The sequence below is a fragment of the Micromonospora profundi genome (genome assembly GCF_011927785.1).
Taxonomy (GTDB): Bacteria; Actinomycetota; Actinomycetes; order Mycobacteriales; family Micromonosporaceae; genus Micromonospora; species Micromonospora profundi.
In genome coordinates this window covers 458,189-513,934 of the sequence record NZ_JAATJK010000001.1, presented here as the reverse complement: position 1 = coordinate 513,934, position 55,746 = coordinate 458,189, and the positions used below count along the sequence as shown (strand labels likewise).

Genomic DNA, 55,746 nt, shown 5'->3' with positions numbered 1-55,746 from the left:
CCACACCATCTCGGTACGCGGAACCATCACCTCCCGGGCGATGGTGTCGCCGAGCGCGAAGACCGAGTGGATCATTTGGCGTTCGCCGTGCTCGACGACACCGCGCTGCTCGGCGAGGTCGACAAGCTCACGCAGCTCCACCTGACTGGCGAACGGCCCCTCGGGGAAACCGCGCCCCGGGGTGACCGCGTTGCCGATCAGGATCAGCAGCGACGCCAGCGGGTTGAGCGCACGGCCCAGCCAGCGGACCAGCGGCGCCGCCGCACGCCCCACGGCGTACGCGTGCTGCCGGCCGATGGTGCGCGGAGCGACACCGACCACCACGAAGCTGACCACTGCCATCGCGCCGGCGGTGACAAGCGCGGCACGCCAGCCGGCGCCGAAGCTGTCCACAGCGACCAACGCCACGAGCGTCGTCGCGGTCAGCTCGGCGAGAAGCCGCAGCAGCAGGAGCAGGTTGAGGTGCCGGACGACGTCGCCGGCCACGACCTGGAGGGTGCGGGCACCGCGTACGCCGTCACGGGCCAGCTCGGCTGCCCGCGCCGGGGAGACAGCGGCGAGCGCCGCCTCGGTCATCGCGATCACACCGGCAAGCACCACAAGGCCGGCCGCGAAGAAGATCAGTTGCAGGTCGGGAAGGCCGGCGGCAGGGCCGACCGCAAGGAACGAAGTGGACATCACTGGTTGCGGGTCGACCGCCAGCTCGCCAGCAGTCGGGCCTGGAGCGCGAACATCTCCCGCTCCTCCTCCGGCTCGGCGTGGTCGTAGCCGAGCAGGTGCAGCACCCCGTGCACGGTGAGCAGGTGCAACTCGTCGGCCGTGGCATGCCCGGCGGTCGCCGCCTGCTTGGCCGCGACCTCCGGGCAGAGCACGATGTCACCGAGCAGCGCCGGCTCGCCGCCTGCGGGGGCGGTCTCGCCCGGGCCGTGGTCGACGCTTCCCTCGTCCATCGGGAAGGCGAGCACGTCGGTCGGGCCGTCGCCACCCATCCAGCGGTGGTTCAGCTCGGTCATGTAGTCGATGTCGACAAGCAGCACCGACAACTCAGCGAGGGGGTTGACCCCCATCTCGTCGAGGGCGTGCCTGGCGACAGCGAGCACGGCGTCGGTGTCGACCTCGGCACCGGACTCGTTGGCGATCTCGATGGACAACTGCTTTCCTCTGCTTTAGCGGCGGCGGCCGGCACGGCCGCCCTGGGCAGGTCGCCCGGGTACGGCATGAACGGCCTGCGCCTGCTGGGTTTCCCGCTCGGCATCCCAGCGGGCGTACGCGTCGACGATCTCCCCCACCAGCCGGTGGCGGACCACGTCGGAGCTGGACAACTGGGAGAAGTGCACGTCCTCGACGTTTTCCAGGATCTCCCGAACCACCCGCAGGCCGCTGCTCGTCCCGCCGGGAAGGTCCACCTGGGTGATGTCACCGGTCACGACGATCTTGGAGTTGAAGCCGAGCCGGGTGAGGAACATCTTCATCTGCTCGGGCGTCGTGTTCTGCGCCTCGTCCAGGATGATGAACGCGTCGTTGAGCGTACGGCCACGCATGTAGGCAAGTGGCGCGACCTCGATCGTGCCGGCGGCCATCAGCTTCGGGATCGACTCCGGGTCGAGCATGTCGTGCAGCGCGTCGTACAGCGGCCGCAGGTACGGGTCGATCTTCTCGTTGAGCGTGCCGGGCAGGAAGCCCAGCCGCTCCCCCGCCTCGACCGCCGGCCGGGTCAGGATGATCCGGTTGACCTGCTTGGCCTGCAACGCCTGGACGGCCTTCGCCATCGCCAGGTAGGTCTTGCCGGTGCCGGCCGGGCCGATGCCGAAGACGATGGTGTGCGAGTCGATCGCGTCGACGTAGCGCTTCTGCCCGAGCGTCTTGGGACGGATGGTGCGGCCGCGACGGGAGAGGATGTCGAGGGTCAGGACCTCGGCGGGCCGCTCGGCGCTGCCCTGCTCGAGCATGCCGACGGTACGCCGGACGGCGTCTGTGGTCAGGGTCTCGCCTTTCTCGATGAGTTCGAGCAGCTCACTGAAGACCCGCTCAGCAAGGGCGTTGTCGGCGGGAGCGCCGGTGATGGTGATCTCGTTGCCCCGCACGTGCACGTCACTCGTGACCGAACGCTCGACGAGTCGCAGGATCTCATCGCCCGCGCCGAGCAGATTGACCATGATCTTGGGGTCGGGCACGGTGATCCTGGTCTGCACCCGGGGAGCGCCGGGAGGTGGGGTGCCGGTCATAAGTTGGGCCGAAGGGCCCTGCGCACCTGCTCTCGATCTCGGGCGCCGGCCCTGCTGGCACGGCGTGCGGACGTTGGAGCCATCGTATCCGTTCAACGCGGAGCGCATCGCGCCCATTTCCGCTGGCCGCGATCAACCGCCGGCACGGAAGTCGTACCTGTCGAAGGTCTCCTGATGGCGGGTGAACCGGTAGGTCGCCCAGTGCATCCGGACCACCGTTCCGGCGTCGTCCCGGGTCAGCCTCAACAGCTCACCCACCTCCCGGCCCGACACGGTCCGGAACACGTCCGGCCGGTCCGGCAACGGGGCGAAGACCGCAGGTGGGCGCCCCGCCGGGTCGCCTGCCCCGCGCGCCCGCAGTGTGCCGTCGTGCCAGGAGAAGACGTACTCGAAGCCCTCGCCCCACCAGCGACCCAGCACACCTCGCAGGGCCGCCGGGGCGGGTGCGCCGGGCCGCCAGGGCTCGATCTCGGCCGGGTCGTGCTCGACGGCCTCGGCGAGCAGCCGGTGCGGCAGGTCGAGCAGTTCCGTCGCCGTTCCGGAGGAGCCGAGCACGGCGGCGCCCATCGCGCCTGGTGTGCCGTCGCCGCCCCGGCGGCCGTACACGGCTGCCAGGAACCCGGGCATCGCGCCGTCGTGCCCCACGTGCACCACCCGCTCGCCCTGCGGGATGAGGATCAGCCCGAGCCCGAAGCCGGCAGCCCAGAGCGTCTCGTCGGTAGTGGTAAGCGGCCAGCGCATCTCGTCGAGGGTGCCCGGGGCGAGCACCGCACCGGAAGGGTCGAGCGCCGCCGGGTCGGCGAGGAACGCCGCCCAGCGGGCCATGTCGGTAGCGGTGCTCCAGAGCTGGGCGGCGGGGCCGACCGCGCCGAAGTCGGTCGGCGGCTCGGGGTGGGCCTCGTCGGAGTACGCGTCGACAAGGAACCCTGTCGCTGCCGCCTCCAGGGGCGTCACCGTGGTGTCGGTGAGCCCGAGCGGCGTCAGTACCCGCTCGGTGAGCACCTCCGCCCAACTGCCGCCGCGCAGCCGGGCGACAAGCAGGCCGAGTACGGCCATCCCGAGGTTTGAGTAGTGGAACCGGCGGCCCGACGGCAGGACACGCTCGGCCCGGGCCAGCTCGGCCACCAGCCGCTCCGCGTCGGGTGCGGCCAAGGTGTCCCAGACGTCACCGAACGGCTCACGTTGCAGGCCACCGGTGTGCGACAGCAGCCGTCGTACGGTCAGCTCACCGTGCGCGGGCAGCTCCAGGTGCCGACCGACCGGATCATCCAGGTCGAGCAGGCCGTCGTCGCGGCACTGGAGGGTGAGCACCGCCGTGAAGGTCTTGGTGACCGAGCCGATCCGGAACTGGGTACGCGGCCCCAGCGCGCTGTCGGTGCCGGTGCCGCCGACGGTGCGGGTCCACAGCGGCCGGTCGACCCTGTGCAGCGCGGCCGACACCGCAGGCACCCGGGCATCGGCCTGCACCCGCCGGACCAGCCGGTCCAACCGGTCGTGCGCGCCGGGGCCGGATGTCACGCCAGGCTCCGCGCGAGCATCGGGCCGAGCGGCGCACCGCCGAGCAGGTGCGCGTGCACGTGGAACACCTCCTGCCCGCCGTACGTCCCGGTGTTGAACATCAGCCGGAATCCGTCGCCGAGCAGGCCCTCGTCCTCGGCCACCGCGGCGGCCGTGGCCAGCACCTCACCGGCCAGCCCGGGGTCGCCCTGCCCCAGGGTGGCGACGTCGGCGTAGTGCTCCTTCGGAATGACGAGTACGTGCACCGGCGCCTTCGGATCGATGTCACGGAAGGCGAGCGTCGTGGCGGTTTCCCGGACCACTGTGGCCGGGATCTCCCCGGCGACGATGCGGCAGAACAGGCAGTCGGATCCCATCGGGGCAGTGTAAGGAAGGGGCCGCTCGGGGCACACGGGGCTCCTGGGGCAGGATGGCCGCCATGACGGCTCGGGCGGTACTGGTGACCGGTTCTTCGCGTGGCATCGGCAGGGCGGTGGCGACGGCGTTCGCGGCCGGCGGCGACCGGGTGGCGATCCACCACCGCGACTCCGCCGCCGCGGCCGAGGAACTGCGCGCGCAACTACCGGGTACGGGGCACGTGGTGGTCCGCGCGGACCTCACCGACCCGGACGCCGTCCGGGCCATGGTCGACCGGGCCGCCGAGCAGCTCGGCGGGCTGGACGTCCTGGTCAACAACGCCGGGATGTACGGCGACCGGGACGACCCGCACCCGATCTTCGGCACCTCCTACGAGGAGTGGCAGCGGCGCTGGCGGCAGGTGCTGGAGACCAACCTGACAGGCGCCGGCAACGTCACCTGGTGCGCCGCCCAGCACATGCGCGAGCGCGGCGGTCGGATCGTCAACGTGTCGTCGCGGGGCGCGTTCCGGGGCGAGCCGCACCAGCCGGCGTACGGTGCCAGCAAGGCAGGGCTGAACGCGCTGGGTCAGTCCCTCGCCGTGGCGCTCGCGCCGTACGGGATCGCCGTCGCCACCGTCGCGCCGGGTTTCGTGGCGACCGACATGACCACCGAGCACCTTCGCGGCGAGAGCGGCGCGGCGATCCGGGCGCAGAGCCCGTTCGACCGGGTGGCCCGGCCGGAGGAGATCGCCGCGGCCGTGCACTGGCTGGCGTCGCCGGAGGCGGAGTGGGCCTCGGGCACCATCATCGACCTCAACGGCGCGTCCTACCTGCGCAGCTGACCAACCCGGCCACTGACCGGCAGGCGCCGAGCTACTCCACCTGCTGCCCGCCGGGTGTGAAGGTCGGGCTACCAGCGGCCGAGGCGTGTGGCGAGCACACTGAGCGCGGCCACGCCCGCGGTGGAGGTGCGCAGCACCTCCGCACCTAGCCGTACCGGTCGGCCGCCGGCTGCCCGGAACGCTGTCAGCTCGGCGGAATCGATGCCGCCTTCCGGGCCGACGACAAGCACGATCTCCCCGACGCTGGGCAGGTCGGCGGTGGTGAGCCGTTCCTCGGCCTCCTCGTGCAGGACGAACCCGGCGGCGGCACCGGCGATCCGGCGGGCCACCGTCGCCGTGGACTCGTCCGGCGCCCCGGCCACGACCGGCAACCAGGGCCGGCGTGCCTGCTTGGCTGCCTCCCGCGCGGTGGCCACCCACTTCTCCCGGGCGCGTACGCCCCGGTCGCCACGCCACTGGGTCACCGAACGGGACGCCGCCCAGGGCACGATCTCGTCCACACCGACCTCGGTCATCGCCTGCACTGCCAGCTCACCCCGGTCGCCCTTGGCGATGCCCTGCACTGTCACCAGCCGGGGTACGGGCGCGTCCGCGTACCCCCGGGAGGTGACGGCGACCTCCAGGACGCCCCTGCCGACGGCGGTGACCACGGCGGCGGCCGTGCCGCCTCGACCGTCGGCGAGCAGCAACTCCTCGCCGACGCGCAGCCGCTGCACTGTGGCGGCGTGGTGCCCCTCCGGGCCGTCCAGGATCAGCGCGTCGCCGGTGGGCAGCGCGTCGACCAGGAACAGCGGTGCGGACACCTCAGGCGTGCCCGTTGAACGCGTCGCGCATCCGGGAGAAGAAGCCGCCCTGCTTGGTCAGCTCGGCGACCTCCTCACCCCGGGTCTTGGCGAAGTCGCGCAGCATCCGCTCCTGGTCCGGGTCGAGCTTGGTCGGCGTCCGGACGTCGAGGTGCACGTACAGGTCGCCCCGGCCGGTGCCGCGCAGGTGCGGCACACCACGGGCGCGCAACCGCAGCGTGCTGGCCGGCTGGGTGCCGGCCTTGACGTCGACGGTCTCCTCGCTGTCGAGGGTCTTGATGGTGAGGCGGGTGCCCAGGGCGGCGGCGGTCATCGGCACGGTGACCCGGCAGTGCAGGTCGTCACCCTTGCGCGAGTAGACGTCGTGTGGCCGCTCGTGGATCTCGACGTAGAGGTCACCGGCGGTGCCACCGCCGGGGCCGACCTCACCCTGCTGGGCGAGGCGAATCCGCATGCCGTCCTCGACGCCGGCCGGGATCTTGACGGTCAGCGAGCGTCGGGTACGCACCCGGCCGTCGCCGGCGCAGGTGGGGCAGGGGTGCGGGATCGTGGTGCCGTAGCCCTGGCAGACGGTGCACGGCCGGGCGGAGACCACCTGGCCGAGGAAGGTGCGCTGCACCGACTGCACCTCGCCCCGACCGGCGCACGCCTCGCAGGTGGCCAGGTGGGTGCCGGCTGCCGTGCCGGCGCCCGAGCAGGTGGTGCAGAGCACAGCCGTGTCGACGGTGATCGGGGCCTCGACGCCGAACGCCGTCTCGTGCAGGTCCAGTTCGAGTCGCAGGATCGCGTCGGAGCCCGGACGGGTCCGTGGGCGGGGGCCACGGGCACCGCCCGCCGCGCCGCCGAAGAACGCGTCCATGATGTCCTGGAATCCGACGAACGGGCCGGCCCCGCCCGGGCCACCCGGACCGCCGGCGCCACCGCCGCCCGGGGCGAGCGGGTCGCCACCCAGGTCGACGATCTGCCGCTTGCGGTCGTCCGAGAGGACCTCGTACGCGGCGTTGATGTCCTTGAACTTCTCCTGAGCCTCCGGGTCCGGATTGACGTCCGGGTGGAACTGGCGCGCCAACTTGCGGTAGGCGCGCTTGATCTCGTCATCGGAGGCTTCCCGGCTGACACCGAGGATGCCGTAGTAGTCCCTGGCCACTGCGTTCCGTGTCCTCATGTTCGTCTCGCGTTGCGCCGACCGGCGGCCGCAGCCGGCCGTCGGCCCTGACTTGTCAGTTCTGGGCCAGCAGCTCGCCCACGTAGCGTGCCACGGCGCGCACCGTGGCGATGGTGCCGGGGTAGTCCATCCGGGTCGGCCCCAGCACCCCGAGGCCGCCGACGATTGTGCTGCCCGGGCCGTATCCCGTGCTCACCACCGAGGCGGCGCGCAGGTTGTCGAACTCGTTCTCGTCGCCGATCAGCACCCGGGTCGTGCTCGGCTCGGTCTCGCCGATGAGCTTGAGCAGCACGACCTCCTCTTCCAGGGCTTCGAGGATCGGCCTCAGGGAGCCCTGGAAGTCGAGCAGGCCGCCCCGGGTGAGGTTTGCGGTGCCGGCAAGCGCGATGCGTTCCTCGTGCCGCTCGACGAGCGTCTCCAGCAGGACGGAGGCGAGGGTGGCCATGGCCGGACGCAGTTCGGCCGGCACCTCCTCGACCAGCGCCTGCACCAGCGGCGGGGTGTCGGACAGCCGCTCACCGGCGAGCTTTTCGTTGATCATCCGGCGCAGGTCGGTGACGTCGTCGGCGGGCACCGGACCGGGCAGCTCCACGAGCCGCTGCTCGACACGGCCGGTGTCGGCGATCATGACGAGCATCAGCCGGGTGGTGGAGATCGGCACCAGTTCGAGGTGCCGCACCGAGGAGCGGGCCAGGCTCGGGTACTGCACGACGGCCACCTGGCGGGTCAGCTGGGCGAGCAGCCGGACTGTGCGGTGCACCACGTCATCGAGGTCGACAGCGCCCACAAGGAACCGCTCGATGGCCCGGCGCTCGGCCGGGCTGAGCGGCTTGACGCGGGACAGCCTGTCGACGAACAGCCGGTAGCCACGGTCGGTGGGCACCCGCCCGGCGCTGGTGTGCGGCTGCCGGATGTAGCCCTCTTCCTCCAGCACGGCCATGTCGTTGCGGACCGTGGCCGGGGAGACACCGAGCTGGTGACGCTCGACCAGCGCCTTGCTGCCGACCGGCTCCTGCGTGGAGACGTAGTCCTCGACGATGGCGCGGAGCACGGCGAGCTTCCGGTCGTCCAGACCCATCCTCCGCACCTCCTGTCGCACGTCGGCCACCGACCCGAACGGGGCCGGTGGGCCGCCTGGCACTCGACTGTAACGAGTGCCAGTCTACGTCGGCGCGCCCGCCGACGCGATGATCAAGGGCGTCGCTGTTCGTACCCCGTTGGCCGTTCAGCCTGTCGGCTCGGCGGTGTCGCTCTGGTGCGGCGTTGCCCGCCACCCCTACCGTGACACCATGACTGAACCACCTCGCCCACCCGGCGCGGGAGACCCTGGCGGCTATCCGCCGGAGCCGACCTCCCCGCCGGCGGCCCCCGGCTCGCCCTACTCGGCCGAGCCGCCCACCGCACCACTGTCCGGGGCACCTGGCTCGGGCGGCTATCCCCCGGCCGGCGGTTATCCGCCGCCCACCGGTGACCAACCGCCGTCAGGTGGCTACCCTCCGCCGGGTGGGTATCCCCCGCCCGGCGACTATCCCCCAGGTGGCGACTATCCCCCGCCCGGTGGCTACCCGCCGGGTGGCCCCACCGGCGGCTATCCGACGGGCGGCGCATACGGCGCCCCCGGCGGCGGCTACGCCAACAACGAGGACAAGACCTGGTCGCTTGTCGCGCACTTCGGCGGTGCCGCCGGCGCGCTGATCAGCTTCGGTCCGCTGGGCTTCGTGGCCCCGCTCATCGCCTACCTGGTCCGCGGCAACCAGTCGCCGACCGTACGGGCGCAGGCCCTGGCCGCGCTCAACTTCCAGATCCTCTGGTCGATCATCGCGTTCGTGCTGCTATTCGTGAGCTGGTGCCTGCTCTTCCTGCCCAGCATCGCGGTAGTGGTGATCCAGATCCTGTTCGGGATCATCGCCGGCATGAAGGCCAACGAGGGCGCGTCCTACCGCTACCCGATGTCGGCCAACTTCATCAAGTGATCCGGACCGGCCGCTCCCCCGGCCGGTCCGGCGCACCGTCGCCGGCCGGGGCAGCGCGTCGGCCAGGGCAGCGCGCCGGCCGGGGCAGCGCGTCGGTTCTTTCAGGGCAGCAGGTCACGGACCACGGCGTCGGCGAGCAACCGGCCGCGCAGGGTGAGCACCGCCCGACCGGCCGCGTAGTCGTCGGCGGTCAGCAGTCCGTCGGCAAGCGCACGGTCGGCGCCGGCCCGGCCTGCGGCGTCGAGCACCGCCAGCGGCAGGCCGCTTGCCAGCCGCAGCCGCAGCATCACGTCCTCCATGTGCGCCTCGTCGGCGGTGAGCACCTCACGGGCCAGGCCGGGTGACTCGCCGGCGGCCAACCGCTGGGCGTACGTCGTGGGGTGCTTCACGTTCCACCAGCGCACTCCGCCGACGTGACTGTGCGCTCCGGGGCCGAGCCCCCACCAGTCCGCGCCGGTCCAGTACAGCAGGTTGTGCCGGCACCGGGCGTCGTCGGTGCGGGCCCAGTTGGACACCTCGTACCAGGACAGGCCGGCCGCGTCGAGGGCAGCCTCCGCGGCCAGGTAGCGGTCCGCTGCCACGTCGTCACTGGGGTACGCCAGCTCGCCGCGCCGCATCCGCGCGGCCAGTCGGGTGCCGTCCTCCACGATCAGGGCGTACGCGCTGACGTGGTCCACCCCGGCGGCCACGACCTGCTCCAGCGAGGCGGCGAAGTCCTCGGCCCGCTCCCCCGGCGTGCCGTAGATCAGGTCCAGGTTGACGTGCTCGAAACCGGCGTCACGCGCCTCCAGGGCTGCGGCCGTGGCCCGGCCGGCGCTGTGTTTGCGGTCCAGGATCGCCAGCACGCCCGGGGAGGCGGACTGCATGCCCAGCGAGATCCGGGTGTAGCCGGCGTTGCGCAGCAGCTTCAACGATTCCGGGGTGACCGATTCCGGGTTGGCCTCGGTGGTCACCTCGACGTCGGCGGCCAGCCCCCAGGTGCGGTCGATGCCGTCCAGGATGCGGGCCAGGTCGTCGGCGGGCAGCAAGGTTGGTGTGCCGCCGCCGACGAAGACCGTGTCGACCCGGGGCGGCGGGCTGTCGCCGAGCACCCGGGCGGCGAGCGCCAACTCGGCGAGCACAGTGTCGGCGTACCCCTCGCGGCTGGCCCCTCCGCCCAGTTCGGCGGCCGTGTACGTGTTGAAGTCGCAGTAGCCGCAGCGGCTGGCGCAGAACGGGACGTGCACGTACACGCCGAAACCGCGCGCACCGACAGCGCTGGTGGCGGTGGCGGGCAGAGATCCGTCGACGGGGACGGTCTCACCATCTGGAAGGACGCCGGGCATGGCCACTAGTGTGCCCGGCATGACCTCTCCCGACGTCCTCGTGCGTGTCGCCACGGCCCGTGGGGTGACCACCCTCACCCTCGACAGTCCGCACAACCGCAACGCGCTCTCCACAGCTCTGATGACCCAGTTGCTGACCGGCCTGGCCGACGCGGTCGCGGACGACACGGTTCGGGTGATCGTGCTCGACCACACCGGGCCGGTCTTCTGCTCCGGGGCGGATCTCAAGGAGACCGCCATGGCGTACGCCAGTGGGACGGTGCCCGCGGCGATGCTCGGCGACGTGCTCACCGCCCTGTGGGAGTGCCCGAAGCCGGTGCTGGCAAAGGTCTCCGGTCCGGCCCGGGCGGGCGGGCTGGGTCTGATCGCGGCCGCCGACCTGGCGGTGTGCGCCGAGGAGGCGACATTCGCCTTCACCGAGGTACGGATCGGCGTGATCCCTGCGGTGATCTCGGCGACTGTGCTGCCCCGGCTGCACCCGCGTGCCGCCGCCGAGCTGTACCTGACCGGCGACACCTTCGACGGCCGGCGGGCCGCCGAGATCGGCCTGGTCACGGCTGCCGTGCCGGCCGACGATCTGGACGCCTCGGTGGCCCGGTACTGCGACTCGCTCGTGCGCGGCGCGCCCCGGGCGCTGGCCGGGGCGAAGGACCTGCTGCGCCGGCCGGGCACCGCCGAGCTGCGCGACGAGCTGGCCCGCCTCTCCGCCCTGTCGACGGGCTTCTTCCTCTCCGACGAGGGACGCGAGGGGATCATGGCCTTCCGGGAGAAGCGGGACGCCGCCTGGGTGCCGGCCGCCGAGTAGCGGTTTGTCCTGGTGAACGCGGGGAACGTCACTTCGACGTTCTCCGCTCCGGGGCGGGAACCGGTCGGACGGCCCGGACGGCGTCAACGGGGACGTACGCTTGTCGGACTGTCGAATCTGGGGGTGTGAGTGCGGACTCGGGCAGCCGTGTCGGGTGGTGTGGTGCTCATCCTCGTCGCCGTGATCGCGATCTGGGTCGTGGTCCGGCAGGCCGGGGATCGACTGCGGCTGCCGCTGGCGGGCCGGACCTGCACGGTCCAGGCCGACGGCCGGGTCGTGCTTGACGCCGACCAGATGGCCAACGCGGCGACGATCGCGGCGATCGGCGCCCAGCGCGGGATGCCCGAGCGGGCCGTGGTGGTCGCGCTGGCAACCGCGTACCAGGAGTCGGGGCTGCGCAACCTCGCCGACGGTGACCGCGACTCGGTGGGCCTGTTCCAGCAGCGCCCGAGCCAGGGTTGGGGCACTCCGGCGCAGATCCGGGACCAGCGCTACGCGGCGAACCGTTTCTACGCGGCGCTGAAGAAGGTGCGCGGCTGGGAGGAGATGCGGGTCACCGACGCCGCCCAGCGGGTGCAGCGCTCGGCGTTTCCCGAGGCGTACCAGAAGTGGGCCGATGAGTCCGAGGTGCTCAGCAAGGCGCTGCTCGGCGACGTCACGAGCGCGGTGGCCTGCACTGTCGGGCGTACCCCGGTGATGTTCGGCGCGGCGGCGGCCGCGCAGCTGACCCGCAACCTGGTGTTGGACTGGGGTGTGTCGGGCACCGACCCGGCGGACCAGATCGGGCTGACGGTGACGGCGGGCGACCAGCGTGACGGCTGGCGGTACGCGCACTGGCTGGTGTCGCACGCCCAGGACCACGGCGTGAAGCGGGTCCGCTTCGGCGACCAGGAGTGGACGGCCCGCAACGGCACCTGGGGTCGGACGTCCGGCGAGCAGGGCCCGACCGGTCAGGTCGTGGCCGAGGTGTTCACCGAGGGGTGAGTTCCCGGATCTCTTTACCGGCAGTGACCGCACAATCGGGCAAATCCCCGCAATACCTGCTGCCGGCAACGCCAATGTGACTCTCGGCACCCACCTCGCTGCAAGCCGTCCGGGCGCCGGTGCACTTCCCGTCGCTCGCCCTCCCACCGCCGGGACACCCGCGTTACGATCGGCGGCCTGTGCCAGAAACAGATTCACCTCATGGGGAGGGGTACGACGCGGTGTTCGATTACGGCGACCGGACCGGCTACGAACCGATCAGCGACACTGACCGCAAGGAGTTCCATGAGCAGGGGTTCCTCCTGCTGCGCAACGTCCTGACGGAGGACCACCGGGCGGCGCTGGAGGCGGCGGTCGACCGCGTCTACGCGGAGGAGCAGGCCAAGGGCACCACCAAGAAGGACGGCACCCTGCACCTGCTGGGCTTCCTGGAGCGCGACGAGCTTTTCGGTGAGCTGCTCACCCACCCGATCGCCTTCCCGTACATGTGGGGGCTGGCCGGCTGGAACATCTACACCCACCACAACCACCTGGACGTCACCCCGCCGGCCGCCGAGCCGGAGAAGCCGTACTGGGGTTGGCACCAGGACGGGTACCGCCAGAACTCCGACCCGGAGACGATGGACCCGAACCTGCCCCGGCCGATGTTCTCGCTCAAGGTCGCGTACGTGCTCTCCGACCTCTCCGAGACCGGTCGCGGCGCCACCAAGGTCATCCCGGGCAGCCACCTGTGGAACTCGCTGGACCGGCCCAAGGACCTGAGCGTGCACAACCCCGACCCGGAGGGCACGGTGGAGATCACCGCCAACCCGGGCGACGCCTTCATCTTCGACCGCCGGCAGTGGCACTCGCGGTCGACGAACCTGTCGACAATCACGCGCAAGATGCTGTTCGTCGGCTACACCTACCGGTGGATCCGTCCGCTTGACGAGCTGCACCCCGACGTGAACGGCGAGTGGTACCAGAACCGCACGCCCGTGCAGCGCCAGCTGATCGGCGAGGGCACCCACACCGCCAACTACTGGGGCATCAACTGGGACGGGTACGTCGACGACGAGATCCCGCTGCGCAAGGAGCTCAAGGAGCGCGGTCTGCTCGACCGCAGCGTCCCCTGGCTCCGCTGATCACCCGCGGCTGAGAACGGCCTCCCGCCATCGCGGCGGGAGGCTGTTCCGTATCCGCCTCCGGGCCACCAGGGGTCCACCCCGTCATCCTGTTCTCATCGGCGTGTCGTCCCGGGGACGGTCAGCTGACGTCCCGGCGCAGCGGGAGCAGCACGGCGATCGCCGCGGCGACCACCGCGTACGCGATGAGCAGGAGAGCGCCCGCCGCCGGTGGGAGCAGGTGGACGGCGCCGCTGCCGAGTTCCGCGGAGATGGCGTCGGCGACGTATGTGAAGTCGGTGAGCGCGGCGGTGGCTCCGCCGGGCAGGACCGGGTACAGCGTGTTGACGCCCGGGATCATCATCAGCACCGGCTCCCCCACGTACAGATAGCCGACCACGACGCACAGCGCCGCGATCTGATGGTGGACGAGTGCGCCCACCCCAGCCCCGAGGAGCAGGTAGACCACCATCGCGACGGCGATGCGGCCGAACAGCGCCAGCACGGTGGTGGCCGGCAGACCGAGTGGGACGCCGCGGGCGGCGGCGACGGCGAACAGCGCCACCGCGGCGGTGCCCGCGAGGACGAGGCCGTACGCGAGACCGACGACCGCGTACGTGGCGAGTTTGGCGGCGAGCACCCGCCCACGGCGCGGAGCGAACAGGAAGGTGACCGCGGCGGTGCCGTGTCGGTACTCGGAGGTGGCCGCAAGGGCCCCGGCCGCGGCCGGCACGAGGGCGGTGTAGCCGAGGATGCCGAGGATCGCGCGGAGACCGGCCTCGGTGTCCAGACCGGGCATCGGCGGGTCGAAGTTCTCCGGCCCCACCAGCGCCATGGCCCCGAACATGCCGCCGCCCAGCGCAGCGGCGGCGAGCAGCAGGCCACCCCACATCCGGGTGGCCAGAAGCCTGCGGAACTCCGCTCTGATCAGGAGATTCATCAGATGGCCGCCTTGTCCCTGGTGAGATCGAGGAAGAGTTCTTCGAGGCCGGTGGTCTCGACGACCAGCTCGTGCACCCGAACATGATGGGCCGCGGCGAGGTCGGCGACGCCCGGCGCGTCCAGCCCGCGTACCCGCAGCCGGTCGGGCCCGACGGCTTCGACGTGCGGTGCCGTGCCGCCGTTGGCCGGGTGGGCCGCCAGAACGGCAACGAGCGCGTCCGCGTCGGGTGAGGTGATCAGCACCGCGGGCGGACCGGCGAGCCGGGAACAGGGCCCGGCGGCGACGAGTTCGCCGCGCCGGATCACCACCACGTCATCCACGAGCTGCTGGATCTCGCCGAGCGCATGGCTGGAGATCAGGACGGTGCGGCCCTGGTCGGCGAACTGGCGCAGGAAGCCGCGCAGCCACGACACCCCTGCCGGGTCCAGGCCGTTGCCGGGCTCGTCCAGCAGCAGGACGCGGGGGTCGCCGAGCAACGCCGTGGCGAGGTTGAGCCGCTGCCGCATGCCCGTGGAGAATCCCCGGGTACGACGGTGCGCAGCCTCGGCGAGGCCGAGCAGGTCGAGCAGGTCGGCGACGCGGCTGTCCGGGTATCCGCCCATCGCGGCGTAGACGCGCAGGTGGTCGCGGGCGGTGTGTCCAGGGTGGAACGCGTTGCCGTCGAACACCGCGCCCACCGTGCGCGACGGCCGGGCCAGTTGACCGTACGGCTGCCCGCCGATCGTGGCGGTGCCACTGCTCGGCGACACCAGCCCGGTCATCATGCGCATCGTGGTGGTCTTGCCGGCGCCGTTCGGGCCGAGGAAGCCGGTGATCACGCCGGGTCGCACGGTGAAGCTCAGATCATTAACGGCAGTGACGTCACCGTAGCGCTTCGTCAGGCAGGACACCTCGATCGCGAGGTGGTCGCCGGTCACGCGCGAGCCGCCATGGCACGCGTGATCGTCTCCACGAGGCCCGGCGCGGCCGGGCCGGAGAGCACGACCTCGTCGAACTCGCCGCCGGCCGCCGCCCGGTCCAGGACGAGGTGCAGCCCTGGTTCCGCCCGTCGGGCCGCCACGAGCTGCCGGGGACCGCCGTACAGGCCCCACACTCCGATCTTGGCGAAGCCGGACACCACATATCCCCGGCGGGCGCCACGGGCCAGACGCAGCGGGTTGTCCGCCAGGGCGACCTTCCGCACCGCGGTGAGGGGCAGCGCGAACCACTCCCGCCCGACCCAGACACGCTCCCATCCGGTGAACCGAATGTCGATCACATCGTTGGTCACCATGACCGATGCCATCAGTCATCCCCTCTCGTCGTGTCGGAGTCGTCCGTCGGCGCCGCTGCGTGCCTGTCGACCGTCGGCGGATCGGTGGGCAGCAGAACGGTCGCCAACAGCCGCGGTATCCGTTCGCCGCCGGGCTGGTGGGCGAGCAACGGACCCACCAGAGCGTTGAGACCGGCGGCGAACTCGCCCAGTTCGGCGTCGGTCAGGTGCAGCACGAGTTGCTGGTAGCCCACACCGTCGGCGTTGAAGTCGATCCGCTCCCGGCCGAGATAGCGGGAGAACTCCGACAGCAGACTCGACATGAACGCCGTGAAGTAACGCGCGTGGTCCTCCCGCGTAGCCGTGGCGAGGGCCGCGGGGTCGAGCGTCGCGCCGCGCGCGGGCAACGCGTACACCCGCTCGACGGCACCGCGCACCCTGCGTTCATCGATCACCTCGACCAGCCCGGCCTTGACCAGGATCGCCAGGTGCCGGTACATCGTGGCCTGCGGGACATCGGGCAGCAGCTCCAGCAGGCCCTGTGTGGTCAGACGTGTGCCCGCGACCGCACGCAGGATCCGGATTCGCACGGGGTGCAGCGCCAGGTCCGCCCAGCGTTCTCTCGCCATCTCCACGGCTACACGTTATCACTATTGATAATGATAATAAAGGAGCGCCATCGTCGAGTGGCGCTCCGAACAGCGGCCGGCTCCGGCGGACGTCAGCTGCGGGTGGCGAGACGGCGGCGGACCTTGTCCCGGATCGACTCCGGCAGGTCGGGTGCCTCCAGCAGCCGGGGCAGCAGCTCCGGCTCGAGGCTTGTCGCCCGGAACACCTCGCCGATTGTCACCCCGTGCCCGGGCCGCTCCACCACCTCCACCGGGTCACCGGCGCCGACCTCACCGTCGCGCAGCACCCGCAGGTACGCCCCCGGCGTGGCCCGCACCGTGAATCGCCGGATCAGATCCGGCACGCCCCAGAATCCGGCGAAGGTGGTACAGGGCGTCCGAGGCTTGGTGACCTGGAGCAGGGCGGAGCCGACCTGCCACTTCTCGCCGATCACCGCGCCCGTCACGTCGACCGCGTACGTGGACAGGTTCTCACCGAAGCCACCCGGCCCGATGGCACGGCCCAGGTCGGCCGCCCACCACGCGGCGTCCTCCTCCGCGTAGGCGTAGACCGCCTGGTCGGGGCCACCGTGATGGGCCCGCTCGGCGATGAAGTCGCCGGCCACCCCGTCGACACTGATCAACACAGGCCCGTCGACCGGACGCTTGTCGATGCCGCTGCGACCGCTCGCGTCGCCGGCCCACTTCGCCTCGGTCACGATGCCGAGGTTCACCGCTGCCACCCTGCCCGTCATGGCCGCCAGCTTAGGGCGGCGGCTCATGTGCGTCGCGCCGTGGCCTGACGCGGCGGGCCGTGGGCCGGTCAGCCCTTGACGGCTCCGGCCACCAGGCCGGAGACCATTCGCCGCTGCACCAGCAGGAAGAAGATGATGACCGGCAGGGTGAACAGGGTGGAGGCGGCCATGACCGGACCCCAGTTGGTGTCGTCGCGACCGAAGAAGAACGTCATCGCCACCGGCAGTGTGTAGCGGCTCTGGTCGTTGATGAACGTCAACGCGAAGATCAGCTCGTTCCACGCGGTGATGAACGAGAAGATGCTGGTGGCCACCAGGCCGGGCGCGACGAGCGGGAACAGCACGAGCCGGAACGTCTGTGCCCGGCTGGCCCCGTCGATGGCCGCCGCCTCCTCCAGCTCCTTGGGGACCGCGGCGACGAAGCCGCGCAGCATCCAGACCGCGAACGGCAGCGAGAAGCCCAGGTACGTGAGGATCAGGCTGGGCAGCGTGTTGTAGAGCCCGAGCCGCTGGATCATCAGGAAGAGCGGGATGACGAGCGCTTCCAGCGGGATCATCTGCACCACCAGCAGCATGATCAGGAAGCTGGTCCGCAGCTTGAACCGGAAGCGGGCCACCGCGGTCGCGGCGAGCAGGGCGACCAGGCCACTGAGCAGCACCGTCGCGACCGCCACCAGCGCGCTGTTGAGGAAGAAGTCGAGGAAGCTCACGCCGGGGATGAGGTTGCCGGTCAGGATCTCCCGGTAGTGCGCGAGCGTCGGATGGGCCGGCACCGGCTGCGGGGTGGACGAGAAGATCTCGCTGCTCGGCTTGAGCGAGGTGGAGATCATCCAGTAGACCGGGAAGGCCGCGAAGAGCGCGACCAGCAGCCCGGCGCCGTTCAGGGCGATCTTCTTCACGACTCGTCCTCCTGCCTGAGCACCATCCGTACGTAGAAGCCGGTGACGACGAGCAGGATCAGCGTGAGGATCACCGCGATGGCCGCGCCGAGGCCGTACTTCGGAGGTGGCGAGAACGCCTCGGCGTACGAGTAGATGGAGAGCATGAACGTCGGCCGGTCCTGGGTGCCGCCGGCCAACACGAACTGCTGGGTGAAGACCTTGAAGTCCCAGATGGTGGAGAGCACGATCAGGATCCCGAAGACCGGGCGCAGCAGCGGGAACGTGATCTTCCAGAAGACCCGCCACGGGCTCGCGCCGTCCACCCGGGCCGCCTCGTGCAGCTCACTCGGCACGCTCTTCAGGCCGGCGAGCACGCTCACCGCGATGAACGGGAACGAGTGCCAGACCACCACAAGGGTGAGGATGGCGAAGAACAGCAGCGGCGAGTTGAACCAGCCGTAGCCGGTCCAGTCACTGCGGCCGAACAGGGCGTTGGAGAGCCCGTCCGGCAGCGCGTTGAACAGCCAGGTGACCAGGCCACTCGTATCGTCGAAGATCCACTTCCAGACGATGGTGCCGGTCAACGCCGGGGTGGCCCACGCCAGCATCACGCAACTGGCCACGAAGGTGGCCATCTTTCGGCCGAGCCGGTTGAGCAGCAGCCCGACAAGGGTGCCGAGCACCATCGTGAGCAGCACGTTTGCCGCCGCGAACAGGACGGTGTTGCGCAGCACCGTCAGGAAGAACGGATCGGTGAGGATCTCGATGTAGTTGCCGAGACCCACCCAGGGCCACTCCCGGTCGCCGCGCAACTGCCGCACGCTGTTGAGCCGGTAGAAGGACATCGTCACCACCTGGCCGAGCGGCCAGAGCAGCAACACCCCGATGATCACCAGGGCGGGCAGGAGCAGCAGGTAGGGCAGGCGGTCCACCCGGCGACGCCGCCGCGCGGGGGTCTCCCGCGCGGCGGACGTCTCCGAGGTCTTCGTCAGGAGGCTCACTTGCTGTTCAGAATGCCTTCCATCTCGGCGGCCGCGTCGGCGGTGGCCTTCTCGACCGTCTTCTGGCCCTTCATGACCGAGCTGTTCATCGCCTGGGTCACCGTCTTGGTCCGGCTGACCTCCACCCACTTCGGGGTGAGCGGCGTGAGCTTGGTGTTCTGCATTGTGGTGGCGAACGCGGCCATCACCTTGTCGTTGGCGTACGTGTCACCGGCGACCAGATCCTGGTAGACCGGGAAGAAGCCGAGGCTGCTCGCGAAGCTCTGCGCGTTCTTCTTGTTCAGCAGCACCGTCAGGTAGTCCCAGGCCAGGTCCTGACGCTCGCTGTCCTTCCAGATCGCCACGTCCGAGCCACCTGCGAAGGCGGGCGCGGCCTTGCCGTCCGGGCCGGGGATCGGGAACGTACCCCAGACCTTCTCGATCTCGGGGTTGTCCTTCTTGATGGCGGCCTGCTGCCAGCTGCCGGCGAAGGCCATCGCGGCTTTGCCGGTGGCGAACTGGGTACGCGCGTCGATCTCGTTCCAACCGGCCGCGGCCGGTGGGGCCACCTTGTGGACCGTCACCAGGTCGGTCCAGAACTTCACGGCCCGCTGCGCCTCGGGAGTGGTGTAGCCGGACTTCCAGGCGCCGCCCTGGTTGCTGGCGATCTCGCCACCGGCACCCCAGAGGAACGAGTAGAAGGGCAGCTCGGAGTTGCCCGGCAGGGCGATGCCGTAGGTGCCCTTCTTCTTCGCCTGCACGGCCTTGGCCACGCTGACCAGGTCGTCCCAGGTCTTCGGCGGCTGCACGCCCGCTTCGGCGAACCAGTCGGTGCGGTAGTAGATCGCTCGCACGCCCGCGTACCAGGGCACGCCGTACTGCTTGCCGTCGAGCTGCGCGTTCTTCACGAGGTCGGGCAGCAGGTCCTTGCCTTCTGCCCAGCCGCCCATCCGGCCGCTGACGTCGGCGAGCGCTTCCTGGGCCGCCCAGCCCTGAGTCTCGGTGTTGCCCAACTCGGTGATGTCCGGTCCCTCACCGCCGGCGAGCGCCGCCTGGAACTTCTTGGGCGCTTCGAGCCAGGGGATGTACTGCACCACCACGTCGGTGTCGGGGTGCTTCTGCCGGAACTCCGCCTCGACCGAGTCGAGGAAGGCGTTCTGCGCGTCGCCGCCCTCGCCCATCATCCATACCGTGAGCTTGCTGTCGTCGGCCGCGTCCTCGCCGGAGCCTCCGCAGCCGGTCAGCACCATCGCGACCGAGGCCACCACGGCGGTGACCGGGGCCAGCCGTTTCCACCTGTTCACGCCACTTCTCCCCTCGCGCCGCCTGGAACTAACCTTCTCCGCCGCACCTTAGTACGAAGAATTCCTTTACGACAGTGGGCAGACCGGCGAAGCGTGGCGACGGTACCGCAGCACATCGACGGGGAGAGCCGTGGTGCCGGGGCGAACTCGGGCACTCCACCACGAAAGAACGCCCGGCCGGGGGCCGGGCGTTCTTTCGTAGTACGGCTGATGCGAGGTTGTTACCGGCTGGCGCGCTCGTAACCGGCTGGCACTCGCTGCCGGCTGGCGCCGCGTGGCTCGTTACCGGGTGACGCTGCGGCGGCGACCCACGCCGGCGACGAGCGCGACGGCGATGGCTGCGACGACCACCTGCACCAGCAGCTCGGCCCAGTCGATGCCGGCGGTCTCGGTCGCGATACCGATCGCCCGCGCCAGCACCGTGCCCAGCAGGGCCGCGCCGACACCGATCAGCAGGTGCAGCCAGATCGGCATGTTCTGCCGGCCCGGGACGACCAGGCGGCCGAGCGCTCCGACGATGAGACCAACAACGATGGCGGTGATGATGCCCCACACGGTGAGCTCCACGGTCGCTCTCCTTCTAAGAATGTCTGACACACAGATGTGTGTGCTTCCTGTCGTGACCGCTAAGTTCCCGACTGCCCGAAAACTCAAACCGACTTCGATGCGCGCGGGCGGCCGCCGAAGACGCTTTGATCAACACGGGATTCATGAAATCGGGGTGTCCCGGTGCCGGGGACACCCCGATTTCACGGATGCCGAGTCGATCAGCGAGTGGAGTCGAGGGATTGGCCCCCGACGGGCAGCAACGCCGATGGGCGCCCGACCTGTCGGCCGGGCGCCCATCGAAGGTTGCTGTGGTACGCGGTGGTGCTTGTGTTACCGGGTGACTCGGCGGCGACCACCCACGCCGGCGACAAGCGCGACGGCAATGGCAGCCACGACGACCTGCACCAGCAGCTCAGTCCAGTCGATGCCGGCGGTCTCGGTCGCGATACCGATCGCCCGCGCCAGCACCGTGCCCAGCAGGGCCGCGCCGACACCGATCAGCAGGTGCAGCCAGATCGGCATGTTCTGCCGGCCCGGGACGACCAGGCGGCCCAGGGCCCCGACGATGAGACCAACAACGATGGCGGTGATGATGCCCCACACGGTGAGCTCCACGGTCGCCCTCCTTCTAAGAATGTCCGACACACGATGTGTGTGTGCTTCCTGTCGTGACCGCTAAGTTCCCGACCGCCCGAAAAACCAAACCGACTCACCGGGAAACGAGCGGCAGACGTCAATGCCGGAGGGCTGCGTCGGTTGGGCTGGGAGCGCGTCCACACAGGTCAACGGCCCTGCGACCGGGTTGCCGGCCGAGGACTGCAGGGCGAAAAATTTCTCCGCCGGCACGCCGCCCACACCCGGCAGCCCGCCACCGGGCGGCGTCATCGAGCGCCTGGAGGGGCCGACGACGAGGAGACGGCGGGCCCGCAGGTCCGGGTCGGCGATGCGGGCCAGGACCTCGGCGGCGTGACTACTTCTTGCCGGCGGCCTTGCCGTCGCCGGAGTCGGAGGACAGCGCGGCGATAAAGGCTTCCTGCGGCACCTCGACCCGGCCGACCATCTTCATCCGCTTCTTGCCTTCCTTCTGCTTCTCCAGCAGCTTGCGCTTGCGGCTGATGTCACCGCCGTAGCACTTGGCGAGCACGTCCTTGCGGATCGCGCGGATGGTCTCCCGGGCGATGACCCGGCTGCCGATGGCCGCCTGGATGGGCACCTCGAACTGCTGGCGCGGGATCAGAGTACGCAGCTTGGCGGCGATGGTGACGCCGTAGTTGTACGCCTTGTCCTTGTGCACGATGGCGCTGAAGGCGTCCACCGGCTCGCCGTGCAGGAGGATGTCGACCTTCACCAGGTCGGACGCCTGCTCGCCGGAGGGCTCGTAGTCGAGCGAGGCGTAGCCCTTGGTACGGCTCTTCAACTGGTCGAAGAAGTCGTAGATGATCTCGGCGAGGGGCAGCGTGTAGCGCAGTTCCACCCGGTCGGCGGAGAGGTAGTCCATGCCGAGCAGGCTGCCGCGCCGGCCCTGGCAGAGCTCCATCACCGCGCCCACGTAGTCGTTCGGGGTCAGCACTGTGGCCCGGACGACCGGCTCGTACACCTCGGCGATCTTGCCCGTGGGGTACTCGCTGGGGTTGGTGACGACGATCTCCTCGCCGTCGTCCTGGATGGCCCGGTAGACCACGTTGGGCGCGGTGGAGATCAGGTCGAGGTTGTACTCGCGCTCCAGCCGCTCCCGGATGATCTCCAGGTGGAGCAGGCCGAGGAAGCCGCAGCGGAAACCGAAGCCGAGCGCGCCGGAGGTCTCCGGCTCGTAGTCCAGCGCGGCGTCGTTGAGCTTGAGCTTGTCCAGCGCCTCACGCAGGTTGGGGTAGTCGGAGCCATCGATCGGATAGAGACCGGAGTAGACCATCGGCTTCGGGTCCTTGTAGCCACCCAGCGCCTCGGCGGCCGGGCGGCTGTTGATGGTGACCGTGTCACCGACCCGGGACTGCCGGACGTCCTTCACACCGGTGATCAGGTAGCCGACCTCGCCGACGCCGAGCGCCTCGGCCTTGACCATCTCGGGTGAGATGACGCCGATCTCCAGCAACTCGTGCACCGCGCCGGTGGACATCATCTTGATCCGGTCCCGAGCGCTGATCCGGCCGTCGATGACCCGGACGTAGGTGACCACGCCGCGGTAGACGTCGTACACCGAATCGAAGATCATCGCCCGGGCGGGCGCCTCGGCCTCGCCGACCGGCGGGATGAACTGCCGGACGATCTCGTCGAGCAGGTACGGCACGCCCTCGCCGGTCTTGCCGGAAACCCGGATGCAGTCGGCGGGGTCGCCGCCGATCAGGTGGGCAAGCTCCTCGGCGTACTTCTCCGGCTGGGCGGCCGGCAGGTCGATCTTGTTGAGCACCGGGATGATGCGCAGGTCGTTCTCGAGCGCCAGGTAGAGGTTGGCGAGGGTCTGTGCCTCGATGCCCTGCGCGGCGTCGACAAGCAGAACGGCCCCCTCGCAGGCGGCCAGCGACCGGGACACCTCGTAGGTGAAGTCGACGTGCCCCGGGGTGTCGATCATGTTGAGCACGGCCTGCTCGCCGGCGCGCTCGCCCTCACGGATGGTCCACGGCATCCGGACGGCCTGGCTCTTGATGGTGATGCCGCGCTCGCGCTCGATGTCCATCCGGTCCAGATACTGGGCGCGCATCTGCCGGGGGTCGACCACACCGGTGAGCTGCAACATCCGGTCGGCCAGGGTCGACTTCCCGTGGTCGATGTGGGCGATGATGCCGAAGTTCCGGATGCGACCAGGGTCGGTGGCACCAGGAGCGTTCGCGCCGGGATCGAGCTTCGGTGGCACAGCGGTCCGTTCTGGTCGGCTGACGTGAACAGGCCGGCGCGCCGCCGACCCCCTCTATGTTCCCACGCCGCCGGGGTACGCCCACTGTGCGGGCGATGGATCAGTCCGAGAACCCCTCACTCCAGGGGCGGCTCGACGAAGAGCGCGGCCAGCCTGGGCAGCCGTCGGCCGGCCTCCTCCTCGTCGTCGAAGTCCCAGAAGTCGTTGAGATCCGGGGTACGCACCGGGTCGCGGTCCGCCGGAAGTTCGGTGGCGGTGGCCTTGCGGTACGCGTCCCAGGGCACCGACAGCATCTGCTCGGCGGAGAACTCCTCGCCACTGAGCGAGGCGGCCCGCACCTGCGGCAGCTCCGCCAGCGAGTCCGGGTCGCTGACCGCACGGGCGAAGACCGTCCGACCCTGGGTCATCAGCCAGCCCCGGAAGTACTCGAAGCCCTCCGCCGAGGCGCCGCCGTTGATCAGGTACGCCGCACCCCACAGGTCCGCCTTGTGCGAGGCGGCAAGCACCCTCGTCTGGTGGCGCGCGTACCCGATGATGTCCTCCGGGTCGCGCTCGGCGAGCAGGGCGACGGCCCGCGCGGCGACCGGGCCGGGCTCTCCCCCGCCACCGGCGCGGGCCTCGTCGATCAGCTGCCAGAAGTCCTCGGTCCTCATGGTTTGGCAGTCTGGCAGTGTCGCCGCGCGTCGCGCACGTACCCCGGGGCAGCATGGTGTGGTGTCCTCCCCGCCGACTCCGCCCCACGCGGGCGTGCCGCGCCCGCCGTGGTCGGCGCTGCCTGCGGCGCTGCGGTACGCGATAGCCGACCGTCTCGGCGCGGCGGTGGTCGCCGCCCGGGTCGCCGCCGCCGGTTTCACAGGGGGCTTCGCCGCCGTGCTCGACACCGCCGACGGGGGCAGGGTCTTCGTCAAGGCGGCGGCCAGCGCGGGGCAAGCGCACCTTGTCGACTCGTACGCCCGGGAGGCCGCGATCCTCGACCGGCTGCCGGTCGGCCTGCCCGCGCCCCGCCTCCGGTGGACGCTGTACGAGGCCGGATGGTTCGTGCTCTGCACCGACGCGGTCGACGGGCACAGCCCCCTCCGGCCCTGGACGCCTGCCGAGCTGGAGGCCACGCTCGCCGGGTACGCCGAGGTCGCCGCCGCGCTGGCCGACCCACCTGCCGCGCTCACGGCGCTCGGCCTGCCGCACCTCGCCGACCTGGCCCGCTCGGACATCCTGTGGTGGGAGGAGGTCGCCGCCGGCAGGGAGCCCGCCCCGGCGCTGCCCGTGCACGTGCGGGGTCGGCTGCCCGACCTGGTGGAGCTGGAGTCCCAACTCCCCCGGTACGCCGCCCGGTCGCCCGGGCTGATCCACGGCGACCTGCGGGGAGACAACGTGCTCGTCGACATGGACGGCCGGGCCTGGTTCTGCGACTGGACCTGGGCGTGTTCCGGGCCGGCCTGGTTCGACGTGGCCGGGCTGCTGCTCAGCGCGTACGCCGACGGGCTGGACGCCGACCGGCTCTTCGCCGCGCACCCGACCACCGCCGATGCGCCCCCGGACGCCCTCGACGCCACCCTGGCGGCGCTCGCCGGCTACTACCTCACCGGGGCGGACGCGGCACCGGCGACGGTGCCCCCGCACCTCACGGCGCACAGACGACGCAGCGGCGGGCAGGCGCTCGACTGGCTTGCCCGACGCCAGGGCTGGGCGTGACGCGGCCAGGGCGTATTGTGGTCCCCGGCGAGCCGGGGTCGGCCGCTCGGCGGTCGAGCCGTTTTGGCTCGTCCCGGGCGACCTGGTAACCTGGCTCTTCGCGCAGCGTTGACGCATGTTCGTCATCCCGCGCACTTAAGCTGACCAACCCGAGCTATCAAGACGAGGCTGTCGCGTGGCGAACATCAAGTCCCAGATCAAGCGCAACCGGCAGAACGAGAAGGCCCGGCTGCGCAACAAGTCGGTCAAGTCGTCGCTGAAGACCGCCGTCCGGAAGTTCAACGAGGCTGCTGAGGCCGGTGACGTCGAGAAGGCCACCGCGCTCATGCAGGAGGCCTCGCGCAAGCTGGACAAGGCCGTCAGCAAGGGCGTGATCCACTCCAACCAGGCCGCGAACCGCAAGTCCGCGATCGCAAAGCGCGTGGTTGCGCTCTCCGCCTGACGCTCCTGTCAGACTGAATTCGGAAAGCCCCGGACCCCGGTCCGGGGCTTCCGCATATCCAGCGTTCCACCGGGCTTCGAGATCTTGGTGAGAAAGCGCCCCTGGAGGGGCCGTTCCACTCCAAGATCTACTGAGGTTGGGACGGCGGGGGCGCTGGCGCGGCATCCACCACGACTGCTCCAGGCACGCTGTGCGGGATCCACTCGACCCGGGCCCGGCCGACGACAGGCTCCATCTGCCTGCGGAAGCGGTCCCGCTCCTGCTCAGGTACGAGTGCGGCGGACCGGACGACGGTCGCGGCCACCATGTCGTTGAGCTTGACCATCGCCGCCACCACAAGCGGCAGCACCAGCACCGCCCACCAGGTGACCAACTCCGCGAGGGCCAGCAGCACCGCCAGGGCGATGGTGCCCTCGAAGAAGAGGAAGCAGAGCACCCCGCCGGGGTTGACGAACCGCAGGCCGAGGAGCCGGGCATAGAGCGGCCGGTAACGCTCCTCGTCGGCCGGGATGGTGGCCCACGCCGTACGGTTCGGTCCCGTCACCGGCTGCTGCCCTGCCGGGCCGCCGCGACCGAGAAGACCGCGCGCTCCAGGGCGTACGCCCTGTCGTCCGAGCCACCCTTGACGGCCGCGTTGCACTCGGCGGCGACCTGCATGGCCCGGACCAGTCCCTCCGGGGTCCAGCCCCGCCCCTGCCGCTGCGCCCGCTCGATCTTCCAGGCTGGCATGCCCAGGCTGCTTGCCAACTGGTACGCGTTACCTCGCCCGGCTGACGCGACCCGGGCCACCGTACGCACACCGTCGGCGAGCGCATCCGCGATGGGCACCGGGTCGACGCCGACATGCAGGGCCCACCGCAGCGCCTCCAGAGCCCCGGGCACGTCGCCGACCATCGTGGCGTCCGCCACCGTGAAGCCGGTCACCTCGACCCGGCCCCGGTAGTAACGGGAGACCGTGTCGGCGCTGATCCGCCCATCGGTGTCGGCGATGAGCTGGGAGCAGGCGGCGGCCAGCTCGCGAAGGTCGTTGCCGACCGCAGCGATCAGCGCTTCGGCGGCGTCGTCGGTGCACTTGCCGCCGGCCCGGCGGATCTCGTCACGGACGAAGGCCACCCGCTCGCGGTGCCCCTTGAGTTTGGCCGCCGGGACCACTGTGGCACCGGCCGACCGCAGGCCGTCGGCGAACGCCTTGCCCTTGGCGCCGCCCAGGTGCAGCACCAGCAGTTGGACCTCCGGGTCGGGATTCCTCGCGTACGCCAGCAGCGCGGCGACCAGATCCTTCCGGGCGTCCTGGCCGGAACGCAGGATGAGCAGCCGCCGCCCACCGAACAGCGACGGGCTGAGCATCTCGGCGATCTCGCCGACGGTGAGCACGGCTGCCTGGTACTCGCGGACGTCCACCTGGGCGTCGACACTGCGGGCACGTTCGACGGCTTCGGTCACCGCGCGCGTGGCGAGCAGCTCCTCGTCGCCGAGGACGAGCAGAATGGGGGCGAGGCTGGCCGGGGTCACGTCGCCCATATTCGCACGCCCCACGGCGGGATCGTGCCTGCTCATTCGCCGCCCGGTCGGTGCAGCCCGCACTTAGCGCAAATCCAGACATCCATCTCTATTTACCGCCTAATGCGCAATTCACCCACCGTTTCCTCGTTGGTGCTGCAATTTCCACAGAGAGCACAGACCCGCTGGCTGTCACGGTGGCCGCCCTCACTTGTCGGCCCCGACGGCGATCACCCGCCGCCGTCCGCTCTGCGACCTACGCGACCTACGGTGGCCGCCCCGGTGGCACTCCTCGGCGGACCACCGCTACGCCCCCGCCGGCACGCACCACCGCCAGGTCGCCATCGGTGTCGGTCCGCAGCACCCGTGCGCCGCCCTTGCTCAACCGGGCCAACAGGCCAGGGTTCGGGTGCCCGTACGTGTTGCCGACCCCGACCGGCACCAGCGCGACGGCCGGCCGCACCGCGTCCAGGAAACCTCCGTCTTGGTAGGCCGAGCCGTGGTGGGCAACCTTCAACACATCGGCCCGCAACTGCCCCGGCGTCACCCGCGTCAGGACCGCGTGCTGCTCCTCGGTCTCGGCGTCGCCCGGCAGCAGGATGCGTACTCCGGCGACAGTGGCGCGCAATATCAACGAGTTGTTGTTCGGGTCGGATCTCGTGCCGGTCAGTGGATAGGGCGGGCCGAGCACCAGCAGGTCGACCCCGCCGATCGGATACCGCGCCCCGGCCGTGGTGCCCAACAGCGCCGCCCGTCCGCCGGCCGCCGCCGCGTGCACCGCGTCCCGGCCGCCTGGTGGATCCGTCGACGGTGGAGTCAGGACGGCGGCCACCCGCCGGCCCCGGAACACCCCGGCCACCCCACCCACGTGATCGGCGTGAAAGTGGCTCACCACCAGCAGTGACACCTCCCGGACGCGGAGCCGCCGCAGACAGGCGTCCACCGGCCCGGGCTCCGGCCCGGCGTCGATCACCACCGCCCGGCCGGAAGCGACAGGCAGCACCAGGGCGTCGCCCTGACCGACCGCGCAGGCCACCACCACCCACCCGGGCGGCGGCCAGCCCGTGGCCAACAGCCGGACCGGGAGCGCACCGATCAGCGCGGCGACGGCGACGACCGCCACCAGCCGGCGCACCAGCGGTCGGCGTACGGCGATCAGTAGCGCAACGGTCAGCCCGGCCAGCAGCAGGGCACCGGCCGCCCCACCCGGCCAGGGGAGCGTGCCGGCAGGCAGGCGGGCACCGTGGCGGGCGATGACGACAAGCCACCAGGCCGGCCAGCTCGCCAGCCACGCGACGAACTCGGCACCGGACGGCCACACCGGCGACAGCACGGCCGCCGCCACGCCCAGCACTGTCGCCGGCGCGATGGCCGGTACCGCCAGCAGGTTGGCCGGCACCGCCACCAGGCTGACAGTGCTGGAGATCGCGGCGACGACCGGCCCGCAGGCGACCTGGGCAGCCGCCGGCACCGCCAACGCCTCGGCCAACCCGCTCGGGACGCCTCTGCGGCGCAGCCCGTCCCGCCAGCGCGGAGCGAGAAGCAGCAGGCCACCGGTGGCAAGCACGGACAGCGCGAACCCGGCGTCGCCTGCCAACTCGGGGTCGACAAGCACCAGCACCGTGATCGCGGCGGCCAACGCGGGCAGCGCGGCGCGGGGTCGACCGGCGGCAAGCGCGGCGAGCCCGATCGCTCCCATCGTGGCGGCCCGTACGACGCTCGGCGACGGACGCACCAGGATGACGAAGCCCACGAGCGCCACCCCGCAGAGTCCTGCGGCGAGCCACGGGCCGGCGCGTGCCCAGCGGGCCAGCAGCAGCACCGCTCCCACCACGATCGCCACGTTGCTTCCGGAGAACGTCCGATAGGGGGATGAGTCCATAACTCAAGAGCGGCCCCGGCAGACGCGCCAACGTCTGTGATCCGGGGCCTTGACCGACACTGGAGGTCGGCCCGCTGTGAGTGTAGAAGCCCTGTCATGGGCGCTCAACGACGCGCCCGATGTACCCCCTGCCTGTCTGGCTGTGCTGGTTGGTCTCGCCAACCATGCGCATGCCAACGGCCGAGCCGCGTACCCGTCTCAGGAACGGCTCGCCCACTACGCCCGCAAGTCGACCCGCTCGATACGCAGTGACCTTGCGACGCTGGAACGGCTCGCCATCATCCGGCGGGGCGATCAGCGGCACGTCTTCCACCTGCCCACCGACCGGCGACCCGTTGTCTGGGATCTCGCGATGGAGCGTCGGCGCACCGTTCCGGTTGCGCTTGACCCGTTCGCCGAGCCGCAGCCTGGTCGACCGACCGAGGTCCCCGAGCCTGTGGATAACCGCCCGGAAGCAGACTTCCGCCCGGTACCGACCGACCGGAAGCAGAGCGTCGAGCGGCCGGAAGCCTGCTTCCGCACCGACCGGAAGCAGGCTTCCTACAAACCGTCCTTGAACCATCAAGAACCGTCCTTCCGCGCAAGCGCGGGAGAGAGTTCTCCGAAGATCAAGGGCAAGAAGACCTTCACCCCCCGCGCTCTCACTGGTGCCGCACTGCCTGTCCAGCGGGACATGGAGCAGTGCCCGAGGCACCGGGGCAGCTCGGCTGCCAACTGCGGTCCGTGCCGTTCCGAGGCTCTGGCGGGTGGCCGATGAACGAGACCGCTGCCTACGCCCTGGTGCTGATCCTGATCGGTGGTCCGGCCTCCATGGTCGTCCCGTTCTTGGTTGCTCGGCACCTGGTCCACACGCACGACATCACCCCCGCCAACCTCGCGACCGAGGAGACCCCGTGAACCTGACCGCCGTCACCTCCCGCGCAACCACTGCCCTGGTCGCCCTGGTCGCTGGCTACGCATCGTTCTCCCACATCTTCAAGGTGGCTCGGCAGGCTGGTGAGCATGTCTCGGTTGCCGCTGTGCTCCCGCTGTCCATCGATGGTCTGATCCTGGTTGGCACGCTGGCGATGCTCGACGACAAGCGCAGCGGGCGGAAGCCTCGCCTGTCTGCTCGGCTGGCCGTGGCGTTCGGCATCGTCGCCACTCTTGCCGCCAACGTGGCATCTGCTCACCCGACCTGGACTGCCCGTGCCGTTGCCGCCGTTCCCCCCGTCGCCTTCCTCATCGCCGTCGAGGTGTTGAGCCGTCGAGGCAAGCTGATCCACCCTGAGCCGGTTGCCCCGGTCGAGCCGGTCACCGCTGAGCCGGTTGCCGTCGAGCATGAGCCGACCCCCGAGCCGGTTGCCGTCGAGCCGGTCAAGGCTCAGCGGGTCAAGCGGACCAGTGAGCCGAGCCGCAAGCCTGTCCCCCGGTCGCTCACGTCGGCTGACCGGGTCATGTCGGCTCACCTCGCTGAGCCCGAGGCGACTCACGCCCGGATCGCTGAGCTTGCCGGGGTGTCCCTGGCGACCGTGAAGCGTTACCGGCCGACCCGCTCGACGGGCTCGGCTTCCCCGGCGCAGCCTGCCGAGGCTGTCGTCAGCGAGCGCGCACCTGAGCTGGCGGGGGTGACGGCATGACCGAGTTGGAGCGGGCTCTCCGCAAGCTACAGCGCAAGCACACGGTCTCTCGGGTGGCGTATCGGTACCTGTCCGGTCGGCCGCTCAGCGGCAAGCCTGGCTACCCGTACCGCCACCGGGGACCGGGCAGGCTGGCCGGCTGGCAGCGTCAGGTGATCCGGCTCAGCGTGCCGGCTACGGCTGCGCTGGCCGTGGCTCAGCCCGAGCAGGTCGGCTCACTGGTCGGCACGGCTGCGCTGGTTGTGAGCTACCGCCTCAGGCGTCGGTTCACCATGCGCCGGTTCAACCGGGAGTACGTCACCCCGACCCTGGCTGCCCTTGCTCCCGCCATGGGTCTACAGACCGGCGTGCAACTTCACGTTGATCCGTCGTTGGGCAACCTCACCCCGCGTCTGGCCAAGCCGCTGAGCCCGGCTGAGACGGCCGTCCGCACCTGGTACGGCGAGCACGTCGAGCCGGTGATCCGCTGGCTTCCTGAGCAGGCTCAGCGGGTCGCCTGGTCGGTGCAGCGCAAGGCTGAGCCGGTCACGTCCAAGCTGGCCGTGTTCCGCCGTCCGGTCGATGGCGACCAGGGGCCGCGCATCGAGCTGACCGCAGACACCCCGTACCTGACCAGGGAACAGCGTCAGTTGGTCTCTTCCATCGTCGGCGCGAAGATCCCCGTGTCTGACCTGGTCGAGTCGTGGCACCAGGTTGGACCCCGGGTGCGGGCGGTCTGGACGGTGCGCAAGCGCCCGCCGGCCCGGGTCGGCGTCGACCAGGTGGCCGAGCACCTGTCGACCGATGACGCCGTGTTCTACCTCGGCCAGGGTGCCGGCAACCAGCCGGTCACGATCAGCCTTGACGACGACTCCCCGCACATCGCAGTCAGCGCGGGTACGGGTGCGGGCAAGTCGGTACTTGCGCAACTGGTTGCCGTGCAGGTGCTCCGTCGGGGTGGGCGGGTGGTGATCCTGGATCGCAAGGGTTCCCACCGTTGGGCGCTCGGGTTGGACCAGGTCGACTACTGCACCAAGCCGGGGCAGATGCATGACGCCCTGGTCAAGCTGGCTGCGCTCGCCGACGAACGGAACACCCTCGCCTTCCATGCGCCGGACGGTTGGGATCCTGGTCCCCGGGTGCTGGTGATCTGCGAGGAGTTGAACGCGACCCTGACGCAGCTTGCCAACTGGTGGGCGGACAACCGGGAGAAGGGAGACCCGAAGCGGTCGCCGGCTGTCGGTGCTCTGGGCGAACTGCTGTTCATGGGTCGGAGTGCCAAGGTCAACGTGATCGGCGTGGCGCAGATGTTGACCGCCCGAGCGATCGGCGGACCCGAGAGCCGGGAGAACTTCGGTGTTCGCTGCCTCGCCCGGTACACCGCGAACGCCTGGAAGATGCTCGCTCCGCAGGCTGTCATGCCCCGCGCGTCTCGGGTGCGTGGCCGATGGCAGGTGGTCATCGGCGACCAGGTGACCGAGACGCAGGTTGCCTACCTGACCGCCTCAGAGGCTCGCTCGCTGGCGATGTCCCCGGACATGTCCCCTTCCCTGGTCAGCGCGTCTATCAAGCCCTGCGGGGACAACCGGCTGACGCTCAAGGAGGCGTGCGCTACGGGTGTTCTCCCCTGGTCGTACGAGGCGACCAAGAAGAGGGCACAGCGGCGAGTAGGAGACGTGCCACTACCGCGCAACAAGCGCAACGGCGTCGATGTGTACGACCGTGACGACCTTGCCCGCTGGGCAGGCACCGAGACCGGAGAGAAGATCAGCAAGTGATCACGACCATCCGCTACGCCGACCACACTGCCCACCTGGACCCGATGACCGGCGAAGGTCTGCTGATCCTCCCCCGCGTTGCCGACGACATCGACCCGCTTGCCGGTCCGGTCACCTTGCAGGCTGCCGGCTGGGATCACGCCGTGAGGGATCTCGACCGGCGAGGCTGGGAACCGACCGAGGATGACGACGGGGACGTGATGCACGTCGGCACCACGCTTGACGGTCGGCCGGTCATCGGTCTGTACGGACGAGAGCCGGTGATCTCTGAGCCGAGCGTCGAGCAGGCTGCCGAGGCATGGCGGGAACTGCTTGCCGCCGGCCAGGTGGTCACCGAGTAGCGAGGCCGTCAGCCAACACGTCCAGCCGCTCTCGACGGCACGATAGGCAACACCGTGTTTCCTACCTCTGGCACGCGTTGTATCGTGCGAAGCGTTACAACACGATGCAGAGCGTTGCACCTCGTTGCAGCGCGATGCAGGAGGAAGACCCCCCGCCCCTCTGCTGGCGAGCGCGAGGCGGGAGGCCCTTCCGGTCTGGTGCGGGCTCAACTGACGGTCAGTCAGTTGGGTCCGCACCCGTTTCCGGCCAGCGTTACCGCCAGGCCGATGGAGTAGGTGAGCACCTTGAGTGCCAGTGCCACCCACTCCCCGACATCCCGCCACCGGTTGGCGTTGTTCCGCCGGTTCTTCCTCGGGCCCGAAGGCCCCTTGCGGCGCATGCTCAACTGCACTCCTTCGGTCGTCGTTGGGATAGGGGACGGTCGTCCCCCGGCCGTCGGGGCGACCCGATCCCAGCCCAACTGACCTGGAAGGTGGTGCACCATCCATGCGCTTGGAACACCATAGCGAGCGCTACGGGTGACATGTATTCAGCACAGCTACTCGCACGCTTGTACGAAGTGGACGACAGGCGCTCACGGTGCTCTGACCTGGACCTACGCAAGCCGGCAACCACAGAGGTCCGTGCACCTCCACGGATGGCGGGCAGAACAGCAGCTCCATCAACTCCTTGTGCAGCCTTGAGTAGTCGATGATGCCGTTGTGCATCGGCCCGGTGTTCAGGTTGAAGATGCAGTTCGGGTCCAGATCTGGCGCACCCCTTGTTGATGAAGTTGGCGAGGCGTGAGCCATAACGACATGCCCCGGCACCCATCACGGGTGACCGGGGCGCTTTCGTCGTATCGGGTCAGTCAGCCTGGTCGGGCCGGTGCTCAGTGATCCAGCGGGCAACATCCCGCCGACGCCACACCTTGCCCATGGCGAGCGTGGCGACCGGGTCAGGGAACCCCTTGGTATTCGTGATCACGTTGACACGCTGCCGGCTGATCCCGCCGAGCATGTCTCGGATCTCCGCTACGCCGACCAGGTCCACACCCGTTGACGGTAGGCAGCGGCGAGCGTCGGTAACGGAACAACGTCATGAACCGTTGACGGTTGACCTAGTCGAGCGACAGCATGTGAGCATGCCGTCACGCCATCTTCCCTCTGGCCACTGCCTGCCGATCTCCGCAGGGCACGCACCCATCCGCCCGATCTGGCACTGCCGCCGAGGCTGCGGCGTCTGGCCGTGCCCAACTGCTCGGCTGACCTTGCGCGCCGTGTTCCACGACGACCCGGTCGGATTGTCGATCGAGATGGCCGGCTGCCTGTTCGACGCGACCGGGGACCTGCTCAAGCTCAACCCCAACGAGGTGCCCGGACCTGACGCACTGTTCGTCAGGTTCATCGGGTGGACTCGTCGAGGCATCCCCCGGTAGAGCGGGCCTGCGGTCCGCTGAGAGCCACGCTGCCGGGCGAACGGTTGGCGGGGGTAGTCAGGTGTAGGCGTCGAGCGTCAACGACGCTGAGAGGCTGCCAGCGGGTTTCGGTGAGGCGCGTCACAAGGACCACTAAAACGGCCAAGATCAACCCGTCTTACTTGTGTAGGGCATCTCGCCCGACCACCTGAGCACCACCCACACAGCCCGTACCCGATCAGGGGTGCGGGCACTTTCTGTTGGCCCTGACCAGGGATGCGACCACATCCCACCCGCACCGAAGGAGGAACCACCAGTGCACGTCATCGACGGCATCACGTACCTGACCACCGCCGAGACCGCAGCTCGACTCGGGCTGAGCATCGGCACGCTCTCGAACCAGCGGACCGAACACCGCTCCCCGATGAAGTGGGCCCGCCTACTCGGCGCGGTCGTCTACCCCCTGGCCGAGGTCGAGCGGTACGCCCGGGAGATCGGCCGTTGAGCGAACACCTCCGAGAGATCGCACAGCGCCTCGCCGAGGCGGCACCACCCCTCACACCCGACCAGCGAGCCCGGCTACGGGGCCTGCTCAGCGGCGAGTGAACCAGCCACCCCGACCTGACATGGAGTCAGCCAGTGACGACCCTGCCCACCACCCACATCGAGCCCGAGACCTTCCGCCGACTGCGCAACCTGCTCGACCCGACCAGCCGGCAGCGCATGGCGGACGTACTCCACCGGCTGGCCAGCCTTCCCCGCTGGACCCACGACGACGACCAGGAGGTGACCGAGCAGTGAGCCGGCGCAAGCGCGACCACCGGGCAGCCAAGCCAGCAACGATGACCAGTCCCCCGTTCCGCATGACGGTCGAGGAGTGGGCACGGGACACCGGGTTGACCGTCGATCAAGTCCGCGAGGACATCGACGCACTGATCGTCAAGGGTTGGCTGATCCCCCTCGCCCCCGATACGTGGGTCCTGACGGTCCCGCAGGAAGCCGCAGCATCGTGAGCAAGCACAAGAGCGCCGACACGTTCGACGTGCTCGGCACCATGCGTACCGTCCGGGCAGACGAGAAGCTGAGCGCCAGCCAGAAGGCAATGATCGTGTTCGCCGCGCTGCGGACGAACAACGCCGACGGCAAGGTGAGGGCAAGCCTGGAGATGATCGCCGACGACGCGGGGCTCTCCCGCAAGACGGCACACCGAGCGTTCGGCGAGGATCAGCCCGAGGTGATGAAGTACTTCCGGCAGGTCGAGCGCACCCGGCGACGGGTTGATCTCTGGTTCAACCTTCGGCCCGACCGGGTTGCCGAGAGGGACACAAAGTCCCACTCGCAGAACGAGACCACCGAGCCGAGAGGGACACAGAGTCCCACTCGCGAGAGGGTCAGCGAGTCTCGCTCGGGGCCGAGTGGGACATCCTGTCCGCCGAGAGGGACACAGAGTCCCACTGAGAGGGACACAGAGTCCCACCATCTACCTCCCTCTACTTCTACATCTACAGAGACCCCCGCTCTCGGGATCTTCACCAGACCGAGCGAGGTCGAGGTTCCCGAGGTTGTCGAGCCTTCCGTGTGGGACCTGGTTGAACCACCCACGCCGGCTACGCCGGCCGAGCCGGTCAAGGTCGAACCCTCCAGGCCGACTGCCGATGTCTGGGCTCTGGCACTCGCTGAGAAGCCCTAGCCCTGTGGCGCTGTGCGCTACGCGCGCCGTGCCGCTGCGCTCCCGATGACCAGGCAGCGGCGAAGAGATAGAGGCCCCGGAGGGGCCATCACCAGACAACCCGCTGACCGGATAGTGCCCCGCTCGCGCGGGGCTTTCGTCGTTCTGCCGCTGATCTTTCTGCCGCCGCAGAGGCACCGGAGGTGCTGACGCTGACGCACCGGACCGCAGCGCCGCAGAGCAACCAACCCACGAACAGGAGAACCACCGCGTGACCAAGCTGTCCAAGAAGGAACGCGAGGCTGCCCGCAACCTTGCCGAGCAGCGATGGGCGCTCGCCCACGATGCCAAGCGCAACGCCGCTGACCGACTCGCTCGGATCCAAGCCGATCCCGAGTCCACTGCCGCCGAGATCACCGAGGCAACCGAGTCACTGAGCAAGGCAACCGCGCTCTACCGCTCTGCTCAGGCTGCCGCCCGGTCTGCCGGCTGACCATCCCTCACGACGAACAGGAGACCCCTACCCGTGACCAACCCTCGCCGCTTGCCCCGAACCCGCACCTACCCCGAGCCGGACATGATCCTGCCGACGCTTGTCTCTCAGGTGCTCGCCAACGCGTACCCCGGGGCTGACGTTCAGCCGTCCGCCATCCGTGGGATGACCCACACCCCCGAGGCGTTGCCTGCCGTCCGCCTACGCCCCCGGGGTAACGCCTGGTCCGCCGATGGCCGGATGACGGGTCGGCTGGTGGTCGTCACCTTCGTTGAAGGCAGCACCCCGATGGTCATCGACCCGATGAGCCTGGTCGACCCGACGACCGGTGACGTACTCCCCCGGTACATGGCTGGGCTCGACGGCGTGTCGATGAAGCTGCGCACCGTCTCCCGCAAGCGCATCGGAAACAAGGTCGACCACCTGCCGACCTACGCGGCTCACTACTGGGGCTGTGCAGTCACCCTCTGACCACCCACACCTACCCCCAACCCCTGCCCGTTCGTCGCTCAGCGGCGACCTGAGCGGGCTACAGCACCACCACCTACGGGCCGGCTACCTGCCGGCCCTTCTCTGTATCCGAAGGAGCACAACCACCGTGGCTACCAAGTCCAACCGCACCACCGCCCGCACCGCCACCGAGATCGCTCGGGAGAAGCTGACCGAGGCTGTCGCCCTGGTCGACCGGCGGCAGACCGAACACGAGCGGGCCGAGGAGACCGAGGCTGAGTTGATCACCCGACTGACCCGTGGTGACGCCAGCGTGAGCGCGCTCGACCTGCTGACCGCTCGCGCTGAGATCGAGCGGACCGGTTACCTGATCGAGGCAGCGCGCAAGGCGATCAAGCCGGCTGAGAAGGCGCTCAACTCGGCGCAGGCGACCGACAACCCGACGCTTGCCCGGTTCGTCGCTGAGCGGATCGAGGCCGACCCGTTCGCGTTCGGCCTGTTCGGTCTGACGGTCACGGTCAACGCCGACGACCGCAGCAAGCCGGGTGTGTACGTCAACCAGGCGACGGCGACGAAGGCCAACCCGACCACCGGGATCATGTCCGGCGCGGTAACCGTTACCGTCGTCACCCCGAACGGTCAGCCGATCGACGGCGCTGCGATCCTGGCTGGTCTCGCTGCCATCGAGGCGAGCGGCAACGGCCAGGTGAGCACCAACGCCAGCCCGAGCCCTAGCGGGGTGACGGTCGATGTTCGGCTGACCAACATCAAGCCGGACGTGCCGACCCTGGCAACCTCGGTCAACGGCGAGGCTCTGCGGAACTTCGGCCTGGACCTGGTCAGCGCGATCACCAAGCAGGGCGGCACGGTCGACCTGAGCAACGCCGACCAGTACGGCGGCGGCATGTTCGGGAACACCCGGGGCAGCTTCGACAACCGGGCCAGCCGGATCCTGTCGGGGCTCAACTCTTCGACCGTCGTCAACACCGAGCAGGACGACGACCAGGAGCGGCGCACCGTTCGGGTTGAGTTTGACCTGACCTCCCGCTACTACGGCAGCCAGGAGCTGAGCGAGTTCACCCGCAACGGCATCAAGAGCCTGGTTGGTGAGATCGCCGCTGGCATCGGCCGGGTTGAGTCCGCCCGCGTGGTGAGCGACCAGGTAGCCACCGAGGCGAACAAGCCGGGGCGGGAGTTCTCCAACTACCAGCAGGTCAACGGCAGCGTGGTCGTCGAGGTTGTCGCCGTCGCCCGGATCGCCGGCTGACCAACGGGATGACGGGGCAGGCAGGTCCGCGCCTGCCCCTCCCCTGGTGACACGACATGACGAACACGAACCACACCACCGACCGGGGATGCCTGGTTGACGACTGCACCCGACCCCATCGAGCCCGAGGGATGTGCGGGACTCACTACGCGCGCCGTAGGCGCAACGGGCACGGTGACCTACTCGTCGGCCAGGAGTTGAGCGACAACCCGGCGTGCCTTGACTGCGGTCGACCCGTGCCGATCAAGAGCGGCAGGGCTTCCAAGTTCTGCTGCGGCTACCACCGGAACAGGTTCGTACGCAGGCGGCAGAGAGCCGCCCGCTCAGCGCCGCACTGACGGCCGATCACACCACCACCCACACCCACGCAAGGGCACAGGATCTCCCGCCTCTCAGAGCCTCTGAGCGGGTTGACCGAGCCTGTGCCCCTTGCTGTGCACTACCTACAGGAGACGATCCAGAGTGAACACCACCGACCAGATGACCGACCGGGCATGCCAGCACTGCGGCGGCTCGATGGAAGGGAAGCGACCGCAAGCCATCCACTGCGGCGAGCGTTGCCGGGACCAGGCTCGACGGCAGCGTGAGCGGGAAGCCAGGCAGACCGACCCACGACCGCGCGGGAACTACCCGACCAGCCGGCCGAACCAGCGGAAGCACAGGCCAGGCAACGTCTACGGGCCGCTGACGCTGGTCGAGCGGATCGAGGGTAGCGGCGAGCCTCGGGCTCTGTTCCGCTGCGGCTGCGGCAACGTCAAGGCACTGCGCATCGGCAACGTGGCCAGCGGCGTAACCGCCAACTGCACTGACCGGGCCAACCACCCAGACCCCCGGCGCAAGGATGTCCTCACCTACGACGGCGCGCACAACCGGGTGAAGGGCCAGCGAGGCAGCGCCAGCCAGTACAACTGCCGATGCGGCAACCAGGCCGAGCACTGGTCGTACTCCCACGCCGACCACGACCAGGCGCGCATGCCCGAGGGTCGCGAGGCTGGCAAGCCCTACAGCACCAACCCCGACCACTACACCCCGCGCTGCCGTGGCTGCCATGCCCGGTTCGACAACTCGCATCGCCGGATGGCCGGTGGCCCGCTGTCCCTGGTGCACGTCGCGCTGTTCATGGCGACCAGCGACGAGGACGCGGCGTGAGCCGCGAGGAACGTCGGTACACCGGCCCGACCTGCGGGTGGTGCGGGGATCCCCTGCCAGGGGATGCCGGCTACCTGCGGGAGTTCTGCAACGCAACCTGCCGGCAGCGCAACCACCGGGCGATGAAGCGGGCTGGCCTGCGGTAGGCCAGGCAAGCGGGGGTGCTGGGGCAACCTGGCACCCCGCCAGCCCATCGACTTCCTATCGGTGGCACCGCATTTTTTGGTGCCTCACCGGGGAAAGGTCCCCTGGTCAGGGGCGGTTTCGGGGTGTCACGGCGACTTTGGGACTGGGGCGCGATGGGCGGCGCTAAGACGTAGCGATCCGGCTTCCCGCGCCGAAGGGGTCACACCCCCCGGGGGCGTTGCTTCAGCTCCGTGACCACGTCACGTGCGGCACCAGCAGCATGAGCCCTGGCGATCTCCGTCAAGCGATCCGCCATTGCCTGGTCTTCTGGCGTGCTGTACAACCGGTGGCGGACCAGGGTGACCCCGCGAATCTCTCCCTGGATGTCGCTGATCGCATTGCTGGCGTTGCCGATCTGCACGTTCACACCTTGCAGGGACTTCTTCGCTTCCTTCAACTGCTCGCTGAGCTTCCCCTTGGCAGTTTTGGTCTCCACCAACGTCATGCGCAGTTCCTCGCTCTCTTGCTGCGCCTTGGCAAGAGCCTCCTGCACACGGGTCAGTTCGCCTTCCATCCTTGTCATCAACGCCTCAGCGATCTGCACCGACTTGTCGGCGATGTTGATCTTCTTCTCACCTCGGGACAGCCAGTGATCCACCCACGACTTGAGTAACGCACCGACACCCAGTGCGCCAGCGATGGCAACACCGATCGTGATCTTCTCGACGATGGACACTCTGCCTACCCATGGGATCGGTGACGGGCTCAGTGCCGGCAGGCTACCAACTCCGCCACGATGGACACCGCGACTGGATCGAGAGAGGTCACACCAACCCACGCTCTGCCCACGTCTGCGAGTCACCACGCCAGCGAGAGTTGCCAAGCCGAGCAGGGTCGAGCGAGCGTGCGCCTTGGTACGTCTTGCCCACCCGCAGGTCGAGCAGCAGGGACACCACCTCGCGTTGCTGCCCGATGGTCAGCCGTTCCCACTTCTGCTCAGGGTCAGGGCCGACCAGATCTCGCACTAGCGGGGGCACGTCGACGTGCTGTGCCCTGCTCTCGGCATCCTCGATCTCGGCGAGCAACTTCCGCTCGATGGTCGCGAGACCGGCAGGGCTGATCTCATCGCGTGCCGCTGCCGCGTACCACTCGTCAAGCCTCTCCCGCTTGCGCCTGGCTTCCTGCTCTGCCTGCTGACGGCTACTCGCGTCGCGTTCAGGGCTGAGCAGATCGAGCGCATCCGGTCGGGACAGCCGAGCCATGAGCACAGCCACCACGAACTGTTCAAGCACAGTCGTCTTCACCGAGACGCAGAACCGTCCATGGCAGACGTACGCGAGGTGGGTCCGGTTCTTCTGCACCCGCATCCGTCCGCCGCACAGGTCGCAGACAGCGGCACCGGAGAGCAGGTGCCGTACGGCTGTGTCTCGCTGCGTCTTCCGCTTCGGGTCGGTCAGGATCGATCGGCACAGCGCGTACGTCTCGTCATCGATGATCGCCGGCCAGTCAGCGTCTCCAACGATCTTGCCCAGGTGCACTCGCTTGCCGTTGTACCCGGGGTTCTTCAGCATCCGGCCGATCTGACTGAGGCTCCACCCGGTGCTGCCTCCCCTCGGTGTGGGGATGCCTCGGGCGTTGAAGTCCTGAGCGATCGAGTAGGACGCTTCCCCAGCGGCAACCCGCTTCGCTGCCTCCTGGACGACGGCTGCATGTTCGTCGTGCGGCACCTGGGCGATGAAGTTGCCTCGGTCGTCGTAGGTCCGCCGGTACCCGTAGAGCAGCTTCCCGTGTGGCTTGCCGCTCGCAGCCTTGGCCCGGACGGACCGGAGGATGCGCTCTCGCGTCTTCTCGCTCTCGTACGCCGAGTCGACCCCATCCTCAGCGAGAGTGCGCCAGTCGCGCGGGTTGTCGAGGTCGTACGTTCGGTGATGCGTGACTACGTGGATGCGGACCCCTCGACGTCGGCAGAGGTTGAGCAGACCTGCCCATCCTTCAAGCTCTCGCCCACCTCGGGACGACTCCCACATGACCAGCACATCTACATGCGCGGTGGCGAGGTAGTCGAGCAGCTTGACGTACTCCTCGCGCGTCTTCCTGGCGTAGCGGCTTGCTGATCGGTCGTTGTCCACGAACACCTTCGCGACGGACCAGGTCTGCTCGGTGGCTGCATCGCGGCACTCCTGCTCCTGCTCGCCGACGGAGCGACGTTGCTTCTTGTCGTCCTCGCTGACCCGGGCGTAGATCACTGCGTTGACGATGGCGCGCAGACCTGGCTTCACCGCGTTCATGACGTGGTAACCTACCACTACCCCCAACGAACGTTCGCCCCGGAGACGGCATTGAGATGCGTCATGCCGGTGGCCTGGAAGTCCTCCTCGACAGCGGGCGGCAGGCGGCTGGTGTCGCCCACCACGAGGCCCGGCAGCAGTCCGCCGGGGTCGTCGGGCAGGGGTGCGCAGGCGCGTTGCAGGCCGGCCCGCAGTGTACCGGCGACGCGTTGCGCCCAGGATGGCGCGCCCTGCCGCTCGGGCGGCCCGGTGGTGCTCAGCACCGCCGCGGTGAGGTCGCCTCCGCGCGGTACGCCGAGCCGCCCTTCGGCTGCCACACGCTGGCCGGGCAGCAGCCCTCGCCACGCCGGATCGGTGGCCAGAACCAGCAGGCGCACCGATGCGTGGATCCGTTCGCCGTCCGGGCCGGTGAGCCGGACCAGCCGGGCCGGCACCAGCAGCATGCCGGGACGCCCGGCGGACCTGATCGAACGCGGGTCGTCCCGCACGACGAGGTCGGCGGTGACCGGCACACGCGCCTCGGACAGGGCTCGGATCGGCGGCGAGTCCCGGACTGCCAGTTGGGCGCTGGTCGCCGCCGCACCGCAGACCACGCCGAGGCCGACCGCGACGGCGATCCATCCGTACCGGCGGGTCACTGCCCGAGGCTGCCCGAGGCGGCCGAGCAGGTGCACTGTGCTCAACGCCGTCAGCACCGCCACCACGCCGGCCATCAGCAGCAGCGGGCGGGCACCGACGTGCAGGCCGGCGAGCGCGGTGAGCCAGGCGGCGACGGCCAGGCCGGCCAACCGGAGGTCCGGCGGGGTCGGGTCGCCGAGGACCGGCTGGCCACTCACACCGTCACCAGGTCTTTGAGCTGCTCGTATCGCGCGTCGCCGATCCCGTCGACCTGACGCAGATCACCAACGCCCTTGAAGCCGCCATGCTGATCCCGGTAGGCGAGGATCCGCTGGGCGAGCACCGGCCCCACACCGGGCAGCGCGTCGAGCTGGGTCAGCGTGGCGGTGTTGAGGTTCAGTGGACCGCCGGCGGGCGGCGCGCCACCGGCTTCCGGGCCGACCGCGCCGGCCGGTACCGGCGGTGGCGTCACCCCGACCACTATCAGCTCGCCGTCGGTGACCTTGCGGGCGGGGTTGAGCAGCGCCACGTCGACACCGGGCAGCGGGCCACCGGCCGCCTGCACCGCGTCGGCCACCCGCGAACCGGCCGGCAGCCGCACCAGGCCGGGCTTACGGACCTTGCCCGCGACCGCCACCACCAGCTCGCCGGCGCTGGACGCGCTCGCGTCGCCCGCCGGGCTGACCGACGCGACGTCGCCGCTCGGCGGGGTGACCGCCTCCGCGTGCGGCCGGGAACGCCAGGCCCAGCCGGCGGCGGCAAGCACCACGAGCGCGGCGACGACCGCCAGCGCCCGCACACCACGCCGCCCCGGATCGAACGCTCCCGGACCGGGCAGCAACGACGCGGGCTGGGCCGCAGGGCCGTCCGCAGCCGGCTCCACGAGCGGCACCCCGGCCCGAGGCGGCACCACACCAACCGGTGGGTCGCCCCACGACATCCCAATCGGGGGTACGCCCGCCAGGGGCGACTCGCCGCGCGCCAACGGCGCACCAGGCGGGGAACCAGCGAGCGGCACCTCGCCCCACGGCGGCGGCGCACCGACCGACGGCAACGCGCCCGCCGGAGGCAGCCCGCCTGCCAAAGGCTGCGCACCAGCCAGCGGGAGAGCGCCCGCCGGCAGTCCGCCCGTCAGCGGCAGCGCGCTCGGTGGCGGGTCGGTCAGCCGGCGCAGACGCTGGCGTACCTCTGTCTCCTCGTCGTGCGACACGAGGTGACGCTAGGGCGGCGGACGGTGCGACAGGTCGCGTCCGCACCGGCCCTGTGGACAACGAACGCCACTGTGGACAACGCCCTGATCATGCCTCGATCTGCTATGGACGGGCCGTCGCACAAGGAGAGGCGAAACCGCGAAGTGAGCGCCTCAGCTGCGGCGATGCACGACGACGCAGGCCAGGCCCGGGCCGGCGTGCGCGGCGACGACGGCGCCCGCCTCGGAGACGTACGTGTCGTGCAGCCGGTCGCCGAACCGCTCGGTGAGCGCGGCGAGCAACGCCTCGGCTCGCTGTGGCGCGGCCAGGTGGTGCACACCGAGGTCCACGTCGTCGTCACCGGCCGCCTCGACGGCCAGGTCCACGAGCCGGGCCACTCCCCGACTGGCGGTGCGGACCTTCTCGCGCAGCACTATCGCCCCGTCCGGCATGTGCATGATCGGCTTGACCGACAGTGCGGTGCCGAACAGCGCTTCGGCCGCGTTGATCCGGCCGCCCCGGCGGAGGAACTCCAGCGTGTCGACGTAGAACCAGACGGTGGTGTGGGCGACGGCGGCGAGCGCGGCGTCGCGTACACCATTGAGGTCGGCTCCGGCCTCGGCGGCGGTGGCTGCCGCGATGGCCGGGAAGCCGAGACCCATGCCGGTGGAGCGACTGTCGACGACCTCGACCCGGCCGTCGAAGTCGGCGGCGGCCAGTTGGGCGGCCTCGACGGTGCCGGACAGGCCGGCGGAGATGTGCACGGAGACGACCCCGTCGGCCCCGGCGTCGAGCAGTTGGCGGTACGTCCGGGCGAACTGCTCGGGCGCCGGTCGGGAGGTGGTCGCCGAGACCCGCCGGCCGCTGAGCGCCCGCGTGGCATCGGCCGGCTGGGTGTCCACCCCCTCCAGCCCTTCCGCGCCGTTGAGCACGACGGTCAACGGGACGACGGTCAGGTGGTGGCGCTGCACCAGCTCGGGCGAGAGGTAGGCGGTGGAGTCGGTGACGACCGCGACGGGCATGCCCGGCACCGTAGCCGATCGGGACGGCGAACGACGAGGCGGAAGCGCCTAGATCGCGTCGACGACCACCGGGGCGGTGACCAGGCCGACGTTGTGCGCCCGCAACTGCCAGCCACTGACGTCATGGGCGCGCCCGACAGCCGGCGCGCGGTCGTCGTGCCGCAGCTCGCTCCAGTGGCAGTTGGCCAGGGAGCCGATCGTGCGCAGCACGACCCTGTCCCAACCGAGCAGGTGACCGATGCCCTGCCGGGAGGCGCCACCATGGGTGGCGACCACCACGGTGCCGCCGGTCGCGGCGTCGGCCGCCTCCCGCAGCGCGGCGCTGACCCGCTCGCCGAGGTCGTGAAGGGGCTCCAGATCCGCGCCCGGGGCGGGGTCACCGGCCCGCCAGCGGGCGTACTCCTCGGGGAACTGCTCGGCGACCTCGGTGAGGTGCAGGCCCTGCCACTTGCCGAAGTAGCGCTCGCGCAGCCGGGCGTCGGTGCGGACCGGCAGCCCCGTCAGCGCGGCCAGCGCCGCGGCGGTGTCCGCGGCGCGGCTCAGGTCGCTGGACACGATGGCGTCGGGCCGCAGCGCCGCGAGCAGCGGCGCGGCGGTGCGGGCCTGGTCGCGGCCCAGATCATTGAGGGGTACGTCGGTCTGCCCCTGGACGCGGTTGGCGGCGTTCCAGTCGGTGTTGCCGTGCCGCCAGACGATCAGTCGGGTCATTCGGCTGCGGCGGACCCGCTGGCGTCGGCCTCGACCAGATCGCGGTCGACGAACGGGATGGTGGGGCAGTCCTTCCAGAGGCGGTCGAGCCCGTAGAACTCGCGCTCCTCGGTGTGCTGGACGTGCACCACGATGTCGACGTAGTCGAGCAGCACCCACCGGCCGCCACGCTCACCCTCGCGCCGCACCGGCTTGGCCTTCTCCGGCAGCTCCAGCAGGCGCTCCTCGATGGCGTCGACGATGGCAAGCACCTGACGCTCGTTGGGGGCGGCGGCGAGCAGGAACGCGTCGGTGATGGCGAGCTGGTCGCCGACGTCGATGATCGCGATGTCCTGCGCCTTCTTGTCGGCGGCGGCCTGGGCGGCAGCGATAGCCAGCTCGTGAGCGCGTTCGGAAACTGTCACCGTTCTCCTTCGATCAACCGTGCGATCCTCCAAGCGTCTCACACCCGGGGACACCCCGAGCCGTCAGTTCTGGTCGGTTAAGGGCATGAAAGCACCCATATCGGACAGAATCAGCGCTGGTAGAGGCGGCGCTTGGCGATGTACTGCACCACACCGTCGGGTACGAGGTACCAGACCGGCTCACCCCGGGCGACCCGGGCGCGACAGTCGGTCGACGAGATGGACATAGCGGGCACCTGGATCAGGCTGACCGTGTCCGCCGGCAGGTGCTTGTCGGTCAGCGGGAAGCCGGGCCGGGTCACCCCCACGAAGTGGGCCAGCTCGAATATCTCGTCCAGGTCCTTCCAGGACAGGATGCGTTGCAGGGCGTCCGCGCCGGTGATGAAGAACAACTGCACCTTGGGGCCGTACTCGGCCTGAAGGTCGCGCAGGGTGTCGACCGTGTAGGTCGGCCCGTTGCGGTCGATGTCGACCCGACTGACCTGGAAGCGCGGGTTCGAGGCGGTGGCGATGACGGTCATGAGGTAGCGGTCCTCGGCCGGGCTGACCATCTCGTCGGCCTTCTGCCACGGCTGCCCGGTGGGGACGAATACCACCTCGTCCAGGCCGAACCGGTCCGCCACCTCGCTGGCCGCCACGAGGTGCCCGTGGTGGATCGGGTCGAAGGTGCCACCCATGATCCCGATCCGCCGGATGTCTTCCTCCACCCGATGATCGTAGGCGGAGTCCGATGGCTGGCCACCCTGGCCCGGAGGTGTGCTCGGCTGCGACGGGCCTCGACACTGGTACTCGCGTGCATATACTCGTAAGCAAGTAATCGAGGGCGAGGGCGGGAGGCCTGTCATGCCGAAGCGGCGCAAGGTCGGCAACCTGCTCGCACTGGCCGTGCTGTCCGCGCTGGCCCAGCGGCCCATGCACCCGTACGAGATCGCCACCACTCTGCGTGCCTGGGGCAAGGACCAGGACATGGAGTTCAAGTGGGGATCGTTCTACACAGTGGTTCGCAACCTGGACAAACATCAGCTGATCGCGGCCGTGGAGAGCGTCCGCGACAGCCGGCGTCCGGAACGCACCGTCTACCGCATCACCGAGGCGGGGCGCGCGGAACTTGTCGACTGGGCCCGCGAACTGGTCTCCACCCCGGAGCCGGAGCACCCCCGGTTCCGCGCCGGCCTCTCCGTGCTCGCCGCCCTGCACCCCGACGAGGCCACGGACCTGCTGCGCCGGCGACTCGACCTGCTGGAAGGCGCGATCCATCGGGACCGCGACGCGCTCGACACCCACCTGCGGGAGATCCCGCGACTGTTCCTGATCGAGTCGGAATACGACCTCGCCATGCGCGCCGCGGAGGCGGCCTGGCTGCGCGGGCTGCTGGACGAGCTGACCTCGGGCACCTACCCGGGCCTGGACGTCTGGCGGACCTTCCACGAGACCGGCGAGATGCCGGCCGAGCTGACCCAGCTGGCGGAGAGGACCAGCTACGACCCCGACACCACCGACTGAAAAACGGCTCCGGCGAGGTGCGCCAACACCCCGCCGGAGCCCTACCTCGAACCGACACCCTGTGCAGGACACCCGGCCCGAATGCGGCAACCACGAGGATAACCGGGTTCCTCCCCAGGTCGGTTCGCACGCGCACGCACCGACGAACCCCAGGGAGAGAACATGACCACGGTACGAACCGCGATCGTCATCGGCGGCGGCATCGCCGGACCGGTGACGGCACTCGCGCTACGCCGCGCCGGCATCACCGCAACCGTCTACGAGGCGTACCCGGAGACCGCCAGCGAGGCCGGCGGCATCGGCGGCACCATCGCGCTCGCGCCCAACGGCGTGGCGGCGCTGCGCGCGGTCGGCGCGGACGAGGCGGTGACGGCGATCGCCACCCCGATCGAGCGCACCGCGATGGCCATCGGCCGTCGACGCGTCGACCTGCCCACACTGGCCGGGGCGCCGCCGCTGCGCGTGGTGCACCGGGCAGCGCTGTACCGCGTCCTGCACGACCGGGCGGTCACCGAAGGCGTCCCGTTCGCGTACGGCAGGCGGCTGGTCCACGCCGACCAAACCGACAGCTGTGTGACAGCCCGCTTCGAGGACGGCAGCACCGCCACCGCCGACATCCTCGTCGGCGCCGACGGCATCCGGTCCACGGTCCGGAGCCTCATCGACCCGGCCGCTCCCGGCCCCCGCTTCACCGGCTTGCTCGGCTTCGAGGCCGTCGCGCGGCACGAGGTGGACGTCGAGCCCGGCACCATGACGTTCGCGTTCGGCAGGCGCGGCTACTACCTGTACTGGCCGGAGCCCGGCGGCGGCACCCGGTGGGGGGCCAACCTGCCGTACCAGCGGGCACTGAGCCTTGTCGAGGCCCGCGCCCTGCCGGCCGCGCAGTGGCTGGACACACTGCGCGCCAGCTACGGCGACGACGACCCAGGCCGGCAGCTGACGGCGACCAGCGACGCCGACGAACTCCAGGTGGTCGGGGCGTTGCAGATCATGCCGCCCGTGCCGCACTGGTATCGAGGGCGAATGGTGCTTGTCGGCGACGCGGCGCACGCGCCGTCGAACAGCTCCGGGCAGGGAGCGTCGCTGGCCATCGAGAGCGGTGTGCAACTCGCCCGCTGCCTGCGCGACCTACCGGACGTGGAGTCGGCCCTTGCCGCGTTCGTGCGGCTGCGCCGCGCCCGGGTCGAGAAGGTCGCCGCCCGCGCGGCCCGCATCAACCACGCCAAAGCGCCAGGGCCGGTAGCCCGCACGGTCATGCCGCTGCTGATGCCGCTGCTCGTTCGCACCGCAATGGACCCGGAGAAGACAGTCGCCCACGAGCAGCGCTACGTCATCGACTGGGACGCCCCGGTCACTGCGGACCCGGCGCTGCGCTGACGTCCCGCTGCGCGGGGGTGGCCCACCGGCCACCCCGCGCGGGCTCGCTGCCTGCGCCGACTCGGCTCAGGCCGCCGCTGCGGCCACCGCCGTGCGGGCGACAAGCGCGCGACGCAGGTCGTCGTCGGCGTCGGTGATCACCCGACGCAGACCCGGGGTCAGGTCGTCGCGGGCCAGCAGCGCCGCAGCGGCCTCCCGGGTCGGCTGCGCCACGGCGTAGCGCGGGAACGCCAGCTTCGCCACCCGGTCGGCCGTCCACGGGGTACGTCCACGGGCGGCGTCCGGCATCTCGGCGAAGTACCGCTCGACGTACGCCGCGGTCAGCTCGGCCTGCTCGGGCTGCCAGAACCCCTCGGCGGTCGCCTCCAGTAGCCGGTTGGACAGCTCGGTGCCCCGCACGATGATCTCCCAGGCCGCCTGCTTGGCGGCCGCGTCCGGCAGGGCGGCCCGGCAGAGGGCGGCCCGCTCGGCACCCGCGGAGCTGGGATCGGCGGCCACCTCGGCGGCGATCTCCGCTGCACCGGCAGCGCCCAGCACGACGAGCCGGCACAGCACCGACCAGCGCAGCTCGGCGTCGACCTTCAGCCCGGCCGGCACCTCGCGGCCGGCCAGCCAGCCGGTGAGCAGATCGGCGTCGGTGGTGGCGGCGACCCATGCTCGCGCGGCGGCGAGTTGGAGGGACTCCCCCGCCGGTGCGCCGTCGAGCAGTTGCCTGCACGCCCCGGCGATCCGGGCCAGCGCCGCCGACCGGGCCAGCGGGTCGAGGTAGCGGTCGACAAGCGACCGGCTGAGCGTCAGCACGTCCTCCGCGATGATCACCTCGGTCTCGGCGGGCAGCGCGGCGACCATCAGGTCGACCAGGCCGGTGACCGGCCGTTCCCCGTCGGTCGCCGCGTCCAACGCCTCGCCCCAGAGCACCGCCCGGGTGAGAGGGTCGGCGAGACCGGGCAGCACCAGCCGCACGGCGTCGGCCGAAGCCGGGTCGAGGCGCACCTTGGCGAAGGTGAGGTCGCCGTCGTTGAGCAGCAGCAGCCGGGCCGCTGGCGCTCCGGTCAGCGCGCCGAGCACGGTACGGCCACCGTCGGCGGCGGGGTCGAGATCGACCTCGTCACGCTCCACAGTGCCGTCCATCGAGTAGCGGCCCACCCCGATGCGGTGCGGGCGCAGCACCGCTGCCGACTCGGGCGCGGTCTGCACGACGGCCACCTCGCTGTAGCGGCCGTCGGCGTCGACGGCGACCTCGGCGCGCAGCGTGTTGACCTGCGGACTGCGCAGCCACCGCTGCGCCCAGTCGGCCAGGTCCCGGCCGCTGGCGGCGGTGCCGTCGTTGCTCGCGACTGCGGGGCTCGCAAGCTCACTCCTCGCGCTCGCGGTGGAGAGGCTGGCCAGCAGGTCGGCGAGGGTGGCGTTGCCGAAGCGATGTGCGGCGAAGTGCGCGTTCAGGCCGGAGAGGAACGCCTCGTCACCGAGCCACGCGACCAACTGCCGCAGCACGCTGGCGCCCTTGGCGTACGAGATGCCGTCGAAGTTGAGCAGCCCTTCCTCGGCGTCGGCCACCTCCTGCGGGGCGACCGGGTGGGTGGAGGGGCGCTGGTCGGCGGCGTACCCCCAGGCCTTGCGGCGCATGGCGAACGTCGTCCACGCCTGGTCGAAGCGCGTCGCCTCGGCGGTGACCCGGGTGCCCAGGTATTCCGCGAAGGACTCGTTGAGCCACAGGTCGTCCCACCAGCGCATGGTGACCAGGTCACCGAACCACATGTGCGCCATCTCGTGGGCGATGGTGGTGGCCCGCAGCTCGCGCTGCGTGTCGGTGACCGCCGAGCGGAACACGTAGTCGTCGCGGAAGGTCACGATGCCCGGGTTCTCCATCGCGCCGGCGTTGAACTCGGGCACGAACGCCTGGTCGTACTTGCCGAACGGGTAGCGCTCGGTGAACAGCTCGTGGAACCGGTCCAGGCACTGCCGGGTGACTGTGAAGATCTCCTCGGCGTCGGCGTCCAGGTGCTCGGCCAGCGACCGGCGACAGTAGATGCCCAGCGGCACACCGTCGTGCTCGGCCCGCCGCACGTGGTACGGCCCGGCGATAAGCGAGAAGAAGTACGTGGCCAGCGGCGCCGTCGGGGCGAACTCCCAGCGCCCCGGAGCGGGGTTGGCGGCCAGCTCGGCGTTGCCGACGACAGTCCATTCCGGCGGGGCGGTCACCGTGAGCACGAACGACGCCTTCAGATCGGGCTGGTCGAACGCGGCGAAGATGCGTTGCACGTTGTCGAGGAACGTCACGGCGTAGAGATAGGTCTCGCCGTCGGCCGGGTCGACGAAGCGGTGCATCCCCTCCCCGGTGTTGGAGTAGGCCATCTCCGCCTCGACGACGAGCGTGTTGTCCGCCTCCAGGTCGCTGAGCGGCAGCCGGTTGTCGGCCAGCACGCCCGGGTCCAGGTCGCGGTCGTTGAGGCGTACACCCAGCAGGGTGTGGGGTTTGATCTCGGCGAAGGTCGCGGCGCCGGGGGTCGCCCGGAACCGGATCTCGACGCGGGAGCGGAACAGATCACCGCCGCCGGTCAGGTCGAGGTCCACCTGGTAGGACTCGACGGTAATCGTCGCGCCACGCGCGGTCGCCTCTACACGGGTCAGGCTCGGCATCCGCTTATCCTGCCCGATGGGGATCGGCAATCGGTCACCACACGGCCCTCGGCACTGGAGGAAAGAACCATGGCGGAGCACCCCAAGGGCGATTTCGACCTCTCCCGGGCGGTCTGGCAGCGGGCCGAGGGGGACACCTCCGACAGCGCCGTCGAGGTGGCCTTCGTCGACGACCTGATCGGGATGCGCAACTCCGCCGAACCGGAAGGGCCGGTGCTCGTCTTCACACAGGCCGAGTGGGACGCGTTCGTGGCCGGCGCGCAGGACGGCGAGTTCGACCTGGACTGACTACGACCGGGTGCCGAAGGGCGGTGCCGCCGCCCGTCGTCAGCCATCGTGGTCTCCAGCGCCGTCGCCGTCGCCCCAGCCGAGGCCACCGGGACCCGGAGCGTGGTGGAAACCGGGATGGTCGGCGACGTCGACGCAGCGCTCCCCGTCCGGGCCGACCGCCCCGCAGAACAGTCGTTCGGCCCGGTGCCAGGCGTCGGCCGGCGACAGGGCCGCCGCGCCGAGTGCCAACTCCGGGCGGAGCAGGCCCAGCGCCTCGGCGTACGCCACGGCAAGCTCGCGGGCGTCGGTCGTGCCCGGCGCGGTGAAGCCCAGGTGCACGGTGAAGAACCGGTGCGGTCGGGTGGGCCGCCTGGGCGGCCCGATCAGCGGCCGGTCGTCGCGGCCCCCGCCCGGTGTTCCGGCCGCCCGTCGCTGCCGCCAGTGTGGCGATCTGTTCTCCCGCATCGCGCCCTCCCCGTGGCCGTGGCCTTTGAGGCCCGCCGGCAGGCGGCGGCCTCACCAGCAAGCCAACCAGGTTCCGCCGTTCCTGGGAGGGGCCAGCGGGCACACCGGTCGGCGTGATTCAGCGGCGGTGACCGGGGTAGTCACGACGCGAAGGCGGCCGGTGGTCGACGGCCGTCACCAGCGCGTGAGGAGACACCGATGGCGGCCCTGCCGGTCGACCGCAGCCCGGACAGCACCCTCGCGCTCCTGCGCTCCGGGTACCGGTTCATCGGTGAGCGCTGCGACAGGTACGGCAGCGACGCCTTCCAGACCCGGATCCTGCTGACACCGACAATCTGCCTGCGCGGCAGGTCGGCGGCGGCGCTGTTCTACGACCCCGAGCGCTTCCAGCGGCGCAACGCGATGCCCCTGCGGGTGCAGCGCACGCTCACCGGCCGGGGCGGGGTGCAAGGGCTGGACGGCCCGGCGCACGCCGACCGCAAGGCGATGTTCATGTCGATCATGACGCCGGACAACATCCGGCGCCTCGGGCAGCTCTTCGACGACGAGTGGCGGACCCGGATCGCCGCCTGGGAGGCCGCCGGGCCGGTGCGGCTCTACGACGAGATGGGTCGACTGCTGACCCGGGTGGTCTGCGCCTGGGCCGGGGTGCCGCTGTCCACTTCGCAGGTCGACAGCCGGACCGTCGAGCTGCACGCCATGATCGAAGGGCCGGCGGTAGCCGGCCCCCGGCACTGGCGAGGGCTGCTCGCCCGCCGCCGGGCCGAACGCTGGATCGGCGACCTCATCGAGCGGGCACGGGTGGGCACCCATCAGGCGCCGCCCGGCAGCGCGCTACAGGTGATCGCCGAGCACCGCGACGCCCAGGGCTCGCTGCTCCCCCGCCGGATCGCCGCTGTCGAGCTGCTCAACGTGCTGCGACCAGTGGTCGCCGTGGACCGGTACGTCACCTTCGCGGCACTCGCCCTGCACGACCATCCCGCCTGGCGGCAGCGGGTCCGCGACAGCGACGAGGCCACCGGGCAGTTCGTCCAGGAGGTACGCCGCTACTACCCGTTCTTCCCCTCGGCTGCCGCGCGGGTCCGGCGCTCCTTCGACTGGGAGGGTCACCACTTCCCCCGGGGGCGGCGGGTGCTCCTCGACCTCTACGGCACCAACCACCACCCGACACTCTGGCCCGAGCCGGAGCTGTTCCGCCCGGAGCGGTTCGCCGGCCGTCGGGTGGACCCGTTCGAGCTGATCCCACAGGGCGGCGGGGAGTTCTTCACCGGGCACCGCTGCGCCGGCGAGTGGATCACCATCGACCTGATGAAGCGGGCGGTCACCAACCTGACGAGCGCCATGGCCTACGACGTGCCGCCGCAGGACCTGACCCTGGACCTGCGGCAGATGCCCTGCCTGCCACCGAGCGGCATGACCCTCACAGCCGTCCGTCGGACCATCTGACCTTTGCCCGTACCCTCGCCCCGCCGGTCAGGAACCAGACCGACGGGGCGAGGGTACGGGCAAAGGTCAGGGGTGCAGGACGCTCCGGAGGCAGCCGTCCTCTTTCTTCTCGAACATCTCGTAGCCCCGGGCACCCTGCTCCAAGGGGATCGGGTGGGTGGCGAGGTAGCCGGGGTCGATCTCGCCGGCGGCCAGCCGGTCGAGCAGCATGGGGATGTAGCGCTGCGCGTGCATCTGCCCCATCCGCAACACCAGCGCCTTGTTCATGGCCGCGCCAAGCGGGAACTTGTCGATCAGACCGGCGTAGACGCCGACGATGCTCACCGTGCCGCCCTTACGGCAGGCCATGATCGCCTGGCGTACGGAGGTCGGCCGGTCGGTCTGCAACCGGGCCGACTGCTTCACCCGGTCGTACGTGTAGGCCGGTCCGACGTCGTGCGACTCCATGCCGACGGCCTCGATGCAGGCGTCCGGCCCACGTCCACCTGTCAGCTCGCGCAGCGCCTCCAGTACGTCGGTCTCGGCGTAGTTGATGGTCTCCACACCGACCCGGTCGGCGGCCGTGGCCAGCCGATCCGGAAAGCGGTCGATCATGATGACCCGCTCGGCGCCGAGGAGTTGCGCCGACCGGGCCGCCATCTGACCGACGCCACCGGCACCCCAGACGGCGACCACCTCACCGCCGGTGAGCCCGCAGAAGTCCGCAGCCATCCACCCGGTGGGCATCGCGTCGGAGGCGAACACCACCGAGTCGTCCGGCAGCCCGTCGGGCACCGCGAACGCGCCGACGTCGCCGAACGGCACCCGGATGTACTCGGCGTGCGAGCCGGCGTAACCACCCGCCGCGTGCGAGTAGCCCAGAATTCCTGCCGGCGAGTGCCCCCACAGCTTCTCCGTGAACACCGGCTGCGGATTGGAGTTGTCGCACAGCGAGTACTGCTCGGTCCGGCAGTACCAGCAGCCACCGCAGGCCACCACCGACCCGACCACCACCCGGTCGCCGACCTTGTGCTGCCGTACGCCCGGCCCGACCTCCACCACCTCGCCCATGAACTCGTGGCCGAGGATGTCGCCCTCCCGCATCGCCGGCAGGTACCCGTTGATCAGGTGCAGGTCGGAGCCGCAGACGCTGCTGGCCCGGACCCGGACGATGATGTCCCCCTCGGCGCGGATCTTCGGCTCCGGTACGTCCCGGACGGCAAGCTTGCCGACACCTTCCCAGCAGAGCGCCCTCACGCCCGTCCTCCCGTCATCAGCTTCTCCCGCATCCGGTCGGTCGCCCTTTCCTGGGCAGCACTCCGACCGGACGGGTCGCGTCGGGTGTCGATCACCTGGCCGCACTCGACGAGCGCCTTCACCCGGCGCAGGGTGTCGCGCAGCGCCAGGTCCGGTTCGTGGCCGCTGGCCAGGCCGAACATCCGCCGCAGCGGCCCGGAGCGGTAGCGCAGCTCGGCCCGGATCTCCGTGCCCCGGCCCTGCGGGGCCTCGGTCAGCTCGACCCGCCCGTGCTGCGGCACCGGCCCGTCCTCGACCTGCCAGCGCAGCGCGCCCGGCCCGTCGACGGTGATCTCCGCCCGCCACTCGGCGTCGCCGCCGTTCCTGTCGCGGGCCACGCACCGCCAGCGCCGCTCGTCGAGCTGTTCCAAGGTGGCCCACTCGGCCAGCGCGTGGTCCAGCCGTTCCCTGTCGGTCCAGAACCCGATCACCGCGTCCCGGGGCCGGTCCACTGTCACCGCGCGGCGCACGACGTACCAGCCGTTCTGCCGGTCGGGCTGGTGCCGACGCCGACGGCGGGCGACCGCCCGACCGACACCGACGGCGGTCACCGCGGTGACACCGAGCAGCGTCCACCTCGTTCCGTTGTTGGTCATGTCGTCTCCTCCACCCGGACGTCCGGGGAATGGACAGCCCTTCCCGGGCAGCGCTACCCCGAGCCGACCCGTCGAAACGACACGCCGGTTTGATCGCCCGTTGAGCGGGCAGATGCTGCGGGCGGCCGTCAACCACTACCTCGACCAGGAGACACCGTTGTCCGTCGACGCCAGCGAGCACCGCCGGCCCGACCTCCGACGCCAGGGCGCCGGCACGTCGCCGGTCCGACTACCGATGGCGTACGTCCTGCCGCTGCGCTGGCATTCCGACATCGGCCTGACCGAGCTGACGGGCTACCTGCGCTGGCTGGCCGCGCGGGTCGAGGTGCTCGTGGTCGACGGCTCCGCACCGGCCCTCTTCGCCCGCCACGCCGAGGCGTGGCGGGGACTGGTCCGGCACCTCCCGCCCGATCCCGCCCTGCGCGGGGCGAACGGCAAGGTGCTCGGGGTCCTCACCGGCGTCGCCGCGGCTCGCCCGGGTCGACCTGGTACGCCCGCAGAACTACTTCGCCCCGCTGCCCTGGCACGCCTGGTGGGACACCGGCCGGACGCTGCTCAACCGGGCACTCGGCACGGACTACCCGGGCACCCTGGCGGTGCGCCGCAGCACCTTCCTCGGCATGGGCGGGTACGACCCCGACGTGCTCTTCGAGAACCTAGAGCTGATCCGCACCGTGCGCGCGTACGGCGGAACGGAGGCCGCACCAGCCTGGCTGTACGTACGCCGGCTGCCGCCGGACGCCGCGCATTTCCGCGGCCAGCGGGTCCGCCAGGCGTACGACGACCTGGCCCAGCCGGCCCGCCTGCTGACCGCGCTCGCGGTCCTGCCGGCGCTGGCCGCGGCTGTCGCGGCTCGCAGGCCGGGGCCGCTGCTCGGCGCGGCGGCCGGCGTCGTCGCCCTGGCCGAGGTGGGTCGTCGGCGTGCCGGCGGCGGTGCGGTCTTCCCGGCGGCCACCGCG

63 protein-coding genes and 2 pseudogenes (2 of these 65 only partly in view) are annotated in these 55,746 nt (G+C 70.5%); 27 read left to right on the top strand and 38 right to left on the bottom strand.

The genetic code is table 11. The features are described 5' to 3' along the window. From F4558_RS02420 to F4558_RS02400, 5 genes are all read right to left on the bottom strand, one after another. Positions 1-702: the 5' end (the start) of a hemolysin family protein gene (locus F4558_RS02420; protein WP_053656114.1), read on the bottom strand. The gene continues 720 nt to the left of window position 1, outside the view; only the first 702 of its 1,422 coding nucleotides appear in the window; the start codon lies at positions 700-702; its stop codon lies beyond the left edge, outside the window. Continuing rightward, a complete protein-coding gene (ybeY, locus tag F4558_RS02415; RefSeq protein ID WP_053656112.1) occupies positions 678-1,151 on the bottom strand; it encodes an rRNA maturation RNase YbeY in 474 nt (157 codons plus the stop codon). Before ybeY ends, F4558_RS02420 begins: the two co-directional genes overlap by 25 nt. A 15-nt stretch (positions 1,152-1,166) precedes the next feature. Next, entirely contained in the window at positions 1,167-2,225 is a 1,059-nt protein-coding gene (locus tag F4558_RS02410) for a PhoH family protein (protein WP_053656110.1), read from the bottom strand. 132 nt (positions 2,226-2,357) lie between these two features. After that, positions 2,358-3,743, bottom strand: a complete 1,386-nt coding sequence (locus tag F4558_RS02405) for a serine hydrolase domain-containing protein (RefSeq protein WP_053656108.1) — start codon at positions 3,741-3,743, stop codon at positions 2,358-2,360. Further along, positions 3,740-4,099 (bottom strand): histidine triad nucleotide-binding protein, encoded by a 360-nt coding sequence (locus F4558_RS02400; RefSeq protein ID WP_053656106.1) that lies wholly within the window; start codon positions 4,097-4,099, stop codon positions 3,740-3,742. The genes F4558_RS02405 and F4558_RS02400 overlap by 4 nt, the downstream gene beginning before the upstream one ends. 62 nt (positions 4,100-4,161) lie before the next feature. Between F4558_RS02400 and F4558_RS02395 the strand changes: the two genes are divergently transcribed. Beyond that, positions 4,162-4,923, top strand: a complete 762-nt coding sequence (locus F4558_RS02395; protein WP_053656105.1) for an SDR family NAD(P)-dependent oxidoreductase — start codon at positions 4,162-4,164, stop codon at positions 4,921-4,923. A gap of 68 nt (positions 4,924-4,991) precedes the next feature. On the opposite strand, the gene F4558_RS02390 is transcribed toward F4558_RS02395, so the two are convergent. The 3 genes from F4558_RS02390 to hrcA form a co-directional block, all read right to left on the bottom strand. Next, positions 4,992-5,726: a 16S rRNA (uracil(1498)-N(3))-methyltransferase gene (locus F4558_RS02390; protein WP_167943055.1), complete on the bottom strand. Its 735-nt coding sequence runs from the start codon at positions 5,724-5,726 to the stop codon at positions 4,992-4,994. A 1-nt stretch (position 5,727) separates the two neighbouring features. After that, positions 5,728-6,873 (bottom strand): molecular chaperone DnaJ, encoded by a 1,146-nt coding sequence (gene dnaJ / locus F4558_RS02385; protein ID WP_197281542.1) that lies wholly within the window; start codon positions 6,871-6,873, stop codon positions 5,728-5,730. A gap of 73 nt (positions 6,874-6,946) precedes the next feature. After that, on the bottom strand, positions 6,947-7,969 hold the full coding sequence (gene hrcA / locus F4558_RS02380) for a heat-inducible transcriptional repressor HrcA (RefSeq protein ID WP_053656155.1): 1,023 nt from the start codon (positions 7,967-7,969) through the stop codon (positions 6,947-6,949). Between the two features lie 211 nt (positions 7,970-8,180). Here hrcA and F4558_RS02375 point away from each other — a divergent pair, with 211 nt between their 5' ends. Next, positions 8,181-8,864 carry a DUF4870 domain-containing protein gene (locus tag F4558_RS02375; protein ID WP_167943054.1) on the top strand — a complete coding sequence of 228 codons (684 nt, stop codon included), beginning with the start codon at positions 8,181-8,183 and terminating at the stop codon, positions 8,862-8,864. Positions 8,865-8,965: 101 nt separating this feature from the next. Here F4558_RS02375 and hemW read toward each other — a convergent pair whose 3' ends face one another. Further along, on the bottom strand, positions 8,966-10,189 hold the full coding sequence (gene hemW / locus F4558_RS02370) for a radical SAM family heme chaperone HemW (RefSeq protein WP_209273158.1): 1,224 nt from the start codon (positions 10,187-10,189) through the stop codon (positions 8,966-8,968). 19 nt (positions 10,190-10,208) lie between these two features. Here hemW and F4558_RS02365 point away from each other — a divergent pair, with 19 nt between their 5' ends. The 3 genes from F4558_RS02365 to F4558_RS02355 all read left to right on the top strand — a co-directional run bounded on the left by F4558_RS02365 (position 10,209) and on the right by F4558_RS02355 (position 13,102). After that, a complete protein-coding gene (locus F4558_RS02365; protein ID WP_053656097.1) occupies positions 10,209-10,994 on the top strand; it encodes an enoyl-CoA hydratase family protein in 786 nt (261 codons plus the stop codon). A 129-nt stretch (positions 10,995-11,123) separates the two neighbouring features. Then, on the top strand, positions 11,124-11,978 hold the full coding sequence (locus F4558_RS02360; protein WP_053656095.1) for a hypothetical protein: 855 nt from the start codon (positions 11,124-11,126) through the stop codon (positions 11,976-11,978). Positions 11,979-12,199: 221 nt separating this feature from the next. Then, positions 12,200-13,102: a phytanoyl-CoA dioxygenase family protein gene (locus F4558_RS02355; protein WP_053656093.1), complete on the top strand. Its 903-nt coding sequence runs from the start codon at positions 12,200-12,202 to the stop codon at positions 13,100-13,102. Between the two features lie 121 nt (positions 13,103-13,223). Here F4558_RS02355 and F4558_RS02350 read toward each other — a convergent pair whose 3' ends face one another. The 12 genes from F4558_RS02350 to F4558_RS02295 form a co-directional block, all read right to left on the bottom strand. Continuing rightward, on the bottom strand, positions 13,224-14,021 hold the full coding sequence (locus F4558_RS02350) for an ABC transporter permease (protein WP_167943052.1): 798 nt from the start codon (positions 14,019-14,021) through the stop codon (positions 13,224-13,226). Further along, complete coding sequence (locus F4558_RS02345) at positions 14,021-14,941, bottom strand: ATP-binding cassette domain-containing protein (protein ID WP_167943051.1); 921 nt, start codon at positions 14,939-14,941, stop codon at positions 14,021-14,023. The genes F4558_RS02350 and F4558_RS02345 overlap by 1 nt, the downstream gene beginning before the upstream one ends. Further along, positions 14,938-15,309, bottom strand: coding sequence for a hypothetical protein (locus F4558_RS02340; RefSeq protein ID WP_167943050.1), 372 nt, complete (start codon positions 15,307-15,309; stop codon positions 14,938-14,940). The genes F4558_RS02345 and F4558_RS02340 overlap by 4 nt, the downstream gene beginning before the upstream one ends. After that, positions 15,309-15,905, bottom strand: coding sequence for a helix-turn-helix domain-containing protein (locus tag F4558_RS02335; protein WP_167947198.1), 597 nt, complete (start codon positions 15,903-15,905; stop codon positions 15,309-15,311). Before F4558_RS02335 ends, F4558_RS02340 begins: the two co-directional genes overlap by 1 nt. Positions 15,906-15,997: 92 nt before the next feature. After that, on the bottom strand, positions 15,998-16,639 hold the full coding sequence (locus F4558_RS02330) for an MOSC domain-containing protein (RefSeq protein ID WP_167943049.1): 642 nt from the start codon (positions 16,637-16,639) through the stop codon (positions 15,998-16,000). 68 nt (positions 16,640-16,707) lie between these two features. Beyond that, entirely contained in the window at positions 16,708-17,538 is an 831-nt protein-coding gene (locus F4558_RS02325) for a carbohydrate ABC transporter permease (RefSeq protein ID WP_053656089.1), read from the bottom strand. Further along, positions 17,535-18,521 (bottom strand): carbohydrate ABC transporter permease, encoded by a 987-nt coding sequence (locus tag F4558_RS02320; protein ID WP_053656087.1) that lies wholly within the window; start codon positions 18,519-18,521, stop codon positions 17,535-17,537. The genes F4558_RS02325 and F4558_RS02320 overlap by 4 nt, the downstream gene beginning before the upstream one ends. Beyond that, a complete protein-coding gene (locus F4558_RS02315; protein ID WP_053656085.1) occupies positions 18,518-19,804 on the bottom strand; it encodes a sugar ABC transporter substrate-binding protein in 1,287 nt (428 codons plus the stop codon). Before F4558_RS02315 ends, F4558_RS02320 begins: the two co-directional genes overlap by 4 nt. A 282-nt stretch (positions 19,805-20,086) precedes the next feature. Beyond that, positions 20,087-20,371, bottom strand: coding sequence for a GlsB/YeaQ/YmgE family stress response membrane protein (locus F4558_RS02310; protein ID WP_053656083.1), 285 nt, complete (start codon positions 20,369-20,371; stop codon positions 20,087-20,089). Between the two features lie 312 nt (positions 20,372-20,683). Then, positions 20,684-20,968, bottom strand: a complete 285-nt coding sequence (locus F4558_RS02305) for a GlsB/YeaQ/YmgE family stress response membrane protein (protein ID WP_167943048.1) — start codon at positions 20,966-20,968, stop codon at positions 20,684-20,686. 355 nt (positions 20,969-21,323) lie between these two features. Then, positions 21,324-23,201 carry a translation elongation factor 4 gene (gene lepA / locus F4558_RS02300; RefSeq protein ID WP_053656078.1) on the bottom strand — a complete coding sequence of 626 codons (1,878 nt, stop codon included), beginning with the start codon at positions 23,199-23,201 and terminating at the stop codon, positions 21,324-21,326. A 116-nt stretch (positions 23,202-23,317) separates the two neighbouring features. Next, on the bottom strand, positions 23,318-23,854 hold the full coding sequence (locus F4558_RS02295) for a DUF4240 domain-containing protein (protein ID WP_053656076.1): 537 nt from the start codon (positions 23,852-23,854) through the stop codon (positions 23,318-23,320). Positions 23,855-23,915: 61 nt separating this feature from the next. Here F4558_RS02295 and F4558_RS02290 point away from each other — a divergent pair, with 61 nt between their 5' ends. Both F4558_RS02290 and rpsT read left to right on the top strand, forming a co-directional pair. Further along, entirely contained in the window at positions 23,916-24,893 is a 978-nt protein-coding gene (locus F4558_RS02290) for an aminoglycoside phosphotransferase family protein (protein WP_312877262.1), read from the top strand. Positions 24,894-25,068: 175 nt separating this feature from the next. Continuing rightward, positions 25,069-25,335 carry a 30S ribosomal protein S20 gene (gene rpsT / locus F4558_RS02285; RefSeq protein ID WP_053656074.1) on the top strand — a complete coding sequence of 89 codons (267 nt, stop codon included), beginning with the start codon at positions 25,069-25,071 and terminating at the stop codon, positions 25,333-25,335. Positions 25,336-25,462: 127 nt separating this feature from the next. Here the strand turns inward: rpsT and F4558_RS02280 are convergent, their stop codons facing one another. The 3 genes and pseudogenes from F4558_RS02280 to F4558_RS02270 form a co-directional block, all read right to left on the bottom strand. Next, on the bottom strand, positions 25,463-25,879 hold the full coding sequence (locus tag F4558_RS02280) for a hypothetical protein (RefSeq protein ID WP_053656072.1): 417 nt from the start codon (positions 25,877-25,879) through the stop codon (positions 25,463-25,465). Continuing rightward, positions 25,876-26,856: a DNA polymerase III subunit delta gene (holA, locus tag F4558_RS02275; protein WP_167947194.1), complete on the bottom strand. Its 981-nt coding sequence runs from the start codon at positions 26,854-26,856 to the stop codon at positions 25,876-25,878. Before holA ends, F4558_RS02280 begins: the two co-directional genes overlap by 4 nt. Positions 26,857-27,100: 244 nt before the next feature. Next, a pseudogene (locus F4558_RS02270) lies at positions 27,101-28,690 on the bottom strand (ComEC/Rec2 family competence protein); the annotation flags it as partial. A gap of 103 nt (positions 28,691-28,793) precedes the next feature. On the opposite strand from F4558_RS02270, the gene F4558_RS02265 reads away from it, so the two are divergent. From F4558_RS02265 to F4558_RS02245, 5 genes are read left to right on the top strand one after another with little or no spacing between them, the layout of a single operon-like run. Then, the gene (locus tag F4558_RS02265; RefSeq protein ID WP_167943047.1) at positions 28,794-29,474 is read left to right on the top strand and encodes a helix-turn-helix domain-containing protein; all 681 of its coding nucleotides are present in this window, start codon (positions 28,794-28,796) and stop codon (positions 29,472-29,474) included. Then, positions 29,471-29,614, top strand: coding sequence for a hypothetical protein (locus tag F4558_RS02260; RefSeq protein WP_167943046.1), 144 nt, complete (start codon positions 29,471-29,473; stop codon positions 29,612-29,614). Before F4558_RS02265 ends, F4558_RS02260 begins: the two co-directional genes overlap by 4 nt. Continuing rightward, positions 29,611-30,336 (top strand): DUF2637 domain-containing protein, encoded by a 726-nt coding sequence (locus F4558_RS02255; protein WP_167943045.1) that lies wholly within the window; start codon positions 29,611-29,613, stop codon positions 30,334-30,336. Before F4558_RS02260 ends, F4558_RS02255 begins: the two co-directional genes overlap by 4 nt. After that, positions 30,333-32,093, top strand: a complete 1,761-nt coding sequence (locus F4558_RS02250; protein ID WP_167943044.1) for a type IV secretory system conjugative DNA transfer family protein — start codon at positions 30,333-30,335, stop codon at positions 32,091-32,093. Before F4558_RS02255 ends, F4558_RS02250 begins: the two co-directional genes overlap by 4 nt. Further along, positions 32,090-32,434 (top strand): hypothetical protein, encoded by a 345-nt coding sequence (locus tag F4558_RS02245; protein ID WP_167943043.1) that lies wholly within the window; start codon positions 32,090-32,092, stop codon positions 32,432-32,434. The genes F4558_RS02250 and F4558_RS02245 overlap by 4 nt, the downstream gene beginning before the upstream one ends. Before the next feature lie 221 nt (positions 32,435-32,655). Here F4558_RS02245 and F4558_RS02240 read toward each other — a convergent pair whose 3' ends face one another. Further along, positions 32,656-32,820, bottom strand: a complete 165-nt coding sequence (locus tag F4558_RS02240) for a hypothetical protein (RefSeq protein ID WP_167943042.1) — start codon at positions 32,818-32,820, stop codon at positions 32,656-32,658. A 461-nt stretch (positions 32,821-33,281) separates the two neighbouring features. Then, a complete protein-coding gene (locus F4558_RS02235) occupies positions 33,282-33,467 on the bottom strand; it encodes a hypothetical protein (RefSeq protein ID WP_167942846.1) in 186 nt (61 codons plus the stop codon). A gap of 226 nt (positions 33,468-33,693) precedes the next feature. Here F4558_RS02235 and F4558_RS31360 point away from each other — a divergent pair, with 226 nt between their 5' ends. The 10 genes from F4558_RS31360 (at position 33,694) to F4558_RS31185 (ending at position 39,005) form a co-directional block, all read left to right on the top strand. Continuing rightward, positions 33,694-33,852, top strand: coding sequence for a hypothetical protein (locus F4558_RS31360; protein ID WP_245241255.1), 159 nt, complete (start codon positions 33,694-33,696; stop codon positions 33,850-33,852). 295 nt (positions 33,853-34,147) lie between these two features. Further along, entirely contained in the window at positions 34,148-34,336 is a 189-nt protein-coding gene (locus F4558_RS02225; RefSeq protein WP_167943040.1) for a helix-turn-helix domain-containing protein, read from the top strand. A 134-nt stretch (positions 34,337-34,470) separates the two neighbouring features. Continuing rightward, positions 34,471-34,632 carry a hypothetical protein gene (locus F4558_RS02220; protein WP_167943039.1) on the top strand — a complete coding sequence of 54 codons (162 nt, stop codon included), beginning with the start codon at positions 34,471-34,473 and terminating at the stop codon, positions 34,630-34,632. Continuing rightward, positions 34,629-34,844: a hypothetical protein gene (locus F4558_RS02215; protein WP_167943038.1), complete on the top strand. Its 216-nt coding sequence runs from the start codon at positions 34,629-34,631 to the stop codon at positions 34,842-34,844. The genes F4558_RS02220 and F4558_RS02215 overlap by 4 nt, the downstream gene beginning before the upstream one ends. Next, positions 34,841-35,521, top strand: a complete 681-nt coding sequence (locus tag F4558_RS02210) for a hypothetical protein (protein ID WP_167943037.1) — start codon at positions 34,841-34,843, stop codon at positions 35,519-35,521. The genes F4558_RS02215 and F4558_RS02210 overlap by 4 nt, the downstream gene beginning before the upstream one ends. Before the next feature lie 250 nt (positions 35,522-35,771). Further along, on the top strand, positions 35,772-35,993 hold the full coding sequence (locus F4558_RS02205) for a hypothetical protein (RefSeq protein WP_167943036.1): 222 nt from the start codon (positions 35,772-35,774) through the stop codon (positions 35,991-35,993). Positions 35,994-36,044: 51 nt separating this feature from the next. Continuing rightward, positions 36,045-36,464 (top strand): hypothetical protein, encoded by a 420-nt coding sequence (locus F4558_RS02200; RefSeq protein WP_167943035.1) that lies wholly within the window; start codon positions 36,045-36,047, stop codon positions 36,462-36,464. A 127-nt stretch (positions 36,465-36,591) separates the two neighbouring features. Beyond that, entirely contained in the window at positions 36,592-37,710 is a 1,119-nt protein-coding gene (locus tag F4558_RS02195; protein WP_167943034.1) for a hypothetical protein, read from the top strand. Between the two features lie 462 nt (positions 37,711-38,172). Continuing rightward, on the top strand, positions 38,173-38,859 hold the full coding sequence (locus F4558_RS02190; protein WP_167943033.1) for a hypothetical protein: 687 nt from the start codon (positions 38,173-38,175) through the stop codon (positions 38,857-38,859). Beyond that, on the top strand, positions 38,856-39,005 hold the full coding sequence (locus F4558_RS31185; RefSeq protein WP_209273157.1) for a hypothetical protein: 150 nt from the start codon (positions 38,856-38,858) through the stop codon (positions 39,003-39,005). Before F4558_RS02190 ends, F4558_RS31185 begins: the two co-directional genes overlap by 4 nt. A gap of 200 nt (positions 39,006-39,205) precedes the next feature. On the opposite strand, the gene F4558_RS02185 is transcribed toward F4558_RS31185, so the two are convergent. The 8 genes and pseudogenes from F4558_RS02185 to nadD form a co-directional block, all read right to left on the bottom strand. Continuing rightward, positions 39,206-39,721 carry a hypothetical protein gene (locus F4558_RS02185; protein WP_167943032.1) on the bottom strand — a complete coding sequence of 172 codons (516 nt, stop codon included), beginning with the start codon at positions 39,719-39,721 and terminating at the stop codon, positions 39,206-39,208. Between the two features lie 88 nt (positions 39,722-39,809). After that, positions 39,810-41,273: a recombinase family protein gene (locus F4558_RS02180; protein WP_245241414.1), complete on the bottom strand. Its 1,464-nt coding sequence runs from the start codon at positions 41,271-41,273 to the stop codon at positions 39,810-39,812. 29 nt (positions 41,274-41,302) lie between these two features. Beyond that, a pseudogene (locus tag F4558_RS02175) lies at positions 41,303-42,109 on the bottom strand (ComEC/Rec2 family competence protein); the annotation flags it as partial. Then, a complete protein-coding gene (locus tag F4558_RS02170) occupies positions 42,106-43,101 on the bottom strand; it encodes a ComEA family DNA-binding protein (protein ID WP_376767485.1) in 996 nt (331 codons plus the stop codon). The pseudogene F4558_RS02175 and the gene F4558_RS02170, both read right to left, overlap by 4 nt. Positions 43,102-43,254: 153 nt before the next feature. Then, entirely contained in the window at positions 43,255-44,103 is an 849-nt protein-coding gene (locus F4558_RS02165) for a DegV family protein (protein WP_053656066.1), read from the bottom strand. Between the two features lie 48 nt (positions 44,104-44,151). Further along, positions 44,152-44,811, bottom strand: coding sequence for a histidine phosphatase family protein (locus tag F4558_RS02160; protein ID WP_053656064.1), 660 nt, complete (start codon positions 44,809-44,811; stop codon positions 44,152-44,154). After that, positions 44,808-45,215: a ribosome silencing factor gene (rsfS, locus tag F4558_RS02155; RefSeq protein WP_053656062.1), complete on the bottom strand. Its 408-nt coding sequence runs from the start codon at positions 45,213-45,215 to the stop codon at positions 44,808-44,810. Before rsfS ends, F4558_RS02160 begins: the two co-directional genes overlap by 4 nt. 110 nt (positions 45,216-45,325) lie before the next feature. Then, entirely contained in the window at positions 45,326-45,922 is a 597-nt protein-coding gene (nadD, locus tag F4558_RS02150) for a nicotinate-nucleotide adenylyltransferase (RefSeq protein WP_053656060.1), read from the bottom strand. 136 nt (positions 45,923-46,058) lie between these two features. Between nadD and F4558_RS02145 the strand changes: the two genes are divergently transcribed. Together F4558_RS02145 and F4558_RS02140 are read left to right on the top strand one after the other, a co-directional pair. Then, on the top strand, positions 46,059-46,718 hold the full coding sequence (locus F4558_RS02145) for a PadR family transcriptional regulator (RefSeq protein WP_167943031.1): 660 nt from the start codon (positions 46,059-46,061) through the stop codon (positions 46,716-46,718). 162 nt (positions 46,719-46,880) lie between these two features. After that, complete coding sequence (locus tag F4558_RS02140) at positions 46,881-48,095, top strand: FAD-dependent monooxygenase (protein ID WP_167943030.1); 1,215 nt, start codon at positions 46,881-46,883, stop codon at positions 48,093-48,095. A 66-nt stretch (positions 48,096-48,161) separates the two neighbouring features. On the opposite strand, the gene pepN is transcribed toward F4558_RS02140, so the two are convergent. Further along, positions 48,162-50,735 carry an aminopeptidase N gene (gene pepN, locus F4558_RS02135; RefSeq protein ID WP_167943029.1) on the bottom strand — a complete coding sequence of 858 codons (2,574 nt, stop codon included), beginning with the start codon at positions 50,733-50,735 and terminating at the stop codon, positions 48,162-48,164. A gap of 69 nt (positions 50,736-50,804) precedes the next feature. Here pepN and F4558_RS02130 point away from each other — a divergent pair, with 69 nt between their 5' ends. After that, complete coding sequence (locus F4558_RS02130; protein ID WP_053656052.1) at positions 50,805-51,023, top strand: DUF397 domain-containing protein; 219 nt, start codon at positions 50,805-50,807, stop codon at positions 51,021-51,023. 39 nt (positions 51,024-51,062) lie between these two features. On the opposite strand, the gene F4558_RS02125 is transcribed toward F4558_RS02130, so the two are convergent. Next, positions 51,063-51,470, bottom strand: a complete 408-nt coding sequence (locus tag F4558_RS02125; RefSeq protein WP_167943028.1) for a hypothetical protein — start codon at positions 51,468-51,470, stop codon at positions 51,063-51,065. A 198-nt stretch (positions 51,471-51,668) separates the two neighbouring features. On the opposite strand from F4558_RS02125, the gene F4558_RS02120 reads away from it, so the two are divergent. Continuing rightward, on the top strand, positions 51,669-52,916 hold the full coding sequence (locus F4558_RS02120; RefSeq protein ID WP_167943027.1) for a cytochrome P450: 1,248 nt from the start codon (positions 51,669-51,671) through the stop codon (positions 52,914-52,916). Positions 52,917-52,982: 66 nt separating this feature from the next. On the opposite strand, the gene F4558_RS02115 is transcribed toward F4558_RS02120, so the two are convergent. Then, entirely contained in the window at positions 52,983-54,152 is a 1,170-nt protein-coding gene (locus F4558_RS02115) for a zinc-dependent alcohol dehydrogenase (RefSeq protein ID WP_053656046.1), read from the bottom strand. Continuing rightward, positions 54,149-54,787, bottom strand: coding sequence for an SRPBCC family protein (locus F4558_RS02110; protein WP_167943026.1), 639 nt, complete (start codon positions 54,785-54,787; stop codon positions 54,149-54,151). The genes F4558_RS02115 and F4558_RS02110 overlap by 4 nt, the downstream gene beginning before the upstream one ends. A 596-nt stretch (positions 54,788-55,383) precedes the next feature. Between F4558_RS02110 and F4558_RS31355 the strand changes: the two genes are divergently transcribed. Then, positions 55,384-55,746 carry the 5' portion of a glycosyltransferase family 2 protein gene (locus tag F4558_RS31355; RefSeq protein ID WP_245241254.1) on the top strand. It continues 150 nt past the right edge of the window, so the window shows 363 of its 513 coding nt (coding positions 1-363); it begins with the start codon at positions 55,384-55,386; its stop codon lies off the right edge, out of view.

Bases quoted from the DNA above. Each gene is read 5' to 3' on its own strand.
- F4558_RS02340 (WP_167943050.1), bottom strand. From the start codon at position 15,309: ATGGCATCGGTCATGGTGACCAACGATGTGATCGACATTCGGTTCACC.
- F4558_RS02140 (WP_167943030.1), top strand. From the start codon at position 46,881: ATGACCACGGTACGAACCGCGATCGTCATCGGCGGCGGCATCGCCGGA.
- F4558_RS02180 (WP_245241414.1), bottom strand. From the start codon at position 41,273: ATGAACGCGGTGAAGCCAGGTCTGCGCGCCATCGTCAACGCAGTGATC.
- F4558_RS02335 (WP_167947198.1), bottom strand. From the start codon at position 15,905: ATGGCGAGAGAACGCTGGGCGGACCTGGCGCTGCACCCCGTGCGAATC.
- F4558_RS02125 (WP_167943028.1), bottom strand. From the start codon at position 51,470: ATGCGGGAGAACAGATCGCCACACTGGCGGCAGCGACGGGCGGCCGGA.
- hrcA (WP_053656155.1), bottom strand. From the start codon at position 7,969: ATGGGTCTGGACGACCGGAAGCTCGCCGTGCTCCGCGCCATCGTCGAG.
- F4558_RS02250 (WP_167943044.1), top strand. From the start codon at position 30,333: ATGACCGAGTTGGAGCGGGCTCTCCGCAAGCTACAGCGCAAGCACACG.
- F4558_RS02260 (WP_167943046.1), top strand. From the start codon at position 29,471: ATGAACGAGACCGCTGCCTACGCCCTGGTGCTGATCCTGATCGGTGGT.
- F4558_RS02410 (WP_053656110.1), bottom strand. From the start codon at position 2,225: ATGACCGGCACCCCACCTCCCGGCGCTCCCCGGGTGCAGACCAGGATC.
- F4558_RS02120 (WP_167943027.1), top strand. From the start codon at position 51,669: ATGGCGGCCCTGCCGGTCGACCGCAGCCCGGACAGCACCCTCGCGCTC.
- F4558_RS02350 (WP_167943052.1), bottom strand. From the start codon at position 14,021: ATGAATCTCCTGATCAGAGCGGAGTTCCGCAGGCTTCTGGCCACCCGG.
- F4558_RS02145 (WP_167943031.1), top strand. From the start codon at position 46,059: ATGCCGAAGCGGCGCAAGGTCGGCAACCTGCTCGCACTGGCCGTGCTG.
- hemW (WP_209273158.1), bottom strand. From the start codon at position 10,189: ATGCCCGGCGTCCTTCCAGATGGTGAGACCGTCCCCGTCGACGGATCT.
- F4558_RS02330 (WP_167943049.1), bottom strand. From the start codon at position 16,639: ATGACGGGCAGGGTGGCAGCGGTGAACCTCGGCATCGTGACCGAGGCG.
- F4558_RS02375 (WP_167943054.1), top strand. From the start codon at position 8,181: ATGACTGAACCACCTCGCCCACCCGGCGCGGGAGACCCTGGCGGCTAT.
- holA (WP_167947194.1), bottom strand. From the start codon at position 26,856: ATGGGCGACGTGACCCCGGCCAGCCTCGCCCCCATTCTGCTCGTCCTC.
- F4558_RS02295 (WP_053656076.1), bottom strand. From the start codon at position 23,854: ATGAGGACCGAGGACTTCTGGCAGCTGATCGACGAGGCCCGCGCCGGT.
- F4558_RS02160 (WP_053656064.1), bottom strand. From the start codon at position 44,811: ATGACCCGACTGATCGTCTGGCGGCACGGCAACACCGACTGGAACGCC.
- F4558_RS02400 (WP_053656106.1), bottom strand. From the start codon at position 4,099: ATGGGATCCGACTGCCTGTTCTGCCGCATCGTCGCCGGGGAGATCCCG.
- pepN (WP_167943029.1), bottom strand. From the start codon at position 50,735: ATGCCGAGCCTGACCCGTGTAGAGGCGACCGCGCGTGGCGCGACGATT.
- F4558_RS02165 (WP_053656066.1), bottom strand. From the start codon at position 44,103: ATGCCCGTCGCGGTCGTCACCGACTCCACCGCCTACCTCTCGCCCGAG.
- F4558_RS02365 (WP_053656097.1), top strand. From the start codon at position 10,209: ATGACCTCTCCCGACGTCCTCGTGCGTGTCGCCACGGCCCGTGGGGTG.
- F4558_RS02110 (WP_167943026.1), bottom strand. From the start codon at position 54,787: ATGACCAACAACGGAACGAGGTGGACGCTGCTCGGTGTCACCGCGGTG.
- F4558_RS02130 (WP_053656052.1), top strand. From the start codon at position 50,805: ATGGCGGAGCACCCCAAGGGCGATTTCGACCTCTCCCGGGCGGTCTGG.
- F4558_RS02395 (WP_053656105.1), top strand. From the start codon at position 4,162: ATGACGGCTCGGGCGGTACTGGTGACCGGTTCTTCGCGTGGCATCGGC.